The organism is Bradyrhizobium sp. (assembly GCF_030654605.1).
Taxonomy (GTDB): domain Bacteria; phylum Pseudomonadota; class Alphaproteobacteria; order Rhizobiales; family Xanthobacteraceae; genus Bradyrhizobium.
This window is the reverse complement of record NZ_JAURXB010000023.1, coordinates 1-56,764: the sequence shown is the minus strand read 5'-3', so window position 1 is coordinate 56,764 and position 56,764 is coordinate 1. Positions and strand designations below refer to the sequence as shown.

At 64.5% G+C, this 56,764-nt stretch carries 55 protein-coding genes (1 of these 55 cut by a window edge); 31 read left to right on the top strand and 24 right to left on the bottom strand.

The window, feature by feature from the left end; genetic code table 11:
• On the bottom strand, positions 1-717 hold the 5' end (the start) of the coding sequence (locus Q7U29_RS02080) for a DUF4173 domain-containing protein (protein ID WP_304737812.1). The gene continues 798 nt to the left of window position 1, outside the view; the window shows 717 of its 1,515 coding nt (coding positions 1-717); it begins with the start codon at positions 715-717; its stop codon lies off the left edge, out of view.
• 5 nt (positions 718-722) lie between these two features.
• Entirely contained in the window at positions 723-932 is a 210-nt protein-coding gene (locus Q7U29_RS02075; RefSeq protein WP_304737811.1) for a hypothetical protein, read from the bottom strand.
• Positions 933-1,181: 249 nt separating this feature from the next.
• Between Q7U29_RS02075 and Q7U29_RS02070 the strand changes: the two genes are divergently transcribed.
• The 8 genes from Q7U29_RS02070 (at position 1,182) to Q7U29_RS02035 (ending at position 13,311) form a co-directional block, all read left to right on the top strand.
• A complete protein-coding gene (locus tag Q7U29_RS02070) occupies positions 1,182-2,288 on the top strand; it encodes an efflux RND transporter periplasmic adaptor subunit (protein ID WP_304737809.1) in 1,107 nt (368 codons plus the stop codon).
• A gap of 125 nt (positions 2,289-2,413) precedes the next feature.
• Positions 2,414-5,554 carry an efflux RND transporter permease subunit gene (locus tag Q7U29_RS02065; protein WP_304737807.1) on the top strand — a complete coding sequence of 1,047 codons (3,141 nt, stop codon included), beginning with the start codon at positions 2,414-2,416 and terminating at the stop codon, positions 5,552-5,554.
• Positions 5,555-5,583: 29 nt separating this feature from the next.
• Positions 5,584-6,195 carry a TetR family transcriptional regulator gene (locus Q7U29_RS02060; protein ID WP_304737805.1) on the top strand — a complete coding sequence of 204 codons (612 nt, stop codon included), beginning with the start codon at positions 5,584-5,586 and terminating at the stop codon, positions 6,193-6,195.
• 148 nt (positions 6,196-6,343) lie between these two features.
• Complete coding sequence (locus Q7U29_RS02055) at positions 6,344-6,976, top strand: flavin reductase family protein (protein ID WP_304737804.1); 633 nt, start codon at positions 6,344-6,346, stop codon at positions 6,974-6,976.
• A gap of 254 nt (positions 6,977-7,230) precedes the next feature.
• Positions 7,231-9,498 carry an acyl-CoA dehydrogenase gene (locus Q7U29_RS02050; protein ID WP_304737802.1) on the top strand — a complete coding sequence of 756 codons (2,268 nt, stop codon included), beginning with the start codon at positions 7,231-7,233 and terminating at the stop codon, positions 9,496-9,498.
• Entirely contained in the window at positions 9,498-10,781 is a 1,284-nt protein-coding gene (locus Q7U29_RS02045; protein WP_304737800.1) for an acetyl-CoA C-acetyltransferase, read from the top strand. The genes Q7U29_RS02050 and Q7U29_RS02045 overlap by 1 nt, the downstream gene beginning before the upstream one ends.
• A gap of 2 nt (positions 10,782-10,783) precedes the next feature.
• Entirely contained in the window at positions 10,784-12,880 is a 2,097-nt protein-coding gene (locus Q7U29_RS02040) for a 3-hydroxyacyl-CoA dehydrogenase NAD-binding domain-containing protein (protein ID WP_304737798.1), read from the top strand.
• A 77-nt stretch (positions 12,881-12,957) separates the two neighbouring features.
• On the top strand, positions 12,958-13,311 hold the full coding sequence (locus Q7U29_RS02035) for an acyl-CoA thioesterase (protein WP_370691680.1): 354 nt from the start codon (positions 12,958-12,960) through the stop codon (positions 13,309-13,311).
• Between the two features lie 9 nt (positions 13,312-13,320).
• On the opposite strand, the gene Q7U29_RS02030 is transcribed toward Q7U29_RS02035, so the two are convergent.
• Together Q7U29_RS02030 and Q7U29_RS02025 are read right to left on the bottom strand one after the other, a co-directional pair.
• Positions 13,321-13,950 (bottom strand): bifunctional 2-polyprenyl-6-hydroxyphenol methylase/3-demethylubiquinol 3-O-methyltransferase UbiG, encoded by a 630-nt coding sequence (locus Q7U29_RS02030; protein WP_304737795.1) that lies wholly within the window; start codon positions 13,948-13,950, stop codon positions 13,321-13,323.
• A 102-nt stretch (positions 13,951-14,052) separates the two neighbouring features.
• Positions 14,053-15,675 (bottom strand): AMP-binding protein, encoded by a 1,623-nt coding sequence (locus Q7U29_RS02025; protein WP_304737793.1) that lies wholly within the window; start codon positions 15,673-15,675, stop codon positions 14,053-14,055.
• Between Q7U29_RS02025 and Q7U29_RS02020 the strand changes: the two genes are divergently transcribed.
• Positions 15,662-17,080, top strand: a complete 1,419-nt coding sequence (locus Q7U29_RS02020) for a serine hydrolase (protein ID WP_304737791.1) — start codon at positions 15,662-15,664, stop codon at positions 17,078-17,080. The genes Q7U29_RS02025 and Q7U29_RS02020 overlap by 14 nt on opposite strands.
• A gap of 56 nt (positions 17,081-17,136) precedes the next feature.
• Here the strand turns inward: Q7U29_RS02020 and Q7U29_RS02010 are convergent, their stop codons facing one another.
• The gene (locus tag Q7U29_RS02010) at positions 17,137-17,586 is read right to left on the bottom strand and encodes a BA14K family protein (protein WP_370691676.1); all 450 of its coding nucleotides are present in this window, start codon (positions 17,584-17,586) and stop codon (positions 17,137-17,139) included.
• Between the two features lie 145 nt (positions 17,587-17,731).
• On the opposite strand from Q7U29_RS02010, the gene Q7U29_RS02005 reads away from it, so the two are divergent.
• The 9 genes from Q7U29_RS02005 (at position 17,732) to Q7U29_RS01965 (ending at position 26,816) form a co-directional block, all read left to right on the top strand.
• Entirely contained in the window at positions 17,732-17,920 is a 189-nt protein-coding gene (locus Q7U29_RS02005; RefSeq protein ID WP_304737789.1) for a hypothetical protein, read from the top strand.
• A gap of 107 nt (positions 17,921-18,027) precedes the next feature.
• Positions 18,028-18,858 (top strand): DeoR/GlpR family DNA-binding transcription regulator, encoded by an 831-nt coding sequence (locus Q7U29_RS02000; RefSeq protein WP_304737787.1) that lies wholly within the window; start codon positions 18,028-18,030, stop codon positions 18,856-18,858.
• Positions 18,859-19,089: 231 nt separating this feature from the next.
• Positions 19,090-20,664, top strand: a complete 1,575-nt coding sequence (gene glpD, locus Q7U29_RS01995; RefSeq protein ID WP_304737786.1) for a glycerol-3-phosphate dehydrogenase — start codon at positions 19,090-19,092, stop codon at positions 20,662-20,664.
• Positions 20,661-21,800, top strand: coding sequence for an ABC transporter ATP-binding protein (locus Q7U29_RS01990; RefSeq protein WP_304737784.1), 1,140 nt, complete (start codon positions 20,661-20,663; stop codon positions 21,798-21,800). Before glpD ends, Q7U29_RS01990 begins: the two co-directional genes overlap by 4 nt.
• Positions 21,801-21,812: 12 nt before the next feature.
• Entirely contained in the window at positions 21,813-22,895 is a 1,083-nt protein-coding gene (locus Q7U29_RS01985; RefSeq protein WP_304737782.1) for an ABC transporter ATP-binding protein, read from the top strand.
• Positions 22,895-23,797 (top strand): carbohydrate ABC transporter permease, encoded by a 903-nt coding sequence (locus tag Q7U29_RS01980; protein ID WP_304737780.1) that lies wholly within the window; start codon positions 22,895-22,897, stop codon positions 23,795-23,797. The genes Q7U29_RS01985 and Q7U29_RS01980 overlap by 1 nt, the downstream gene beginning before the upstream one ends.
• On the top strand, positions 23,797-24,603 hold the full coding sequence (locus tag Q7U29_RS01975) for a carbohydrate ABC transporter permease (protein WP_304737779.1): 807 nt from the start codon (positions 23,797-23,799) through the stop codon (positions 24,601-24,603). Before Q7U29_RS01980 ends, Q7U29_RS01975 begins: the two co-directional genes overlap by 1 nt.
• A gap of 11 nt (positions 24,604-24,614) precedes the next feature.
• Entirely contained in the window at positions 24,615-24,941 is a 327-nt protein-coding gene (locus Q7U29_RS01970; RefSeq protein ID WP_304737777.1) for a DUF2160 domain-containing protein, read from the top strand.
• A 132-nt stretch (positions 24,942-25,073) separates the two neighbouring features.
• A complete protein-coding gene (locus Q7U29_RS01965) occupies positions 25,074-26,816 on the top strand; it encodes an ABC transporter substrate-binding protein (RefSeq protein ID WP_304737776.1) in 1,743 nt (580 codons plus the stop codon).
• 147 nt (positions 26,817-26,963) lie between these two features.
• Here the strand turns inward: Q7U29_RS01965 and Q7U29_RS01960 are convergent, their stop codons facing one another.
• The 5 genes from Q7U29_RS01960 to Q7U29_RS01940 form a co-directional block, all read right to left on the bottom strand.
• On the bottom strand, positions 26,964-28,067 hold the full coding sequence (locus Q7U29_RS01960) for an alkene reductase (protein WP_304737774.1): 1,104 nt from the start codon (positions 28,065-28,067) through the stop codon (positions 26,964-26,966).
• A 91-nt stretch (positions 28,068-28,158) separates the two neighbouring features.
• Positions 28,159-28,311, bottom strand: a complete 153-nt coding sequence (locus Q7U29_RS01955) for an SDR family oxidoreductase (protein ID WP_304737772.1) — start codon at positions 28,309-28,311, stop codon at positions 28,159-28,161.
• Between the two features lie 109 nt (positions 28,312-28,420).
• Entirely contained in the window at positions 28,421-28,924 is a 504-nt protein-coding gene (locus Q7U29_RS01950) for a DUF1993 family protein (RefSeq protein ID WP_304737770.1), read from the bottom strand.
• A 101-nt stretch (positions 28,925-29,025) separates the two neighbouring features.
• Positions 29,026-30,360, bottom strand: coding sequence for a lytic murein transglycosylase (locus tag Q7U29_RS01945; protein WP_304737895.1), 1,335 nt, complete (start codon positions 30,358-30,360; stop codon positions 29,026-29,028).
• A gap of 139 nt (positions 30,361-30,499) precedes the next feature.
• On the bottom strand, positions 30,500-31,489 hold the full coding sequence (locus tag Q7U29_RS01940) for a DUF2778 domain-containing protein (protein WP_304737768.1): 990 nt from the start codon (positions 31,487-31,489) through the stop codon (positions 30,500-30,502).
• A gap of 282 nt (positions 31,490-31,771) precedes the next feature.
• Between Q7U29_RS01940 and Q7U29_RS01935 the strand changes: the two genes are divergently transcribed.
• From Q7U29_RS01935 to Q7U29_RS01925, 3 genes are read left to right on the top strand one after another with little or no spacing between them, the layout of a single operon-like run.
• Entirely contained in the window at positions 31,772-32,641 is an 870-nt protein-coding gene (locus tag Q7U29_RS01935; protein ID WP_304737767.1) for a xanthine dehydrogenase family protein subunit M, read from the top strand.
• 4 nt (positions 32,642-32,645) lie between these two features.
• Entirely contained in the window at positions 32,646-33,143 is a 498-nt protein-coding gene (locus tag Q7U29_RS01930; RefSeq protein WP_304737765.1) for a (2Fe-2S)-binding protein, read from the top strand.
• A complete protein-coding gene (locus tag Q7U29_RS01925; protein WP_304737763.1) occupies positions 33,140-35,401 on the top strand; it encodes a xanthine dehydrogenase family protein molybdopterin-binding subunit in 2,262 nt (753 codons plus the stop codon). Before Q7U29_RS01930 ends, Q7U29_RS01925 begins: the two co-directional genes overlap by 4 nt.
• 292 nt (positions 35,402-35,693) lie before the next feature.
• Here Q7U29_RS01925 and Q7U29_RS01920 read toward each other — a convergent pair whose 3' ends face one another.
• From Q7U29_RS01920 to Q7U29_RS01905, 4 genes are all read right to left on the bottom strand, one after another.
• Positions 35,694-36,830 carry a GGDEF domain-containing protein gene (locus Q7U29_RS01920; RefSeq protein WP_304737762.1) on the bottom strand — a complete coding sequence of 379 codons (1,137 nt, stop codon included), beginning with the start codon at positions 36,828-36,830 and terminating at the stop codon, positions 35,694-35,696.
• A gap of 179 nt (positions 36,831-37,009) precedes the next feature.
• Positions 37,010-37,285, bottom strand: a complete 276-nt coding sequence (locus Q7U29_RS01915; RefSeq protein WP_304737760.1) for a transglycosylase — start codon at positions 37,283-37,285, stop codon at positions 37,010-37,012.
• A 124-nt stretch (positions 37,286-37,409) separates the two neighbouring features.
• Positions 37,410-37,595 carry a hypothetical protein gene (locus tag Q7U29_RS01910; RefSeq protein WP_304737759.1) on the bottom strand — a complete coding sequence of 62 codons (186 nt, stop codon included), beginning with the start codon at positions 37,593-37,595 and terminating at the stop codon, positions 37,410-37,412.
• Positions 37,596-37,730: 135 nt separating this feature from the next.
• Positions 37,731-37,970: a hypothetical protein gene (locus tag Q7U29_RS01905; protein WP_304737757.1), complete on the bottom strand. Its 240-nt coding sequence runs from the start codon at positions 37,968-37,970 to the stop codon at positions 37,731-37,733.
• Positions 37,971-38,325: 355 nt separating this feature from the next.
• On the opposite strand from Q7U29_RS01905, the gene Q7U29_RS01900 reads away from it, so the two are divergent.
• The gene (locus tag Q7U29_RS01900; RefSeq protein WP_304737755.1) at positions 38,326-38,490 is read left to right on the top strand and encodes a hypothetical protein; all 165 of its coding nucleotides are present in this window, start codon (positions 38,326-38,328) and stop codon (positions 38,488-38,490) included.
• Between the two features lie 23 nt (positions 38,491-38,513).
• On the opposite strand, the gene Q7U29_RS01895 is transcribed toward Q7U29_RS01900, so the two are convergent.
• The 4 genes from Q7U29_RS01895 to Q7U29_RS01880 form a co-directional block, all read right to left on the bottom strand.
• Positions 38,514-38,702 carry a hypothetical protein gene (locus Q7U29_RS01895; RefSeq protein WP_304737754.1) on the bottom strand — a complete coding sequence of 63 codons (189 nt, stop codon included), beginning with the start codon at positions 38,700-38,702 and terminating at the stop codon, positions 38,514-38,516.
• A gap of 56 nt (positions 38,703-38,758) precedes the next feature.
• Positions 38,759-40,519, bottom strand: coding sequence for a hypothetical protein (locus Q7U29_RS01890; protein ID WP_304737752.1), 1,761 nt, complete (start codon positions 40,517-40,519; stop codon positions 38,759-38,761).
• The gene (locus Q7U29_RS01885) at positions 40,516-40,962 is read right to left on the bottom strand and encodes a DUF3617 family protein (protein ID WP_304737750.1); all 447 of its coding nucleotides are present in this window, start codon (positions 40,960-40,962) and stop codon (positions 40,516-40,518) included. The genes Q7U29_RS01890 and Q7U29_RS01885 overlap by 4 nt, the downstream gene beginning before the upstream one ends.
• A gap of 155 nt (positions 40,963-41,117) precedes the next feature.
• Positions 41,118-42,041 (bottom strand): ketopantoate reductase family protein, encoded by a 924-nt coding sequence (locus Q7U29_RS01880; protein WP_304737749.1) that lies wholly within the window; start codon positions 42,039-42,041, stop codon positions 41,118-41,120.
• A 131-nt stretch (positions 42,042-42,172) separates the two neighbouring features.
• On the opposite strand from Q7U29_RS01880, the gene Q7U29_RS01875 reads away from it, so the two are divergent.
• Positions 42,173-42,385: a hypothetical protein gene (locus Q7U29_RS01875; RefSeq protein WP_304737747.1), complete on the top strand. Its 213-nt coding sequence runs from the start codon at positions 42,173-42,175 to the stop codon at positions 42,383-42,385.
• 132 nt (positions 42,386-42,517) lie between these two features.
• Positions 42,518-42,712, top strand: a complete 195-nt coding sequence (locus Q7U29_RS01870; protein ID WP_304737745.1) for a hypothetical protein — start codon at positions 42,518-42,520, stop codon at positions 42,710-42,712.
• A 166-nt stretch (positions 42,713-42,878) separates the two neighbouring features.
• Here the strand turns inward: Q7U29_RS01870 and Q7U29_RS01865 are convergent, their stop codons facing one another.
• Complete coding sequence (locus Q7U29_RS01865) at positions 42,879-44,324, bottom strand: short-chain fatty acyl-CoA regulator family protein (RefSeq protein WP_304737744.1); 1,446 nt, start codon at positions 44,322-44,324, stop codon at positions 42,879-42,881.
• A 183-nt stretch (positions 44,325-44,507) separates the two neighbouring features.
• Here Q7U29_RS01865 and Q7U29_RS01860 point away from each other — a divergent pair, with 183 nt between their 5' ends.
• From Q7U29_RS01860 to Q7U29_RS01845, 4 genes are all read left to right on the top strand, one after another.
• Positions 44,508-46,145, top strand: coding sequence for an isocitrate lyase (locus Q7U29_RS01860; RefSeq protein WP_304737742.1), 1,638 nt, complete (start codon positions 44,508-44,510; stop codon positions 46,143-46,145).
• Positions 46,146-46,166: 21 nt separating this feature from the next.
• Positions 46,167-46,376, top strand: a complete 210-nt coding sequence (locus Q7U29_RS01855) for a hypothetical protein (protein ID WP_304737740.1) — start codon at positions 46,167-46,169, stop codon at positions 46,374-46,376.
• Between the two features lie 318 nt (positions 46,377-46,694).
• Positions 46,695-47,252, top strand: coding sequence for a hypothetical protein (locus tag Q7U29_RS01850; protein ID WP_304737739.1), 558 nt, complete (start codon positions 46,695-46,697; stop codon positions 47,250-47,252).
• 64 nt (positions 47,253-47,316) lie between these two features.
• Entirely contained in the window at positions 47,317-47,997 is a 681-nt protein-coding gene (locus Q7U29_RS01845; protein WP_304737737.1) for a hypothetical protein, read from the top strand.
• 11 nt (positions 47,998-48,008) lie between these two features.
• On the opposite strand, the gene Q7U29_RS01840 is transcribed toward Q7U29_RS01845, so the two are convergent.
• Complete coding sequence (locus Q7U29_RS01840) at positions 48,009-48,896, bottom strand: metallophosphoesterase (RefSeq protein WP_304737735.1); 888 nt, start codon at positions 48,894-48,896, stop codon at positions 48,009-48,011.
• Between the two features lie 157 nt (positions 48,897-49,053).
• On the opposite strand from Q7U29_RS01840, the gene Q7U29_RS01835 reads away from it, so the two are divergent.
• The 3 genes from Q7U29_RS01835 (at position 49,054) to Q7U29_RS01825 (ending at position 51,122) form a co-directional block, all read left to right on the top strand.
• The gene (locus Q7U29_RS01835) at positions 49,054-49,539 is read left to right on the top strand and encodes an NUDIX domain-containing protein (protein WP_304737893.1); all 486 of its coding nucleotides are present in this window, start codon (positions 49,054-49,056) and stop codon (positions 49,537-49,539) included.
• A gap of 65 nt (positions 49,540-49,604) precedes the next feature.
• Positions 49,605-50,540, top strand: coding sequence for a glycosyltransferase family 2 protein (locus Q7U29_RS01830; protein WP_304737734.1), 936 nt, complete (start codon positions 49,605-49,607; stop codon positions 50,538-50,540).
• Between the two features lie 69 nt (positions 50,541-50,609).
• A complete protein-coding gene (locus tag Q7U29_RS01825) occupies positions 50,610-51,122 on the top strand; it encodes a GNAT family N-acetyltransferase (RefSeq protein ID WP_304737733.1) in 513 nt (170 codons plus the stop codon).
• A 194-nt stretch (positions 51,123-51,316) separates the two neighbouring features.
• Here the strand turns inward: Q7U29_RS01825 and Q7U29_RS01820 are convergent, their stop codons facing one another.
• From Q7U29_RS01820 to Q7U29_RS01805, 4 genes are all read right to left on the bottom strand, one after another.
• On the bottom strand, positions 51,317-53,635 hold the full coding sequence (locus Q7U29_RS01820) for a TonB-dependent receptor (RefSeq protein WP_304737731.1): 2,319 nt from the start codon (positions 53,633-53,635) through the stop codon (positions 51,317-51,319).
• A gap of 235 nt (positions 53,636-53,870) precedes the next feature.
• Positions 53,871-54,284, bottom strand: coding sequence for a DUF2946 domain-containing protein (locus tag Q7U29_RS01815; RefSeq protein WP_304737730.1), 414 nt, complete (start codon positions 54,282-54,284; stop codon positions 53,871-53,873).
• Positions 54,285-54,446: 162 nt separating this feature from the next.
• Complete coding sequence (locus Q7U29_RS01810; protein ID WP_304737728.1) at positions 54,447-56,510, bottom strand: hypothetical protein; 2,064 nt, start codon at positions 56,508-56,510, stop codon at positions 54,447-54,449.
• A 1-nt stretch (position 56,511) separates the two neighbouring features.
• Positions 56,512-56,764 (bottom strand): DUF4159 domain-containing protein (locus Q7U29_RS01805; RefSeq protein WP_304737726.1); only part of this gene is annotated, 253 nt, incomplete at its 5' end.

Below are 56,764 nucleotides of genomic sequence, written 5' to 3'. Positions count from 1 at the left end.
CAGATAGTCCGGAGCCGCGCGCACGGTGGCGGCGACGACGGGCTCGGCTTGTCGAACCGGCTGCGGTCTGATGCGACGATGGATCAGCGGCCAGATGGCGCAGGCGATCAGCAGCCAGAAGAGGGTCCGCGAAAACTCGAAATGCCGGAACAGAACGCGCGGATCGATCTGCATCACCCGATGTTCGATAAGTGGATTCGCCGACGACAGCAGACCGAGGAACAATGCAAAGATGCTCAGTGGAACGATCCAGCCCACCAGCCAGCCGAGCCATCCGGGCGTCCACGCCGTCATGTGCCGGAGTCCGGCGAACAGATCGCCTGCCAATCGAAATGGACCGCGTAGGGGTACCGTCACGGCTTCCAACAACTGCCTTTGCCAGGACGGCCCCGCGGGTGCGGTCATCGCGAGGACGAACAGCGCTGTTGCCAGCGAACTCAAGAGAACCGAGAGGAGGTTGACGTCCTCGATAGGGGCCAGCAGTCCGGCAATGAATACCGAGGTCATGATGATCCGGATCTTGCGGGTTGCTTTCACGCGATTGCCGGCGACGCCGGCGATGCCGAGCGCCGCCAGAAACAGCGCCAGCGAGATGCCGATCTGCCAGCCGTAGAACAGCCAGTCGGCCAGCGCGACGCAGCCGGCGGCGAGCAGCAGCGGCGTGACCAGCGGGCGCGCGGGAGCCGGAGCGAAGTCGGACGCGGTCGCAATCGACATGGTGTTCATTTCCCTGACGTGACGAGAGTGAGGTGGCGAACCCGGGGCTTGGACTTGAGCTTGGGCCTGGACCGGGTCTCGGGCGTGGCGGCGTTGCGCTTCGGAAAGGCGATCATCGAGCGAGGGGCGGCCGGCGTTTCCAGCCACCAGCCGTCATTGAGCAGCCGCCGAGGCAGTCGCGAGGGTCTGAAGCTGACGATGATGATATTCCCCATGATCCGAGCATGGGGTCCGCTTTGGCAGGGCTGATGTGCGGGATGATCAGGATTTGCGGATTGTCGTGCAGGTTTTGCGCAGACGCAGGTCGCACGACGCGGGGGCCATCCCCGCCATTCGCCGGCGGCGGGCGGTCTTGGCGCGCCCTTAACCAGCCGGACAGCTCACGAAATCATGATCAGTGACGAATATTGACAATCGTCACTAGACATTCGACACTGCCCATCATGTCATCGAGGGAAGCCAGCATGTTCGCCCGTCACATTTTGTCGAGCTATTCCAAATTCTTAGCGGGCCTCTCACTGGCCGCTGTGGCGATCGCCCTGACCGGTTGCAACGAGAAGGTGGCGGAAAAGGCCGCTCCCGGACGTCCCGTGCTGGTGGCGACGGTGCAGTACAAGCCGGAATCGCCGGAGCGCAGTTTTGTGGGCACCATCAAGCCCCGGATCGAGACCGACATGGGCTTTCGGGTCCCCGGCAAGGTGGCAAAACGCCTGGTCGAGGTCGGCCAGACCGTCGATGTCGGCCAGCCGCTGGCCACCCTCGATGAAGTCGATCTGAAGCTGCAGGCCGAGCAATCCGAGGCGGAATTCCGCGCTGCCACCGGCGTGCAGGCGCAAGCCACCGCTTCCGAGCAGCGTGCCAGGGATCTGCGTGCCAAAGGCTGGACCACCGAGGCGCAGATGGATCAGGCACGCGCCGCCGCCGACGAAGCCCGCGCGCGGTTCAATCGCGCCGAGCGCTCGGTCGAACTTACCAGGAACAGTCTTTCCTATGCCACGCTGGTCGCCGACACCCGCGGCGTCGTCACCGCGACCCTGATCGATGCCGGCCAGGTGGTCGCGGCGGGGCAGACCGCGGTCCGGGTGGCGCGCGTTACGGAAAAGGAAGCCGTGGTCGCGATTCCGGAAACGCTGGTCGGCCGCGCCAAACAGGGCACGGCCAGCGTCAGCCTGTGGTCCGAACCCAACAAGAAGTATGCCGCGAAGCTGCGCGAGATCGCGCCCGCGGCCGATCCCGCGACGCGCACTTATCTGGCGAAATTCTCGCTGCCGGACGCCGGCGACAGCGTCTCGCTCGGCATGACCGCGACGCTGACGCTGGCCGATCCCGCCACGTCGAGCGTGGCGCGGCTGCCGCTGTCGGCGCTGTACAGCCAGGGCGGCAATCCCTCGCTCTATATCGTCGACGACAAGGGCGGCGTGACCCTGAAGGCCGTCACCGTGAAATCCTACGAGAGCAACGACGTCGTGATTTCCGGCGGCGTCGATGAAGGCTCGAAAGCCGTCGTGCTCGGCGTGCAAAAACTCGACCCGGCCCAGAAGGTCAGGGTCGTGTCGTCGCTGTCGTTCTGAAATCGTTTCGTCATTGCGAGGAGCGCAGCGACGAAGCAATCCATCTTCCAGCCCCATGGATTGCTTCGCTTCGCTCGCAATGACGAATTCAATTGGGTACTGCGCGTCGATCAATGGAGAGTGAGATGAAACACTTCAATCTCTCGGGCTGGGCGGTCAGCCACCCCGCGCTGATCCTGTTCCTGGTGATCGCGCTCGGCGCCGCCGGCTTCTTCTCCTACCAGAAGCTCGGCCGCGCCGAGGACCCGTTCTTCACGGTCAAGGTGGTCAACGTCTCCGCGATCTGGCCGGGCGCCACCGCTGCGGAAATGCAGACCCAGGTCGCCGATCCCATCGAGAAGAAGCTGCAGGAACTGCCTTATTTCGAGAAGGTGCAGACCTATTCGAAACCGTCGTTTACGGCGATGCAGGTCACCTTCAAGGATTCGACCCCGCCGAAGGACGTGCCCTACCTGTTCTATATGCTGCGCAAGAAGCTCGTGGACGTGCAGGGCCAGCTGCCCACCGGCTTGCTCGGCCCCACCGTCAACGACGAATTCAGCGACGTCGATTCCATTCTCTATATGATGACCGGCGACGGCGCCGACTTCGCACAATTGAAAAAGGCCGCCGAGGGCATGCGCCAGCGGCTGCTCAAGGTGCCTGGCGTCACCAAGGTCAATCTCTACGGCGCCCAGGAAGAGCGGATCTTCGTCGAGTTCTCGCACGCCAAGCTGGCGACGCTCGGCATCACGCCGCAGGCGCTGTTCGATTCACTGGCCAAGCAGAACAATGTGGTGCCGGCCGGCACGGTGGAAACCTCCTCGCAGCGTGTGCCGCTGCGCGTCACCGGGGCGCTCGACGGCGTCAAGGCGGTTGCCGAGACGCCGGTCGAAAGCAACGGCCGGGTATTTCGCCTGGGCGATATCGCCACCGTGACCCGCGGCTTCGTCGATCCGCCGACTTTCGTGGCGCGGCAGGAAGGCAAGCCTGCGCTCGGCGTCGGCGTGGTCACCGCCAAGGGCGCCAACGTCCTGGAGCTCGGCAAGGAAGTCGAGAACGCCACCAATGAGTTCATGAAGGCGGTGCCGCAGGGCATCCAGGTCGAGCAGATCGCCGACCAGCCCAAGGTGGTCGAGCGCGCCGTCGGCGAGTTCGTGCGCTCTTTCATCGAGGCGCTGGCGATCGTGCTGTTTGTCAGCTTCGTGGCATTGGGATGGCGCACCGGCATCGTGGTGGCGCTGTCGGTGCCGCTGGTGCTGGCGATCGTCTTCATCGTGATGAATGCGATGTCGATCGACCTGCACCGCATTACACTCGGTGCCTTGATCATCGCGCTCGGGCTATTGGTCGACGATGCCATCATCGCGGTCGAAATGATGGTGGTGAAAATGGAGCAGGGCTGGGACCGCATGCGCGCGGCGTCCTTTGCCTGGGAATCAACTGCGTTTCCGATGCTCACGGGAACGCTGGTCACGGCCGTTGGCTTCCTCCCCATCGGCTTTGCCAATTCGGCGGTCGGTGAATATGCCGGCGGCATTTTCTGGATCGTGGCGATCGCGCTGGTGGCGTCATGGTTCGTCGCGGTGATCTTCACGCCCTATATCGGCGTCAAGCTGCTGCCCAACATCACCGTGCATCACAACCACGATCCGCACGCGGTCTACGAAACCCGCTTCTACCGGATCCTGCGCAGCATGATCCAGTGGTGCGTCGATCACCGGATCAAGGTGGTGCTGGCGACGGTGGCCGTGTTCGCGCTCTCCATCGTCGGCTTTGGTCACGTGCAGCAGCAGTTCTTCCCGCTGTCGGAGCGGCCGGAACTGTTCCTGCAGTTGCGGCTGCCCGAGGGCACCGCGTTCAACGTCACCGAGAAATCGGTGAAAGCCGCCGAAGGGCTGCTGAAGGACGACAAGGACATTGCGACCTACACGTCCTACGTCGGCCAGGGTTCGCCGCGCTTCTGGCTCGGGCTCAACCCGCAGTTGCCGAACGAAGCCTTCGCCGAGATCGTGATCATCTCCAGGGACGTCGACGCGCGCGAGCGGATCAAGGCCCGTCTGGAGAAGGCCGTGGGCGAGGGTGTGCTGTCGGAAGCGCGCGTACGCATCGATCGTTTCAACTTCGGCCCGCCGGTCGGCTTTCCGGTCCAGTTCCGGGTCATCGGCCCCGACCCCAACACCGTGCGCGACATCGCCTACAGAGTGCGCGACGTCGTCAGGCAGAATCCCAACGTCATAGATCCGCAGCTCGACTGGAATGAGCAGTCGCCCTATCTCAAGCTGGTGGTCGACCAGGACCGCGCCCGCGCGCTCGGCCTGACCCCGCAGGACGTGTCGCAGGCGCTGGCCATGCTGATTTCCGGCGCGCCGGTGACGACGATCCGCGACGGCATCGAGAAAGTCGGCGTGGTGGCCCGCGCGGTGCCGTCCGAACGGCTCGATCTCGGCCGCGTCGGCGATCTCACCGTGACCTCGCGCAACGGCGTCGCGGTGCCGCTGACGCAGATCGCAAAAATCGAGTACGCCCATGAGGAGCCGATCATCTGGCGTCGCAACCGCGACATGGCGATCACCGTGCGCGGCGACGTCGTCGACGGCGTGCAGGCGCCTGACGTCACCAGCGAGATCTCGCCGAAACTGCAGGAGATCCGCGACAGCCTGCCGGCGGCCTACCGGATCGAGGCTGGCGGCGCGTTCGAGGAGTCCGCCAAGGGCAATGCCTCGATCTTCGTGCTGTTTCCGCTGATGGTCATCGTCATGCTGACGCTGCTGATGATCCAGTTGCAAAGCTTCTCGCGGCTGATCCTGGTGTTCCTCACTGCGCCGCTCGGCATCATCGGCGCCTCGCTCGGCCTGAACGTCGCCAATCAGCCGTTCGGCTTCGTGGCGCTGCTCGGGCTGATCGCGCTGGCCGGCATGATCATGCGTAACGCCGTGATCCTGGTTGACCAGATCGAAACCGATGTCCTGGCCGGCCTGTCCCGCAAGGAAGCCATCGTCGAAGCCACCGTCCGGCGCGCTCGCCCGGTGGTGCTGACGGCGCTGGCCGCTATACTCGCCATGATCCCGCTGTCGCGCTCGGCGTTCTGGGGTCCGATGGCGATCACCATCATGGGCGGCCTGTTCGTGGCGACCTTCCTGACCCTGCTGTATCTGCCGGGCCTCTACGCGCTCTGGTTCCGCAAGAGCCTCGAGGAACGCGGCACGGCTGAGAAAGTTGACGTTGCGCCGCAGCATGAGAGCGACAAGCAACTCGCATTTCCGCTTGCCGAGGCTGCCGAATAATTGAACATTGGGTGGGATTGAGTCCTGACATGGCGCTGGTTTCCGACCATATCGAACCCGATACGCGGGAGCGGATTCTCGTGGTGGCGGAGCGTTTGTTTCGCCAAATAGGCTATCAGAAAACCACCGTGGCCGACATCGCCAAGGCGCTGCGGATGAGTCCGGCCAACGTCTATCGCTTCTTCGATTCGAAAAAGGCGATCCACCAGGCGGTGGCGCGGCTGCTGATGGGCGAGGTGGAGGAAGCGGCGCAGGCGATCGCGGCGCGGCCCGGTCCGGCGGTCGGCCGCCTGCGCGAACTGCTGACGACCATTCATCACATGAACAGCGAGCGCTATGTCGGCGATTCCAAGCTGCACGAGATGGTCGCGATCGCGATGGAGGAGAACTGGGAGGTCTGCAACGCGCATATCCAGCTGATCGGCGAAATCATCGGTTCCGTCATCGGCCATGGCGTCGCTTCGGGCGAATTCGAGGTCGCCGACGTGCCGGTGGCAGCGATCTGCACCTGCATGGCGATGATGCGGTTCTTCCATCCGCAGATGATCGCCCAATGCATCGACAAGCCGAGCCCGACGCTCGACCAGATGATCGATTTCATCATCGCCGGCTTCGCGCCGCGCGGTAAGGCGGCGCGCTAGTCGTCATTGCGAGCGCAGCGAAGCAATCCATCCTGCAGCGCAAAGAAAGAAGCTGGATTGCTTCGTCGCAAGCGCTCCTCGCAATGACGTTGATAGTTCTCTAGGGTGGGCCCGCTTCGCTTTGCCGAACCTACGAAGGAAAAATAACGTGGACGCCAAACCCCCGAAAGACCTGCATTATTACGAGCCGGCCCACGGCCACGGCCTCAAGCACGACCCGTTCAACGCCATCATCGCGCCGCGCCCGATCGGCTGGATCTCGTCGCGGGACGCCAAGGGCAACGTCAATCTCGCGCCCTACAGCTTCTTCAACGCCTTCAACTATCATCCGCCGATCATCGGCTTTTCCTCGACCTCGTGGAAGGACTCAGTCCAGAACATCCAAGAGACCGGCGAGTTCGTCTGGAACCTCGCCACCATGGACCTGTCGCAGCAGATGAACGCGACCGCGGCGCATGTCGCCCATGACGTCAGCGAGTTCAATGTCGCAGGCCTCACGGCGGTGCCGGGCAAACTCGTCAACGTGCCGCGGGTCGCGGAAAGCCCGGTTTCGTTCGAGTGCAAATTGTCTCAAATCATCCAGCTGCAGGGCGCCGACGGCAAGAAGGCGCAGGCCTGGCTCACGCTCGGCGAGGTCGTCGCCGTCCACATCGACAAGGCCTTCATCAAGGACGGCGTCTACCAGACAGCACTCGCCCACCCGATCGTTCGCGCCGGCCGCCAGGGGGACTATTTCGAGATCAAGCCGGAAAACATGTTCGAGATGAAGCGGCCGGATTGATCGCGTAGCGAGATTCTTCCTTATCCCTCCCCCCGCGCGGCTCTTCGCCGCGTGGCGGGAGGGATAAGAGGAACCGACGCGCCTCATGGCCGTTATCAGGCACCAGTGCGCCGGATCATCTGTTGGATCAATTTCGCCTCAATTTCAGTGCGAAGTGTTCACCGAAACCCCCCGCTTTCCGCTAGGGTGAACCGTCTTTTGGCATAGACGGTGCCGCGACCATCGCGCCGTTCCCCGACCATGAGGACACCGCCATGAGCTTCCGCCGCGATTACCTCACCAAGCCGATCTTCTCCTGGGCGCGCGGCGTGCTGCCGGCGATGTCCGACACCGAGCGCGAAGCGCTGGAGGCCGGCGACGTCTGGTGGGATGCCGACCTGTTCACCGGCAATCCGGACTGGGCCAAACTGCTGGCGATGGCGCCGGCGACGCTGACTCCGGAAGAGCAGGCGTTCCTGAACGGCCCGGTCGATACGCTCTGCGCCATGCTCGACGACTGGAAGATCAATTGGGAATGGCGGGATTTGCCGCCCGAGGTCTGGGCCTTCATCAAGCGCGAAAAATTCTTCGGCATGATCATTCCGAAGGAGCATGGCGGGCTCGGCTTCTCGCCCTATGCGCATTCCGAAGTGGTGCGAAAGCTTTCGTCGCGGTCGCTCACTGCCGCCGTCACCGTGATGGTGCCCAATTCACTGGGCCCCGGCGAACTGCTGATGCGCTTCGGCACCAGGGACCAGCAGCAGAAATGGCTGCCGCGCCTCGCGGACGGAAGCGAGATTCCCTGCTTCGGGCTGACCAGCCCGGAAGCCGGCTCCGACGCCGCGTCGATGATCGACAGCGGCATCATCTGCAAGGGCAATTTTGACGGCAAGGAAGTGCTTGGGCTCCGCCTCAACTGGCACAAGCGCTATATCACGCTCGGCCCGGTGGCGACGCTGCTCGGCCTTGCCTTCAAGGCCTACGATCCGGATCACCTCGTGGGTTCGCAGGAAGAACTCGGCATATCCGTGGCGCTGATCCCGACGGATCTGGCCGGCGTGGAGATCGGCCGGCGCCATCTGCCGTCGATGCAGGTGTTCCAGAACGGCCCCAACAAGGGACATGACGTCTTCATCCCGATGGACTACATCATCGGCGGGCAAGAACGCCTCGGCCAGGGCTGGAAAATGCTGATGACGGCGCTAGCCGCCGGGCGCGGCATCTCGCTGCCGTCATTGTCCGCCGCGGGCGCGGCCTATGCCGCGCGCACGTCAGGCGCCTATGCCCGCATTCGCGAGCAGTTCAACGTGCCCATCGGAAAATTCGAAGGCATCGAGGAGCCGCTGGCGCGCATCGCCGGCACCGCCTATCTGCTCGACGCCGCGCGGCGGCTGACCTGCGCGGCGCTCAACCAGGGCCACCATCCCGCGGTGATTTCCGGCATCATGAAGCTGCATGCTACCGAAAGGATGCGGATCGCGATCGACGACGCCATGGACATCCATGGCGGCAAGGCCGTGATCGACGGCCCGCAGAACTACATGGGCAGCCTCTATCGCTCGGTGCCGGTCGGCATCACCGTGGAGGGCGCCAATATCCTGACCCGCAATCTGATCGTGTTCGGGCAGGGTGCGATCCGCGCGCATCCCTATCTGCTGGAAGAGATGAACGCGCTTGGCGAGGCCGACCGCGCCAAAGGGCTCGATGCTTTCGACAAGGCGTTCTGGCAGCATATCGGCCACAGCGTGACCACGCTGTTCCGTGCCTGGGGCCCCAACTGGAGCGGCGGGATGTTTGCGCCGGCGCCGGATGCCGGCGAGGCCACCGGGTTCTATCGGCAGCTGTCGCGCTATTCCTCGGCCTTCGCCCTGTGCGCCGACATGGCGCTGCTCACGCTCGGCGGCGCGCTGAAGCGCAAGGAAATGCTGTCGGCGCGGTTCGGCGATATTCTTTCCGAACTCTACCTGCTGTCCGCCGCGCTGAAGCGCTGGCAGGACGAGGGCCGCCAGCAGGCCGATTTCGCCGCGCTGGAATGGTGCATGGCCAGCGGCTTCAAGACCATCGAGAACCGCTTTGCGGAAATTCTGGCCAATATGCCCAACCGCTTCGTCGCTGTTATTCTGAAGTTCGTGATCCAGCCGTTCGGCGTGCGCGTGCTCGGGCCGTCCGACCGCGTGGTCCACCAATGCGCCCAGCTGGTGCTGGAGCCGTCGGCGGCGCGCGACCGCCTGACGGCGGATTTGTCACATGTCGATGACGACGGCGGCGTGGCGCGTCTGGAGAAGGCGTTCCTGCTGGTGACCGGCGCAGAAGAGATTGCCAAGAGCATGCGCGCGGCCCGCCTCCATGACTGGAAGGAGGCGGTCAAGCGCGGCGTAATCACCCAAAGCGAGGGCGAGAAGCTCGCCGCCGCCCGGGAAGCTGTCGCAAAAGTGATCGAGGTCGACGACTTCGCGCCTGAGGCGTTGTCGCCGATTTACAAGAAGCCCGCCGATGTGCATCAGTTCTTCCAGGAATTGGGTGAACAACGGGCAGCAAGCTGATGGCGCGACCGGTCTACATTATCGACGGCAGCCGGACGCCGTTCCTGAAGGCGCGTTCCGGGCCGGGGCCGTTTACCCCGGTCGATCTCGCCGTGCAATGCGGCCGGCCGCTGCTGGCCCGGCAACCCTTCGCCCCCACGGCGTTCGACCAGGTGATCCTCGGCTGCGTCAATGTCATTGCCGACGAGATGAACCCGGCCCGCGTCGCCGCCCTGCGGCTCGGCATGGGCGAAGCCATGGTGGCGTTCACGGTGCAGATCAATTGCGGCTCCGGCATGCAGTCGATCGACACGGCCTACCGCTATATCCGCGAAGGCAATTCGGACCTGATCCTGGCCGGCGGCGCCGAAGCCCTCAGCCACGCGCCGCTGGTCTGGCCGCAGCAGGGTGTGCGCTGGTTCGCAGGCCTTGCCAGCGCCAAGGGCATTGTCGCCAAGCTCGCCGCACTTGCCAAAACCCGCCCCAGCTATTTCAAGCCGATCATCGGCCTCGAGCGCGGGCTGACCGATCCGATCACCGACCTCAACATGGGACAGACCGCCGAAAAGGTCGGTTATCTCTTCGGCATCACCCGGGCGCAGTCGGATTTTTATGCCGCCGAAAGCCACAAGCGGCTCGCCAACGCGCAGGCGCAAGGCTGGCTCAAGGGCGAGGTCGAAACCGCCTTCGCGCGCGACGGCAAGTTTTATGACCACGACGACGGCGTGCGGCCGGATTCCACACCCGAAAAGCTGGCGAGCCTGAAGCCTGTGTTCGAGCGGCCCTGGGGCCAGGTCACGCCGGGCAATTCCTCGCAGATCACCGATGGCGCTTCGTGGGTCATCCTGGCTTCCGAAGAGGCGGTCAAGCAGCACGGCCTGACGCCGAAGGCGATGATTGTCGACAGCCAATGGTCGGCGCTCGATCCCTCCATCATGGGTCTCGGCCCGGTGCTTTCGTCGAACGAACTCCTGAAGCGCAACAAATTGTCGCTCGGGGATATCGAGACCTGGGAGTTGAACGAGGCGTTCGCGACGCAGGTGCTGGGCTGTCTCGCCGCCTGGAACGACGAAAAATTCTGCCGCGAGATTCTGGGCCTCGACGGCGCTGCCGGGCCGATCGACCACGCCAGGCTGAATGTCGACGGCGGCGCCATCAGCCTTGGCCATCCCGTCGGCTGCAGCGGCAACCGCATCGTGCTGCATCTCGTCAATGCGATGAAGCGGCTGGGAACCAAACGCGGCATCGCCACCGAATGCATCGGTGGCGGGCTGGGTGGCGCCATGCTGATCGAGACGGTGTGATCATGGATAGCAGGATCATGGACCTTCTCGCCGACCGCGTGCTCGAGCTCGGGCCGAAGCCCGAGCCCGGCGGACCCTACCGCCACTTCAAGCTGACCCGCGATGCCGACGGCATCGCCTGGCTGTTGTTCGACCGCGAGGGCGCCAGCGCCAACACGCTGTCGGCCGATTTGATCGAAGAACTCGAGACGGTGCTGGCGGCACTGGAAGCCCAGCGTCCCACCGGGCTCGTCATCCGCTCCGCAAAGCCGTCCGGCTTCATCGCTGGCGCCGACGTCAACGAATTCCGCGGCGCCACCGATCCGTGGCCGGTCGAAGTCGCCATCGGCCGCGCCCATACCGTGATCGACCGCCTCGAAGGCCTCAAAATGCCGACCGTCGCGGTGATCCACGGTTTCTGCCTCGGCGGCGGCCTCGAGGTGGCACTGGCCTGCCAGTCGCGCATCGCCATCGAGGGCGCGCGCTTTGGCTTTCCGGAAGTAATGCTCGGCCTGCATCCCGGCCTCGGCGGCACCGCGCGCTTCACCAGGCTGGTCAATCCAATGCAGGCGATGACCCTGATGCTGACCGGCAAGACCATCGATGCCCGCAAGGCCAAATCGCTCGGGCTGGTCGACGCGGTGGCAGAGGAGCGGCACGTCCGCAATGCCGTGCGGGATGCAGTGTTCGGCCGCCTGAAGCGCGCCAAGCCGGGGCCGCTCAACTCGATCCTTAACCTCGGTCCGGTCAGGGGCTTGCTTGCCAAACGCATGCGCGCCGAGGCCGGCAAGGCAGCCCCCCGTGAACATTATCCCGCGCCCTATGCGTTGATCGATCTCTGGGAGCAGCATGGCGACGACAAGCTCGCGATGCTGCGGGCTGAAAAGACTTCGTTCGCCCAGCTGATGGTGACGCCGTCGGCGCAAAACCTGATCCGGGTGTTCTTCCTGCGCGAGCAGATGAAGAAGCTCGCCGGCGGCGGCAACAGGATCGAGCACGTCCACGTCATCGGCGCCGGCGCGATGGGCGGCGACATCGCGGCCTGGTGCGCCGGCCAGGGTTTTCACGTCACGCTGGCCGACATGAAGCCGGAGCCGATCGCCGGTGCAATCAAGCGCGCATCGGACCTGTTCGGCAAGATCCTGCGCAAGCGCATCGACATCCGCGACGCCTTGGACAGGCTGATCCCGGATATGGACGGCGAGGGCGTCCGCAACGCCGACCTGATCATCGAGGCGGTGCCGGAGAAACTCGAGCTGAAGCAGAAGATTTATGCTGCGTTGGAGCCCCGGATGAAGCCGGGCGCCATCCTCGCCTCCAACACATCGAGCATTCCGCTGCAGGATCTGCGGACCACATTGACAAAACCGGAGCGGCTGGTCGGCCTGCACTTCTTCAACCCGGTGTCGCGGCTGCAACTGGTCGAGGTCGTCAGCCATGACGGCAGCGATCCCGAGATGCTGAAGGCGGCGCTGGCCTTTGTCGGCGCCATCGACCGGCTGCCGCTGCCGGTCAGGAGTTCGCCGGGCTTCCTCGTCAACCGCGCGCTGACGCCTTACATGCTGGAGGCGATGGTGATGCTGGACCAGAAGATCGACAAGTCGGTGATCGATGCCGCGGCGGTGAAATTCGGCATGCCGATGGGGCCGATTGAGCTGGCCGATCAGGTGGGGCTCGATATCTGCCTTGCCGTCGGCGACATGTTGCGCTCGAAATTCGGCGATCAGCTGCCGCCGACGCCAGCGTGGCTGCGCGAGAAAGTGGCCAAGGGCGAATTGGGCCGCAAGACCGGCAAGGGATTTTATCTCTGGAAGGACGGCAAGGCCGACAAGAGCGCGGTGTCGCCCTCGATGCCGGAGCCGACGGAGGAAATGATCGACCGGCTGGTGCTGCCGATGTCGAATGTCTGCGTCGCGGCGTTGCGCGAAGGCATCGTCGACAATGCCGACGCCGTCGACGGCGCCATGATCTTCGGCACCGGCTATGCGCCGTTCCGCGGCGGCCCGCTGAATTACGCCCGCACCCGCGGACCCGAAAACGTGGTGTCGACCCTGCACGCGCTGGCGGATAAATTCGGCGACCGCTTCGCGCCGGACGCTGGCTGGGAAACGTTCAAGTGACCGACTCCAAAGCCGGTCATGCGCCGCTCAATGCGGACACCGAGCCGCGCGGCGATCTCTGCATCCGCACGCTGGCGATGCCGGCCGACACCAATGCCAATGGCGATATCTTCGGCGGCTGGCTGCTCAGCCAGATGGATGTCGGCGGCGGCGTGTTCGCGTCCAAGGTTGCGAAATCGCGCACCGTGACGGTCGCGATCGAGGCGATGAATTTCCGAAAAGCGGTGTACGTCGGCGATCTCGTATCGGTACATGCCAACCTGGTCCGGATCGGCCGCACCTCGATCACCGTCCACCTCGAAGCCTGGGTACTGCGGCGCAAGGAGATGCAGTCGATCCTGGTGACCGACGGCAATTTCACCTATGTCTCGATCGACGATCACGGCCAGCCGCAGGTCATCCAGCGCGACGAGCCGCCGATTTCGGCCTAAGGGCGGGACCTATCGTTTGCGTGCCACGATGTAGGGACGGGCGTCTTTGCCCTTGGTCGCGTGGCTCTCCGTGGCAAGGATTTCGAAGCCTGCGGCAGATATGGACTGGCTCAACTCCGCCGCCCGGAAGGCGCTGACATAGGGTGCCTTTCCGATCGCGCGCATCGCCGGCAACAAGGCAAGCCGGATCACTGGATTCATATCCCCGAGGCAGGGTGTCTTGGAGATGAACAAGCCATCCGCTGCAAGCAGGGCGTGGATGCGGTTCAACGTGCCCGGCAAATCGCGGACCAGATGGAGATAGTTGAACACCAGAACTGCATCAAACTGCCCGTCCAGCGCCTCTGCGGTCGCGGTGCGGAAGACAAGCGCCGGGACAGGAAGGGCGGCGTGTTTCTCTTCGGCAATCGCGATCATTTCAGCGGAGATATCCGTCGCAAGATAGCTTTGCACACCGCCTGCAAGCCGCAGCGCCGTTGTCCCTGTTCCGCAGCCCAATTCCAACACCCGGTCGGCCGGTCCCAGCAGGGCAAGGGTCCGCTCCAGCGAGCGCTCATACCCGGCTTGATCCGAAATCTTGGCAGCGGCGTACTTCCGTGAAGTCCGGTCCCAGAAACGGGCGTCGCTCGCGGTGCTCATGGTGAGGCGCTCCTATGCAACGGGAGCAAACATATGCGCAGAAGAGTAAACTGTCGAAGGTTGTTGTCATGAAATATGCAGATCGCGCCGGATCCCGGCGCATCATAACGCCTGCATCTCCCCCTTGGCCCAAATTTCGCGCAGCTTGAATTTCTGAATCTTCCCCGATCCGGTCAGCGGAAAAGCCTCGACCACGAACCAGTGCCGCGGCGTCTTGTGATGGGCCAGCGAGGCGCGCATATAGGCCGACAGTTCTTCGGCATCGATGACGGCGCCGGGCGCCGGACGGATGAAGGCGGCGACCTCCTCGCCCCATTTTTCGTGCGGTAGCCCGACCACTGCGACCTCGCCGACCTTGGGGTGACGAAACAGCAATTCCTCGAGCTCGCGCGGATAGATATTCTCGCCGCCGCGGATGATCATGTCCTTCAGCCGCCCCTCGACGGTGCAATAGCCGCGCGCGTCCATCGCGCAGAGATCGCCGGTGTGCAGCCAGCCCTCGGAATCGATCGCGGCGGCGGTCGCCTCGGGCATTTCGAAATAGCCCAGCATGATGTGATAGCCGCGGGTGCAGAACTCGCCGATCTCCCCGATCGGTACCGTCTTGCCGGTGTCGGGATTGACGATCTTGGTCTCCATGTTGGGCAGCGGCAGGCCGATGGTAGAGGCCTTGTCTTCGATCGTGTCGGTGGTCCTGGTCTGGGCGGCCACCGGCGAGCATTCGGTTTGCCCGAACACGATGGTGAACGGTGCGCCCAATTTCTGTTCGAACAATGCAACGAGTGCTGCCGGCACGGTCGAGCCACCGGAACAGATCGCCTTGACCGACGAGAGATCGGTCGATGCAAACGAAGGATGCTCCAGCATCGCCACCAGCATGGTCGGTACGCCGACCATCGCGTTGCCGCGATAGGTCTGGAACATTTCCAGCACGAGCCCCGGCTCGAACGCCTCCAGCAGCACCTGCGTGGCCGCCTTGGACACCGCGCCGAGCACGCAGCAGACGCAGCCGCCGGTGTGGAACAGCGGCATGGTGGTGATGAAGACGTCGCCCGGGTCGATTCCCATGCGGTCGGCCGTGTCGGCGCCGTTGTTGGCGAGGCCACGATGATGCAGCAGCGCGCCTTTCGGAAAGCCCGTGGTGCCCGACGTATACTGGATCATCACGGGATCGCCGGGCTTGACATCGGGAAGCGCGATGCTGGTGTCGTCACCGGCGGCGATGAAGGCCGCCCAGTCGTCGAAGCAGACGATCTCGCGTAGCTCCGGGCAACGCGGCGCGACCTCGCGCACGGTCTGAAGCATCGGATTGCCGCGGAAGGCATTGACCACGAACACACCGGCCGAGCGGGATTGCTTCAGCACATATTCGACTTCGTTGGATCTGAAACCTGGATTGACGGTGACCAACACCATGCCGGCCAGGCCAGCGCCGAATTCCAGCATGATCCATTCGGGCAGGTTCTGCGCCCAGACCGCGATCCGCTCGCCCGGCTTGAAGCGGCTGAGCAAGGCGCGCGCGGTGCGTTGCGCCTCGGCGTAGAGTTCGGAATAGGTCCACTGGCGCCGCAGCGCCGGATCGGGGACGCCTGCGATCAAGGCGATCCGGTCCGGTGCAGACCTCGCGGCCTGTTCGAGCAAGCGGCCGAGCGTGATGTCGCGCACGGCGGGAGTGGTCGGTCCCGCCACCCGGGATTCCGTCAAAGCCGATTTGATCAAGGTCATGGGTCGCCTCCGGTGCCGGTCTTCGCCGGCGATTGATTCCACTATGGCATTCGGCGTTGGCCGTTGCAGCCGTATCGCAAGAGATTCTTCAGGCTTTATCTTGCCGGCGGCGATTGACGCGCTGTTTGGTCCGCTGATAGTGCGGGCAGAGAACCGCGCGAACGCAACGCGCCCGACGGGAGTGAAAATGGAAGCGACCATGCAGGACATGCAAGTGACGGCGGCCGGCTACGACTTCGGGGCGACCCATGCCGCCATGCGCCGGCTGGTCGACGGCAACATCCTGCCCGGGGTGTCGTCCGCGGTGCTGGTCGGCCGGGATCTGGTCGATGTGAATTGTGTGGGATGGGCCGATAAGGAAGCGCGGGTCCCGTTGCGATCAGATCATCTGTTCCGGGTGTTCTCCAATACCAAGCTGATTACCTCCTGCGCAGCACTATTGCTGTTCGAGCAAGGCCGCTTCCAGCTCGACGACGCGATCGAGAAGTACATTCCGCAACTTGGCAACCGTAGGGTGCTGCGCCCGGGTGCGACATCGCTTGAAGATACCGAGCCGGCAAGGGGATCGATCACCATTCGCCAGTTGCTGAGCCACAGTTCGGGGCTGAGCTACGGCCTGTTCGATCCGGGGTCCGTGATGTTCAAGGCGTATCAGGAACGCAAGGTGCTCAATCCGACGACGCCGCTGGCCGATATGATCGACACGCTGGCGGACTTGCCGCTGGTCTATCATCCCGGCATGTCATGGGAGTATTCGGTGGCCACCGACGTGGTGGGGCGGCTGGTGGAAGTCGTCAGCGGAGTGCCGTTCGACAGGTTCATCCAGCAGCGGATTTTCGATCCGCTCGGCATGGTGGACACCGCCTTCGCGGTGCCGGAAAAGGACCACAGTCGGCTCGCTGCCTATTATGTCGGGGCCGACCTGATGGACCCAATGAAGCCGGGGCTGACCCGTACCGATAACTCGCCCTGGCCCGGAGCCTTCGTGCGCCCGTGGCCGAGGTTGAGTGGCGGCGGTGGTCTGGTGTCGACCTTGCCGGACATGGTGGCGCTCATTCGGAGCCTGCTCCCGGGCGGGCCGACCCTGCTGAAACCGGAAACGATTGCCCAGATGATGACCAATCAGCTGCCTGACGGGGTCTGGATGCGTTTCCCGATGACGGGAGCGCTGGTGGGCAAGGGCTACGGGCTGGCGGGAGCGATGACGGTGCAGCCTGCACCGTACGACCACGCGGATTCCCGCGGCGAATTCTGGTGGGGCGGCGTGGCCGGCACGCAATGGTGGATTTCGCCCAAAACCGGCGTCGCCGGCCTGTTGATGACGCAGCGCCAAATGGCGTTTTTCCATCCCTTCGCCATCGAGTTCAAGCGGCTGGCCTACGAGGCGGTCAAGCGCGGAGCCTGATGCGGCGCGAGCACCTCGCCCCGCGAAGCGGCGGGGAGAGGTGAGCGCGTCGTGCCCTACGGGCAGGGACGCTCATAGCCGTCGCGGCCAATAAAGGTGCCGGTGCGCGGATTATAGGAGCGGTAGCGCGTGCAAGCCGGCGCCTCGTCGTAATACCGCTGCCGCGGGGCGTATTGCTCCCGGGGGGCGTATTGCACCGTCTGGCAGTAGCGCGGGGAAACCCCGACCCAGGAACCGTCGCCCTGCTGCACGTAGCAGCCGTTCTGGTAATAGCGGTAGCCGCCGGGCCGCGGTTCGCCCTGGGCGCCGATCGCGGCCCCCGTGGCGGCGCCCAGCACCGCACCTGCCGCTGCGCCGCTATTGCCGCCGATCGCGCCGCCGACAATGGCGCCGGCCACGCCGCCGAACAGCGCGCCGCCGAGCGTGCTTTCCTGCGCCGCCGCCTGTTGGGCGGGAGCGCCAACCGCCAGTGCGAGCAGCGTCATAGCTGCGAATTTCGTGATCATGTACATTCTCCAGCCGGTTTGATCGAGTCACCCTCGCAGCCAGCATTGCGGCCAGCCGTGGCGCCGGTCAAGGGGCCGCCTCGCCCCAGGAACATTTCAGCGCCGTCGCGGTTATTTGCCCGGACTGGAATGAGGGCTGAAGCAAGTGTCGGACACCTACATCATCGAGGTCGGATCCCAGGCGGCCGGAATCGTCGTGCGCGATCCCAGGGGCTACCGCTTCTTCGCCGCCACCCACCGTTTCAATCCGCTGGAAGGCCGGCTCTTCCGCAACGCGCGCGAGGCCGAACGGGCGGCGCGGCTTCTGCTGGAGGGCGGGCGGATCGCCGCCTAGGCTGGTAACCGTAACCGTAACCGGCATCGCGGGAGCGCAACCGATCTGCTGCGTTGACCCGCTGCCGGAACCGCCGCACCATGGAGGCTGCTGCCCCGAGGTGCCCCGTGACCGGCCTGACCCACCGCCAATCCGAAATTCTCAATATCGCCCGTGCCTTCGGCCGGGTGATGGTGGACGACCTCGCCCGCCGTTTCGAGGTCTCGGCGCAGACCATCCGCAAGGATCTCAACGATCTCTGCGACCACCGCTCGCTGACCCGGATCCACGGTGGCGCCATTATCGCCTCCGGCGTCGAAAACCTCGCCTATGAAGCCCGCCGCTTCGTCGCCGCCGAGGAGAAGAAGGCGATCGGGGCGGCCGCCGCGGCGCAGATACCGAACGGCTGCTCGCTCTTCATCAACATCGGCACTACGACCGAAGAGGTCGCGAGCGCCCTGACTTCGCACCAGGACCTGCTGGTCATCACCAACAACCTCAATGTCGCGATGCTGCTGTATCCGCATCCGCGCATCGAGGTGATCGTCGCCGGTGGCGCGGTGCGCCGCGCCGATGGCGCGGTGATCGGCTCGACCGCGATCAGCCTGATCGGCCAGTTCAAGGTCGACTACGCCATCATCGGCGCCTCCGCGATCGACGAGGAGGGCGCGCTATTGGATTTCGACTATCGCGAAGTGCAGGCGGCGCAAGCCATCATCGCCAACGCTCGCAGCGTGATGCTGGTCGCCGACTCGACCAAACTCCGCCGCAGCGCGCCGGTTCGCATCGCCCATCTCAGCCAGATCCAGACTTTTGTGACCGACGCGGCCTTGCCGGCGGGGATCGCCAGCATCTGCCACAGCCGAGGCATCGAGGTAATCGAGGCGATGCCGAACCCGGCAGCCGATCTCGACGAGCCCGGGGTTGAGCCGCCGTCGACCGTGACGCGGCTGCGTTAAGCCATCCATGGTTTCGTCATGACCGGGACAAGCCCGGGCACGACGAGTTGTGAGGAGGTCGCAGCGATCCGACCTCCCAGAAAGTCCGGCCTCAACCCGAGGAGCGGCCTGTTGGCCGCGCGTCTCGAAGGGCAAGCCGATCGCGCTGCCACATCCCCTTTTCACTTGCCCTTTTCACTTGCTTTCACATTTGGTTGTGATTTATTCGAAAACGAAAGCGAAATCGCCGAAATGAATGGGCGAGCGTCGGGGAAGCGCCTTTTGGACAAGATTTTCGACCTCGCGATCATCGGCGGCGGCATCAATGGCTGCGGCATCGCGCGCGATGCGGCGGGCCGGGGAAATTCCGTTTTTCTCTGCGAAATGAATGACTTGGCCAGCGGGACGTCGTCCTGGTCGACCAAGCTGGTACATGGCGGCCTGCGCTACCTCGAATATTACGAGTTTCGTCTGGTGCGCGAGGCGCTGATCGAGCGCGAAATCCTCTGGCAGATCGCGCCCCACATCATCCGGCCCCTGCGTTTCGTTTTGCCGCACCATTCCGGGTTGCGCCCGGCCTGGCTGTTACGTTTAGGGTTGTTTCTCTACGATCACATCGGCGGCCGGCATTTGCTGCCGCCGACGCGCTCGGTCGATCTGACCCGGGATGAGGTGGGCAAACCCTTGGTTCCCAACCGCTACACCAAGGCCTTCGAATATTCCGACTGCTTCGTCGACGACGCGCGCCTCGTGGTGCTCACCGCGCGCGACGCGGCCGACCGCGGCGCCGAGATCCGCACCCGCACCCGCGCCGTCGAAATCCGGCAAGTGGACGGCATCTGGCAGGTCACGGTCGAGGACACATCCGATGGTACCCGCTCGACGATCAAGGCCCGCGCGCTCGTCAATGCCGGCGGCCCCTGGGTCGAGAATGTCCTGCGATCGGGCGCCGGCGTCAACGCGCGCGCCAAGGTGCGGCTGGTGCAGGGCTCCCACATCGTGGTGCGCAAACTCTACGCCCACGACCGCGCCTACATGTTCCAGAACAGCGACGGCCGCATCGTGTTCGTCATTCCCTATCAGGACGACTTTACGCTGATTGGCACCACCGATCGCGATTTCGACGGCGATCCTGCAAAAGTGAAGGCCTCGACCGAGGAGATCGAATATCTGTGCGACTCCGTCAGCGAATATCTGGCGCAGCCGGTCAATCCGGAAGACGTGGTCTGGACCTATGCCGGCGTGCGTCCGCTCTATGACGACGGCGCAAGCGAAGCCAAGGCCGCCACCCGCGATTATGTGTTCGAACTCGACACCCCCGGCGGGGCGCCGATGCTGTCGATCTATGGCGGCAAGATCACTACTTTCCGCCGCCTCGCCGAGGAGGCGCTGGAACGCCTTTCGCCATATTTGCGCAGCGCCAAAGCCAAAGAAGGCTGGACCGCGAAATCGCCGCTGCCCGGCGGCGACATGGACGTCTCGGCGGTCGCGGCCATGACGGCCGAACTGATCCGCAACTATCCCTTCCTCGCCTCCGCCCATGCCAGCCGGCTGGCGCATGCCTACGGCACCCGCGCCACCAAAATGCTCGGCAATGCGAAATCGCTTGCCGATCTCGGCCAGTCCTTCGGCGCCGGCTTGACCGAGAGCGAAGTCCGATACCTGATAGCTCACGAGTGGGCCCGCAGCGCCGACGACATCGTCTGGCGGCGGTCGAAACTCGGGCTGCGGCTGTCGGCGGACGAAATTGCTGATATTGAAGACTGGATCGCCGCCAACCACGTTGCGCCGGAGCGCCCCTTGCTGGAAGCGGGAAGGCGGAAATGACGGTTACACTCGACAACGTCATGCGCGCAGTCGATGGCATCCCGGCCATCCGCGATGTCTCGCTGACGCTCGAGCGCGGAACCCTCAGCGTGCTGCTCGGACCGACGCTATCAGGCAAGACCTCGATCATGCGGCTATTGGCCGGTCTCGACAAGCCGACATCGGGCCGCGTGCTGGTCGATGGCAAGGACGTCACCGGCTTCGACGTGCGCAAGCGCTCGGTGGCGATGGTCTACCAGCAGTTCATCAATTACCCCTCGCTGTCGGTCTATGAAAACATCGCCTCGCCATTGCGGGTGCAGGGCAAGCCGCGCGCCGAAATCGAGAGCCGCGTGCAGGAGGCGGCGCGGCTCCTGAAGCTGGAGCCCTCTCTCAGCCGCACCCCGCTGCAAATGTCCGGCGGCCAGCAGCAGCGCACCGCGATCGCCCGCGCGCTGGTCAAAGGCGCCGACCTGGTCCTGCTCGACGAGCCGCTCGCCAATCTCGATTACAAGCTGCGCGAGGAACTGCGCACCGAACTGCCACGTATCTTCGAAGCATCAGGCGCGATCTTCGTCTATGCCACCACTGAGCCCTCGGAAGCGCTGTTGCTGGGCGGCCGGACCATTTGCATGTGGGAAGGCGAGATCCTGCAGACCGGCGATACGTCGAAGGTTTATCGCCATCCCGACACCCTGCGCGTCGCCCAGGTGTTTTCCGATCCGCCGCTCAACATCGTCGGCATCGAGAAGCATAACGGCTCGGTGCAGTACGCCGGCGGCGTGCAGGCGCCGGCAACCGGTCTCTATGCCGGGCTCGACGACGGCGCCTATCGGGTCGGCTTCCGCGCCCACCAATTGGAAGTGGCCACCGGCATTGCCGGCCGTCATGCCTTCCACGCCACCGTGACGGTGACCGAAATCACCGGTTCGGAAAGTTTCGTGCATCTCAACCGCGACGCCTCGAACTGGGTTGCGGTGCTGCAGGGCGTGCATGAGTTCGAGCCCGGACATTTGCTCGATGCTGTGCTCGATCCCGACAATGTCTTTGTCTTCGACGGGGCTGGCCGGCTCGTCGCGTCTCCCCGCGTAGCGTTTTCAAGCGAAGTGTTTGGCGGTTCGCGTCAAGAAAACGCGTCAACAAATAAAAGCATATGAGGGGGATGCTGCATGGCCCGCATTGACCTCGTCGACCTCGCGCACTCCTACGGCGGCAATTTTGCCGCGCCTGAATCCTTTGCGCTGAAGCCCGTTACCATGACCTGGCGGCAGGGCGGCGCCTATGCGCTGCTCGGGCCGTCCGGCTGCGGCAAGACCACGCTGCTGAATCTCATCTCCGGGATCGTCACGCCATCGCGCGGGAAAATCCTGTTCGACGGCGTCGACATCACACCGCTGTCAACCCAGAAGCGCAACATCGCCCAGGTGTTCCAGTTTCCGGTGATCTACGATACCATGACGGTCGGGCAAAATCTGGCGTTTCCCCTGAAGAACCGCGGCGTGCCGAAAGCGGAGATCGACGCCCGGGTCGCAGAGATTGCACGTCTGCTCGATCTCACGCCTTATCTGGAGCGCAAGGCGACGCGGCTCACCGCTGACGCCAAGCAGAAGATTTCGCTCGGCCGCGGGCTGGTGCGTTCCGACGTCGCCGCCGTGCTGTTCGACGAGCCGCTGACGGTGATCGATCCCGAACTGAAATGGCAGTTGCGCTCCAAGCTCAAGGCGCTGCATCGCGACCTCGATCTCACCATGATCTATGTCACCCACGACCAGACCGAGGCGCTGACCTTCGCCGATACCGTGGTCGTGATGCATGACGGCCGCGTGGTGCAGAGCGGCACGCCGGCGGAACTGTTCGACAAGCCCGCCCACACCTTCGTCGGTTATTTCATCGGTTCGCCCGGCATGAACATCGTGCCGGCCGAAGTGCGCGGCCGCGAGGCCCGGATCGACGGTCACACCATCGGCCTCGACCGCAACTATGACGGCCTGCCGCCGGGCGCCAAAATCGAAATCGGCGTGCGCCCCGAATTCGTCGACATCGCCGCACCGGCTTCCGGCCTGCTGTCCGCCACGATCGAGCGGATCGACGATCTCGGCCGCGTCCGCTTCGCGCGGGTTCGGGTCGGTGATGCGAAATTTAACGCACGGGTGCCGCCCGGATTTTCCGTTGATGGCAACGAGGCCGGGCTGCGGTTCGACCCGTCCCACGTTCATGTCTACGCCGACAGCCTTCTGGTCGAGGGGAAGTAATGGACAAGACCGTCAATCAGAAGGCCTGGTTCCTGGTGCTGCCGGTGTTCCTGATCGTGGCGTTCTCCGCGATCCTGCCGCTGATGACGGTCGTCAACTATTCGATGCAGGACACCTTCGGCAACAACCAGTTCTTCTGGAACGGCGTCGGCTGGTTCAAGGAACTGCTCGATCCCACCACCGACCTCGGCGAGCGGTTCTTTGCCTCGCTCTGGCGCAACCTGTTCTTCTCCGCGGTGATCCTCGCCATCGAGGTGCCGCTCGGCATCGTGGTGGCGCTGTCGATGCCACGCGAGGGCTGGCGGGTCGCCGCCTGTCTCGTCATCATGGCGCTGCCGCTTTTGATTCCGTGGAACGTGGTCGGCACCATCTGGCAGATCTTCGGACGGCCCGACATCGGCCTGATGGGCTATACGCTGAACAGCCTCGGCATCAACTACAACTACGTGTCCAACGAGTTCGATGCCTGGGCCACCATCATCGTGATGGACGTCTGGCACTGGACCAGCCTGGTCGCGCTGTTGTGCTACGCCGGCCTGAAATCGATTCCGGACGCCTATTATCAGGCCGCCCAGATCGACGGCGCCTCGCGCTGGGCAGTTTTCACCGCGATCCAGCTGCCGAAGATGAACCGCGTGCTGCTGATCGCGGTGCTGCTGCGTTTCATGGACAGCTTCATGATCTACACCGAGCCGTTCGTGGTCACCGGCGGCGGGCCGGGCAATTCCACCACCTTCATCTCGATCGAGCTGGTCAAGATCGCGCTCGGGCAGTTCGATCTCGGCAAGGCCGCGGCGCTGTCGCTGGTCTACAACATCATCATCCTGATCGTGTGCTGGGTGTTCTACACCGTCATGACCAATGCCGGCGCCGATCGCGGGCCTGAAAAAGGAGTCGCGTGATGCATTCGATTCCCGGACGCCGCATCATTCTCTCGCTGTTCCTGATCTTCCTGCTGCTGCCGATCTACTGGCTGGTCAACATGAGCTTCAAGACCAACACCGAGATCGTGACCACCATGACGCTGTGGCCGCATCAGCCGACGCTGGCCAATTACATCAGGATCTTCACCGACGAGAGCTGGTATTCCGGCTACATCAACTCGCTGAAATATGTCGTCATCAACACCGTGCTCTCGATCTCGTTCGCGCTGCCTGCGGCCTACGCGTTCTCGCGCTACCGTTTCCTCGGCGACAAGCATCTGTTCTTCTGGCTGCTGTCGAACCGGATGGCGCCGCCGGCGGTGTTCGCGCTGCCGTTCTTCAACCTCTATTCGGCGCTCAATCTGTTCGATACGCCGTGGGCGGTGGCGCTGGCGCATTGCCTGTTCAACGTGCCGCTGGCGGTGTGGATCCTCGAAGGTTTCGTATCGAGCGTGCCGCGCGAGATCGACGAGACCGCGTTTCTCGACGGCTATTCGTTCCCGCGCTTCTTCGTCAAGATCCTGGTGCCCTTGATCGCCAGCGGGATCGGGGTGGCCGCGTTCTTCTGCTTCATGTTTTCCTGGGTGGAGCTGTTGCTGGCGCGGACGCTGACCTCGGTGAATGCAAAACCGATTTCGGCGGTCATGACCCGCACGGTTTCTGCGTCCGGCATGGATTGGGGTCTGCTGGCCGCCGCCGGCGTGCTGACCATCATCCCCGGCGCGCTGGTGATCTGGTTCGTCCGCAACTACATCGCGCGCGGTTTTGCGCTCGGCCGGGTGTAGGGGAGGCCGACATGGAACACATCGCATGGATGGCCTGGACGCTGCCGACTGCGATCTTCTTCGTGATGCTGGCGATGACGCTCGCGGTCATGACCTGGCTCGCCGTGGCCTATCCAGAGGCCGAGCGAGTCGGGATCCTGCACATTCCAACCACCCGGGGCGACCGGCTGTTCATTGCGCTGATCGCGACCGCCGTCATTCACCTCTTGTGGATCGGCTTTGTCGGGACCGACACGATTCTGACCATCCCGTTCGGGGAAGGACTTGAAATTTCGAGCCTGTGGCTCGCCACCGCGATCTCGCTTGCTTCGGCCGTTGCGATTTTCCGCACCGTCTGAACACGCGAATAAAGAGCAGATCCGGGATCAACCCGGACCTGAAGTTTGTTTGTCGCTGCAACCGGAGGACTCAACATGCGACCCTTGGAGACACGGAAGAACCTGGAGAGACGGAAGAATAGCTATCTGACCATGACCAGCAGGGCGGTGCTGATCGCTGCATCGCTCGCGATGGCGGCGCCGGCGCTCGCCGACGACGCCACCAACCAGCGCTGGATCGACAGCGAATTCCAGCCCTCGACCCTGTCGAAGGCCGATCAGCTGAAGGAACTGCAATGGTTCGAGAAGGCGGCCCAGCCCTTCAAGGGCATGGAAGTCAACATCGTATCGGAAACCATCACCACGCACGAGTACGAAGCGAGGACACTTGCAAAAGCTTTCACCGAAATCACCGGCATCAAGGTCAAGCACGACCTGATCCAGGAAGGTGACGTGGTCGAGAAGCTGCAGACCCAGATGCAGTCCGGCAAGAACGTCTATGACGGCTGGATCAACGACTCCGACCTGATCGGAACGCACTTCCGCTATGGCCAGACCATCGCGCTGTCGGATTACATGGCCGGCGAGGGCAAGGACGTCACCAATCCCGGCCTCGACATCAACGACTTCATCGGCCGCTCCTTCACGACAGGCCCCGACAAGAAGCTCTATCAGTTGCCGGACCAGCAGTTCGCCAACCTCTATTGGTTCCGCTACGACTGGTTCTCCAATCCGGACTACAAGGCCAAGTTCAAGGCCAAATACGGCTACGAGCTCGGCGTGCCCGTGAACTGGTCGGCCTATGAAGACATCGCCGATTTCTTCACCAACGACATCAAGGAGATCAACGGCGTCAAGGTCTATGGCCACATGGACTATGGCAAGAAGGATCCGTCGCTGGGATGGCGTTTCACCGACGCGTGGTTGTCGATGGCCGGCAATGGCGACAAGGGCATCCCGAACGGATTGCCGGTCGATGAATGGGGCGTCCGCATGGAAGGCTGCCGTCCGGTCGGATCATCGGTCGAGCGCGGCGGCGACACCAACGGTCCGGCGGCGGTCTATTCGATCACCAAATATCTCGACTGGATGAAGAAGTATGCCCCGCCGCAGGCGCAAGGCATGACCTTCTCGGAGTCGGGACCGGTGCCGGCGCAGGGCGCGATCGCCCAGCAGATGTTCTGGTACACCGCCTTCACCGCAGACATGGTGAAGCCGGGTCTCGCCGTGATGAACGCGGACGGTACGCCGAAATGGCGCATGGCGCCGTCGCCGCACGGCTCGTACTGGAAGGAAGGCATGAAACTCGGCTATCAGGACGTCGGCTCCGGCACCCTGCTGAAGTCGACGCCGCCGGATCGCCGCAAGGCGGCCTGGCTCTATCTGCAGTTCATCACCTCGAAGACGGTGAGCCTGAAGAAGAGCCATGTCGGTCTCACCTTCATCCGTGAATCCGACATCTGGGACAAATCCTTCACCGAACGCGCGCCAAAACTCGGCGGCCTGATCGAGTTCTACCGCTCGCCCGCGCGCGTGCAGTGGTCCCCGACCGGCAACAACATCCCCGACTATCCGAAGCTGGCGCAACTGTGGTGGCAGAACATCGGCGATGCGTCGTCGGGTGCAAAGTCCCCGCAGGCGGCGATGGACTCGCTGGCGGCGGCCCAGGACTCGGTGCTCGAGCGTCTCGAGAAATCGGGCGTGCAGGGCGCCTGCGGGCCGAAGCTGAACAAGAAAGAGAAGCCTGAATACTGGTTCGCCAAGTCGGAAAAAGACGGCAACATCGCGCCCCAGCGCAAGCTGGCCAACGAGAAGCCGAAGGGCGAAACGGTCGACTACGACACCCTGATCAAGTCGTGGCCGGCGACGCCGCCGAAGCGCGCTTCGCTGAACTGAGGCAAACACAAAAGGCCGGGAGCGATCCCGGCCTTTTTCCATTCGTCATTGCGAGCGATGCGAAGCAATCCAGCCTTCTTGCAACAAGCGAAGCTGGATTGCTTCGTCGCAAACGCTCCTCGCAATGACGGCTGAGAGTGCACCTGCCTACCCCGCCGCCACCGCTTCGCCCAGCACCGGGTAATCCGTATACCCCTTCGCCCCGCCGCCATAGAACGTCGCCTTGTCGAACGCGTTCAGCGGTGCGCCCTTTTTCAGTCGCTCCACCAGATCCGGATTGGAGATGAAGGGTTTTCCGAATGCGATCAGATCGGCAGCATCGGCCGCCAGCACTTTGGTCGCGAGTTCGAAGTCGTAACCGTTATTGCCGATATAGGCGCCCTTGAAGCGCTTGCGCAGGCTCGCGTAATCGAACGGCGCGATGTCGCGCGGGCCGCCGGTGGCTCCCTCGACGACGTGAATGTAGACGAGCTTCAGCGCGCTGAGATGATCGACGATGTAATCGTACAGCGGCTGCGGGTTGGAGTCGGAAATATCGTTGGCCGGGGTGACCGGCGAAATGCGGATGCCGGTTCGCTCGGGGCCTGCCTCGGCCGCGACCACTTTTGAAATCTCCAGCATCAGCCTCGCGCGGTTTTCGATCGATCCGCCATAGGCGTCGGTGCGCTTGTTGGTGCCGTCTTTGGCAAATTGCTCCAGCAGGTAACCGTTGGCGCCATGGATCTCGACGCCGTCGAAACCCGCTGCCATGGCATTCGCGGTGCCGCGCTTGAAGTCTTCGATGATGCCGGGGATTTCTTCCAGCGTCAGCGCGCGGGGCTCGGAAACATCGGCGAAGGTTCCGCCGACGAAGGTCTTGCCTTTGGCGCGGATCGCGGAGGGTGCCACCGGCGCCTGGTTGTTCTCCTGCAGGTCGACATGCGAAATGCGTCCGACGTGCCAGGCCTGCAGGAAAATTCGGCCGCCGAGCGCGTGCACGTGGTCGGTGACCTTGCGCCAGCCCGCGATCTGTTCCCTGGAGTAGATGCCGGGTGTGTCCTGATAGCCCTGGCCCTGCCGCGAAACCTGGGTTGCCTCGCTCACCAGCAGCCCGGCGGAGGCGCGTTGCCCGTAATATTCGATTGCCAGCGGATTGGGCACCATTCCCGGGGGTATCGCGCGGTTGCGCGTCAGCGGCGCCATGACAATGCGATTGGGGAGTGTGATCGGGCCGAGCTTGTAGGGCTCGAAGAGTTTCGTCGGCGTGCTCATCTTTTTCTGATCCGGTACATTGCAGGTGGGTTTCGGTATGGAATTGAGGTGGGCATTGCCGGCGCCCGCGGCAATGCCGCGAGTTTGGATGTTATCGCATTCTAGCCGCGCACGACGCCGCGAGATGGCCGCCGTCCAGGCACAGGGTGTGGGCGTTGACGCAGGATGATTCATTCGAAATCAGGAACAGCGCGGCATAAGCGACCTCCCAGCCGGTGCCCTGGCGGCCGAACGGCACCGTCATGGCCCGGCGCGGCGGCTGGCGTCGCGGCCTATCGGCGTATCCATGAAACCCGGGCCGATCACATTAAAGCGAGTGCCCTTTTCCTTGCCGGCCCGGGCGATGGTGTTGTTCAACTCACCCCGAGAAAATCCCGCTTGCCGATTTCGACGCCGTTGTGGCGCAGGATGTCGTGGGCGGTGACCGCGTGGAAGTAGAAATTCGGCAGCGAGAAATGGCTGAGGAACTGCTGGCCCTTCAGGGTCATGGATTTGTCGGGGCCGGCCGGAAACGTCACGTCGCGGGCGTCGGCGCCGTCGAATTGCGCCGGCTTGAACGCCTTGACGTAATCGATGGTGCTGGCGAGCCGCGCCTTCAACTCGTCAAAGCTTTTTTCGGTGTCGGGGATCGAAGGGATTTCACTGTGGGTGAGGCGCGCGCAGCCCTTGGTGGCGAAATCGCAGGTGAGCTGGATCTGGCGGCTGAGCGGCAGCATGTCCGGATAGAGCCGGGCGCCGAGCAGCACCTCGGGCTGGATTTTCTTCGCCGTGCAGTGCGCCTCGGCCTTGGTGAGGATACCGGTGAGGCTGCCCAGAATCTGCAGGTACGCGGCAACGGAAGCGTCATGGAAAGACATGTCAAGCTCTTTTCGTGTTGTGGAATTTGGTCGAATGCGGGGTACGTGCTGCTCGAAGTGGGGCCTCGGCAGGCGAAATACAACGCTTGGCGATTATCGCGCTAACGGATTGCCGCCGGTCCGGGTTGCGCCGGCGCACGCGGGACGACCGGCACCCCGCGCATTCGCGCCAGCAACTCCGCCGTCGGCCATGAATCCGCCGGCAGGCCGTATTTGATCTGCATGGTCTTGACCGCGGTGCGGCTCAATTGCCCCATGATGCCGTCGACCTTGCCGACATTGAATCCGGCGCGCACCAGCAATTGTTGCAGCTCGCGCAGCTCGTTGAACGGCAGCTGCGCCACCGGCGCCGAGGGACGCTGCATCGGGGGCGCACCGGCGATGCGGGTGGCGAGATAGCCGGCGGTGGTCGAGTAGATCAGCGAGTTGTTCCATTCGGTATAGGCGGCGAAATTCGCATAGGCCAGGAACGCCGGCCCCGTCCGGCCCATCGGCAACAGCAGCGAGGCCGGCAGATCGTCCGACGGCAGCGCCTTGCCGTCGGGATAGGTGACGCCGTACTGCGCCCATTTCGAACGCGGATGCTTGATGGTGAGATCCGCCTGGTCCCATGGTAAATTCTGCGGCACCCGCACTTCCTGCAGCCAGGGTTCGCCGCGCCGCCACTTCAATCCATTGGCGATGTAGTTCGCGGTCGAGCCGATCACGTCGGGCACGCTGCTCAGGAGATTGCGATGACCGTCGCCGTCGTAATCGACCGCGTAGTTGAAATAATGCGTCGGCAAGAATTGCGTCTGGCCGAGTTCGCCGGCCCACGAACCGATCATCTCGCTTGCCGCGAGATCGCCGCGATCGATGATCCTCAACGCGGCGATGGTTTCCTTCTGGAACATCTCGGAGCGGCGGCAGTCGTACGCCAGCGACACCAGCGACGGCAGCGTATGCAGCTTGCCCAGTTCGGCGCCGAAACTGCTCTCCAGCCCCCAGAACGCGGCGATCACCGCCGGCGGCACCCCGTATTCCTTCTCGGCGCGGTTGAACGCCGCCGCATGCATTCGGATCCGCGCCTGCGCATTTTTTGCCGCGCCATCGGACGCCCTGTTCCGGGCGAATTCGTTGAACACCTGGCCGAACACGCGCTGGCCGCGGTCTCGGTTGACGATGCTCTGATCGTAGACGAGGTAGGGTGCCGCTTCCGCCAGCGCCCGCTGCGACACGCCGGCGGCGACCGCCTGCTGCTTGAGGTCGGCGAGGAAGCGATCGAACGACATGCCGTTATGGCACGCCGCGCCGCCGCGCGGGGCGGGGGCCGCGGCAGGCTTGGCCGGAGCGGTTAGCGGTCGGGGCGAAGCAGGAGCCGGTTGAGCCGATGCCGCTTGTGGTCCGCACAACAGCGCCAACAGGACTGCGCCAGCAAGAAATTGTGTCGATGAAATCGTTCGCATGCGCTTTCCAATGGCTGCGTTCTTACCTTTTCCCCTGAGGGGGAGGGTGAAAGCACGCTTTGCTGAAAGCGAACGAGGCCACGTGGCAGGCGTTCTCGTCAAGGATCAATGTGCTTTCCGGGCGCCCGTTTCAGGATGGCGAATCCGGCTTGCGCGAAGCCGATGCGGTCTCGCTGAGGCTGGTCACGACAACGAGGCGCTTGACCTCGCCGCTCTGGAACGCGGTCAGGAATTTATCGTAGTTCCTGAACGATACGCAGCCGTTCGAATCGCCGTTGGGGCCGAGCAGATAGCTGTGTGTCAGCAATCCGTCGCGCCCCAGCGCCGCGCCCTCGTCCTGCGGGATCATGCGCAGCGCCTTGACCCCGTGAAACGGACGCTCGCGCGGTTTCAGATCATAGACATTGGGCGGCGTCGGGCCGAGATCGCGTTCGCCGACATATGTGGGATCATCCATCATGCTGCCCATGCCTGAATGCGCTTCGAGCCTGGCGCCATCAGGCATGTAAACGGTGCGCGCGGAAATGTCGTACACGGCCGTGAGGCTGTCGTAACCAAGTGCCGCGAGATCGGGGCCGTTGCCGAGCAGTCCGCCATTGGGGGCCAGCGACGCCAGCGTGAGCCGCGCCGGCAGCAGGTCCGAGAGCTTCTGCAGCAGTGTGCGATCGCTGGCTTGCGCGGCGGGAGCGGTGCTGGCCGCTGCGAGCGCCGTCTCGACCGGACGAGGTTTTGGAAGCGGAACGGCAATGGCCAATGGCGCGGGAGCGGCAGGCTCCATCGCGGGGCTGGCCTGCCAGTTCCCTGCCTTCAGATTTTCCGCCAGCAGGCGTTTGGCCTGTTCGCGTTCGACCTGATTGTCCGCAGACAGCGAGCGATCAGGAAAGCGCCGGGCAAAGTCGGTCGCGACGGAATCGGACGCCGGGCCAGGATCGAAACGATCGCTGAACGACGAAGCCTGGACATCGCTGGCAACCGGAACGGCGGCGACGGGAATGAAATCGCCGACCCAACTCGCCACCGCTGCCAGGGCCAACGCGGCAATACCCGGCACGAGCCTGCTGATGAACAGCATGCTGTATCGCGACCAGAGCTTGCCGGCGGTCGTTGGCGTATAGGTCATCCGTTCCCCGGGTTCGACGCCTTGAACTGCTTGCCCCGCCAAGGTCCGTCAAATCCGGTGTCATGATGGGGGGCTGACTGCGGCATTATCTTGGCGGGCAGGCGGCCCGCGCCTTGGCCGTCCCGCCGACGCAAGCCCGCCCGGCGCATGGGAGCCCGCCGCCGGAGCGGGTCCCGGAGGCTGTTCCAATCGGTTTTGCCCGTGTAGGCTCTTGGGCCTGCGGGCCTGGGCAAGGTGAGCCAACAATCACTGGCGGCCGGCGGATGAGGGAAACCAACCGACATGACTGAACTCCGATATCTGGCGCCCAACACGCTCGACGAAGCCATCAAGGCCCTTGCGTCAGCCGGAAGCGCCGGGCGCATCCTGGCCGGTGGCACCGATCTGCTGGTCCAGATGCGTTCTGGCGCGGTGAAGCCCGGCGTGATCGTCGACATCAAGAAAATTGCCGAAATGACCGAGATCGTGGAAACCGCCGATGGCGGTTTCCGCATCGGTGCCGCCGTTGCGGGCGCGGTGCTGGCCGAGCATCCGCGCTTCGGCAAAGTCTGGCCCGGCGTGCTGGAGGCGATCAATCTGATCGGCTCCACCCAGGTCCAGGGCCGTGCCTCGGCGGGCGGCAATCTCTGCAACGGCTCGCCGGCCGGCGACAGCGTGCCCGCGTTTGTCGCCGCCAGCGCCATCGCCACGCTGCAGGGCCCGAACGGCCGCCGCGAGATGCCGGTCGAGAAAGTGCCGGCCGGTCCGGGCCGCACCAACCTTTTGCCCGGCGAAATCCTGGTGAGCTTCACGCTGCCGTCGCGCCCCAAGGGTTCGAGCGACGCCTATCTGCGCATGATCCCGCGCACCGAAATGGACATCGCCGTGGTCGGCGTCGGCGTCGGCCTCACTATCGAGGATGGCGTCTGCACCGCCGCCCGCGTCGGCCTCGGCGCGGTCGCGCCGACCGTGCTGCTGGTCGAGGCGGCTGCCAGGGCGCTCATCGGCAGCAAGCTCGACGACGCGACGCTGAATGCCGCGGCCGCCGCCTGCTCCGCCGCCTGCCGTCCGATCGACGACAAGCGCGGTACCATCGTTTACCGCACCAAGGTTGCCGGCGTTTTGTTGAAGCGCACGGTTGCGATCGCCGCCAAGCGCGCTGGAGGAAATTGAGACCATGGCAAAGCTGCACGTATCCACCACCATCAACGGCGAGCCGATGGAATTTCTCTGCGAGCCCTCGGACACCATGCTCGATGCGCTGCGCGGGCCGCTTGGCCTGACCGGCTCGAAGGAAGGCTGTGCCTCCGGCGATTGCGGCGCCTGCAGCATCACGGTCGACGACCGGCTGGTCTGTTCCTGCCTGATGCTGGCGGTCGAGTCCGAAGGCCATGAGCTGCGGACCATCGAGGGCATGGCCCATGGCGAGCACCTGCATCCGCTGCAGCAGAAATTCCTGGAAATGGCGGCCCTGCAGTGCGGCATCTGCACCTCGGGCATGCTGGTCGCCTCCGATGCGCTGCTGCGGAAAAATCCGAAGCCGAGCGAGGAGGAGGTGCGGTTCTGGCTCGCCGGCAATCTCTGCCGTTGCACCGGTTACGACAAGATCGTGCGGGCGGTGATGGAAACCGCCGATGAAATGCGGGAGCAAGGAATCACGGAGTTTCGGCAATGAACGTCGTCACCAACAACAAGTGGATCGGCCAGCGCACCATCCGGCCCGACGGCGCCGACAAGGTGACGGGCCGCGCGGCGTTCGCCGCCGACACCAACATGCCCGGCATGATCTGGGGCAAGGTGCTGCGCAGCCCGCATCCGCACGCCCGCATCAAGTCGATCGACACCTCGAAGGCGGAGGCGCTGCCCGGCGTCAAGGCGGTGGTGTCGGCGCGCGACATCGTCGACTTCCCGATCGACAAGTCGGTCATGCTCGGCATCCAGGATATGCGCTGGATGTGCCGCAACGTGATGGCGCGCGAGAAGGCGCTGTTCCCCGGTCACCCGGTCGCGGCGGTTGCCGCCACCACAGAGGCGATCGCGGCAAAAGCCTGCGAGCTGATCGAGGTCGAATACGAGGTGCTGCCGTGGGTGATCGAGATCGACGACGCGATCGCGCCGGATGCGCCGATCCTGCACGACTTCATGAAGTTCGAGGGCAAGCCGTCCAACATCGGCGGGCGGCTCGAGGTCAAGAAGGGTGACGTCGCCGAGGGGTTTGCGCAGGCCGAAGTGGTCGTCGAGCGCACCTTCACCACCCGCCCGGTGCATCAGGGCTATATCGAACCGCACGCCTGCCTGGTCAGTGTCGGCGCCGACAACAAGACCACGATCTGGAGCTCGAGCCAGGGCCAGTTCATGGTGCGCGCGATGACGGCGTATCTGACCGGCATTCCGCAGAGCGACATCCGCGCCATCCCCGCCGAAATCGGCGGCGGTTTTGGCGGCAAGACCATCGTCTATCTCGAGCCGCTGGCGACGCTGCTGGCGAAAAAATCCGGCCGTCCCGTCAAGATGGTGATGACCCGCGAGGAAGTGATGCGGGCGACCGGCCCGACGTCGGGCTCAAAGAGCACGGTCAAGATCGGTGCAAAAAAGGACGGCACCATCGTCGCCGCTCAGGGCACGTTCTATCTGCAGGCCGGTGCGTTACCAGGCTCGCCGATTCGCGGTGCGGTCGGCTGCAGTTTCTCGCCCTATGATATCCCGCATGTGCTGTCGGTCGGCTTCGACGTACTGTCCAACCGCTCCAAGGTCGCGGCCTATCGCGCCCCGGGCGCGCCGATCGGCGCCTATGCGGTGGAATGCGTGCTCGACGAGCTCGCCGAAGCGCTGAAAATGGATCCGCTCGAACTGCGCCTGAAGAACGCCGCCAGGCAAGGGACAAAAGCCGCGTTCGGCCCGGTGTTTCCGCGCATCGGCTACGTCGAGACGCTGCAAGCCGCGAAGGCGCATCCGCACTACACCGCGCCGCTCGGCAAATGGCAAGGCAGGGGCGTCGCCTCCGGCTTCTGGTTCAACGCCGGCGGCGAATCCTCGGCCCAGGTCAACATCACCGAGGACGGCAACGTCGTCGTCACCACGGGCCATCCCGATATCGGTGGCTCACGCGCCGCGATCGCCAACATCTGCGCCGAGCTGCTGGGCATCGACTACAAGCGGGTATCGGTGCTGATCGGCGACACCGCCACCATCGGCTTTTCGAACCTGACCGGCGGCAGCCGCGTGCTGTTCGCCTCCGCGATCGTGGTGACGCAGTCGACCGACAAGATCATCACCACGCTGAAGGAGCGCGCCGCGAAAATCTGGGACATCGATCCGGAAGCGGTGAAATGGGAAAACGGTGCGGCGCATCCGGCCAGCCCCAATGCCGGCCAGTTCGAACCGCTGACGCTGGCCGAACTCGCCGCCAAGGCGCCCTCGATGGGCGGACCGATCGGCGCCGGCGTGCAGCTCAACACCGAAGGCGCCGAAGGCGGCTTCGGCACCCACATCTGCGACGTCGAGGTGGATCCCGAACTCGGCATCGTCCGGGTGATCCGCTACACTGCGGTGCAGGACGTCGGCCGCGCCATTCACCCCGGTTATGTCGAGGGCCAGATGCAGGGCGGCGTGGCGCAGGGCATCGGCTGGGCGCTCAACGAGGAATACATCTATAACAAGGCCGGCAAGGTCGATAATCCCGGCTTCCTCGATTACCGCATGCCGGTTTGTTCGGATCTGCCGATGCTCGACACCGTGATGGTCGAAGTGCCGAACCCGAAACATCCGCAAGGCGTCAAGGGCGTCGGCGAAGTACCGCTGGTCCCCGTGATGGCCGCCGTCGCCAACGCCATCCACAACGCGCTCGGCAAACGTTTCTACAGCCTGCCGATGTCGCCGCCGGTGGTGCTGGAGGTGCTGGACGGACCGGTGACTCGTCAAGCGGCGGAGTGATAACGGCGGAGTAGCAGCTTGCGCCGCTGCGCTCCCTCTCCCGCTTGCGGGGGAGGGCTGGGGTGGGGGTGCCTCAACAAGCACCGGCGCCAGCCGAGAGATTTCCCCCACCCGCCGCGCTCTTCGAGCGCGTCGACCTAAGAGCGAGCTTCGCTCGTCTCGCCCCCCGCAAGCGGGAGAGGCAAGATCACGCGCCAGTCCGGGGTCAAGGAAAGCGAAGACGCGGTTGAGGCGACCGCGGCGGTGAAGCCAAAGCGCAAGGCGGTCTACAAGGGACGCTAGTCGCAAGTCTTCACAGCCGGTCAACGGCGATCCGGTTGCGGCCGCCTGCCTTGGCGGCGTAGAGCGCGCGGTCGGCGCGCGCCAGGATCGCGTCGGAGGAATCCTCCGGCGCGAGTGTCGCAAGGCCGGCGGAAATCGTCACGTCCATGTCGATCGCGAAGGCTTTCCAGTCGAGCTCCGCGATCATCACGCGCAGCCGCTCCACGATCGGTCCCGCCTCGTCGCGCGCCGTGTCGGGCAGCACCAGCAGGAATTCCTCGCCGCCATAGCGGCCGAACCGGTCATTGGCCCGGATGTTGGCGAACACCGTGATCGCCAGGGTGCGCAGCACCTCGTCGCCGGCGGGATGGCCATATCCGTCGTTGATGCGCTTGAACCAGTCGATGTCGATCATGGCCACCGAGCACGGCTTGCCGCGGTGGCCGCGGGCAATTTCATCGTCCAGCATCTTCACGATGCTGCGGCGGTTCGGCAGTCCCGTCAGTTCATCGGTTTGCGCCAGTTCCTCGATGCGCAGATAGGCCAGTCTGAGCTCGACCGTGCGCTGATGCAGCGACTTCCGCATCGAGCTTCCGAACAGGCCGATATAGGCGCACTGGCCGATCGTCACGAAAAATGAAAAGGCCGCGGCCAGCCATTCCGCCGTGGTCGCCGTCGGCAGCGCGATCGGGGCTTTCTGCAACAGGAATATCGCGGAGACGGCGGCACCGGTCAGCGCCCACAGAATGATCGCTTCCCGGGACGTCATTCGCAGCGACGCAAATCCGAAAATCACGAACATCACGCTGACAAACAGATAGCCGATCTCGGGCGCCGCCAGCAGGAAGCCGAGCTGCAGCACGATGTTCGAGGCGGATTGCGGTGTGGTCAGGAAATGATCCTCGAACCGGTCGCTGGCGCCGGTTTCCGACAGCGCTGCGAACAATCCGTTGAGGCCGATCCCGCACAGCAGGAAGGTCACGGGGATGGCGATCGGGACCGTGCCGGCATAGGCATAGATCCACAGCACGATATCGCCGAGCAGATAGCTCATGGCCTGAAGCACGAGCATCTCGCGGCGCTGCCCGAGTCGCCGCTGCGCCACGTCGGGCGGCAACGCCCTCGCGCCCGATCGGTCCTCGTTGACTGCCAGAACTGCGCGGCTCATTCACCTCGTCCGGGGTTAGACGCGCGACGCTACGTGAGGAACGTTTAGGTTTGGTGTCGCTGTCAGGAACCGGACATTGCCCGTGGTGCGACGGATGCACCAAAAGCTCCGTAGTTCTACAGAGCGGGGCTATCGCTGCCCGCGGCAAAACCGCCTGCGGAACTGCTGCGGGGACAGGATCATTTGGCCATCCGCCAGGCGAACAGCACCGCGGCCGCGCCGAGTGCCGCTGCGATCGCCGCCATCACCAGCCCGCTGCCGAGCGCCAGCAGCACCGCGATGTGATAGCCGATGAACGCGCCGGCGATTCCCACCAGCGCGCTGGTGATGATGCCGCGGCTGGATCCGGAGAATTGACGGGCCAGCCATGATGGCCCCGCCAGCCGGTCGAACAGCAAGCCGGCGGCAATGCCGATGACGAGGATGACAAGGAAGGTAACGGCGGGATCGCGCATGCGGGTCGCCTCGATGGTTGCGGGTCCAGGCGGGCTGCCTTGGAGTTCGGCGTCGAACTTCGGGAAGGGTGCGCCTTTGCGCAAGGAAAGTCCAAGGGAAGTCGACGAAATTCGTTTCGCCGGTTCAGCCCTTCAGCGCCTGCCGCTGCTTATTCAGCGAGCCGCGCCGGCTGATCTTCGCCTTCGCGATACGAACTGCGTCCGCCCTGGTGGTTTGCTTCGAGGCTTTCTTCGGCTTCTTGGTCGTCTCGGACGTCGGCCGCGATTGCATCGGCGTGATCGAACCATGTTCGACGGGCTGAACGCTCATGGGACCAGTCAACGGTGGATTCGGCCGGGGCATGGCTGATAACGCCTTGCGGGCCAACTGGTTCAATCCAGCTTCTGAAGAAGACAGGCTTTTCCAATCAACGTGGCTGATTCGGAGCGACGCGTTCCGGCGGCGTCAGCGATCGAACGGCAGGGTGGCTTGATCCTCGGACCAGTCGATGACCTCGAAAAACATCCCGCGCTTGAGCATCTCGGCTTCCAAGTCGGCGGCGTGCTTCTTCCAGTCGGGAGTCTCGCGCACGCGAAACCGGCGTTCCTCGCCGAGCCCGGCAAGCGCATCGTCCGACGCCAGCGCGCCGCGCACGCTCTCATACATCATGGTCAGGCTGTCGTTGTTGAAGGCTCGATAATCCATGGGGACTCCGCCCGATGAAATCGCCGCCCTGCGCCCGAGCGACGGCTCCTGCCCAAGGGCAGCGGCAAATGTGCGCCCGATCGGTTAATCCTGCGTTGCAGCCGCGGCGCGGGCCGCGGCATGTATCGGCTAACGGGTCGCGCAACCCGCCGGCCGCGCGCGGAAATCCCGGCCGCACCGTGGGGTGAATTAGGGTTAAGAACAATTGGAACCCGGCCGCGCGACCGGGCTGGCCGCGGCCATGGTATCAACCTCCCGTTAAGCGAACGCGTCAAAACAAGAGACTCAGCCCGGTCCTGATTCAACCAGAACCGAAAGGCTCCACAGGGGACGGACGATCGTGGGTTCCAACGGAATGAGAATGATGCTTGGCCTCGCTGCACTGGCCGCCTTCGGAGCGGCCGAGATCGCCGTCGTCTACGGCGTCGTCGGCGCCATCATGGAATTGACGCTAGGCGTGGACGTGCCGCTGATCGGGCTGGTGGATGCAGGCGACGGTGCATCGGCGGGACGCACGTAAGGCGCGGTCCGTAAAAATCCTGCCTATGCTCCGGCGGCTTTTGCGCTACCCGCGGCGACGATCACCCGGAGAGCGACATCGATATGGTCGAACTCGCGCCCGAGGCGCGCATTGGCTTGTTTCAATAGGTAGGCATCGTCCATTTCCTCGAACACATCTTTGCCGGACGCTTTGGCGTGGCCAACGCGCCTGCGGCAGGCGAGCTGGTTCAATCCGGCGAGAACCAGCTTCGGAATACGAAGCCGCGTCAGGCAGCATGCCGCAACTCTCAACGCTGCCTGTCGAGTTGCCGCGAGTGCGGCCGCGCTGTCGGTTTCAATCGCTGTACCGGCGCGATGATCGGGCGTGGCCGTTGTGGCGGCGCCGACACCGGCGGCCGCCGCGGCGGCGGGCGCACTACCGGTGGGGCGGGCGGCTGCCGCGGGACGACACCGAAATCGGGCCTGCCGGGCTTCCGCGCAGGCCGGGTCGATTTCGGCGGCGGTGGCATGTAGACCGGCGGCGCGAGGCAAGCCGTCGATCCCGGCTTCGCGGTCGAGCCGGCCGGGCAGGGCTCGCACGAGCCGGTGCTGCCGATCATGTATTTCGCATAGGTGTTGGCAGGGCATGCCTGACAGCCGCTGCCTTGCAGGATTTCTCCGGGCTTGCAGAGATTGACGCACCTGTTGCTGCCGCGCTGCGGATCCGGCTTCTGGCCGATCGGGCAATGCACGCAGGCGAGCTGCTTGGCATCGTAGATTTCGGTCGAGGTGCAGGCCCGGCACAGCCCGCCCTCGAGCTGATAATTGTCCGGACAGCCGCACACCAGCTTGCCGTTGCTCATGCGCGGAACTTGTCCGAGCGAGGGACACTGGCACGACTTCTTGCTGCCGAAGAAGAAGCCTTCCTGCATCGGCGCCGGGCAGAGGCACGCCGTCAGCGTCTTCTTGCCTGAAGGACCGAGCTGGTAGACCGGCTGGTAGCCGGCCGCGCAACCGCAGACGCCGGCGGTAAGCGGCACGGCGTTGGCCACGCCCTCGCACGGCATGCATTTCAGCCAGGTCCGCCAGTTACTCGCGCTCCATGGGTCCTTCAGTCCCATCGGCGTGGCGTTGTGCCAGGCGAGCCAGGCGGGATCGGCGGCGCACTGCGATCCGACCGGGCAGGTGGATTGCGACGGATCGAAACTGGCGCAGAGCTGCGGCTTGCCGCCCGGTCCCGGCTGGCAGGTGCATTTCAGGTCCGCCGGGCATTTGTAATAGGAGACAGGGCTCGGATCCGAACCCGAACAGTACGAGCTGTCCGGCAGGCACCAAGCCGTGCTTGGCGCATAACATGCGACGTCCCCTTTCGGCGGCGGCGCGGTGGTAGGCAGATCGTCGCCGCCGGCGATCGCATCGATCACGCCTTCGAAGGCATCGACGAAGCCGTTGATGAAATCCTCGATCGCCGTCAGTGCGCCCTTGACGCCTTCGGCGATGACGTTGGCGATCTCCTGCAGCACCGCGCCGCAGGATTCCGCCATCGCCTTGAGATTGGCCAGTGATTTCTCCAGCCCCTCGATGCCGTAGACCGCGACCGCGCAGCCGCAGCCGATCTCCTGGGTCACGACCTGACCCAGCGCGTTGTCGGTGATCCATTGCGCGAGCTTCTGGCTGTCTTTCCTGACATCGTCGGGGATGCTGATGCCGAGCCTGTCGGCGGCTCCGAGCACCACCTCGGCGGTGATCTTGGGGATCATGTTCTTGCACTCATCCGCCGAATGGAAGACGCCGGCCTGCTTCATCACGATCAGGGTCGCGACGATGGCCTGGAATTGCAGGCTCGGGTCGGCGAGCAGTCCCATGCAGGGAATATTCTCGGGATGGCTGAGAAAGTCATAGGCGGCCTCGAGTTCCGCCGCGGAGACCGCCGCCTTGGCGAGGCTGGCGACGCAGTCGCCTGCGTCGCTGGCGCGCGCTGGCGCTGTATTGAACGCCAGCACGGCGGCGACGAGGATGGCCTGCAACGCCGCTGCGATCCGCCCCGGCCTGAGCGCGCGGCCGATCACTTCGGGCACTCCCCGATGCGCCGTCCCTCGATGGTCAGGGTGGAGGCCAGCGTCTTGCCGGCGAACGTCGTCTCCGATTTCACTGTCGCGACGTAATGTTGCGCGCCGTCGAAAGCGTAGGACGCCGTCGCCCGCAGCGGCATCTCGGGCGCGCACTGGATGCTCCAGCTCATGCCGGTATCGGTCTTGCGCGGCTCGATGCTTTTGCAGGTGCCGGTCGCGGTGATGAGGTCGCGCTGCAGCCTGGCGCCGAAATCGCGCGCCTTCTCCGGTGTCATGCAGATGGTGCGAAGCGGCCGCGTCTTCACGACGCCGCTGCGCTCGGTCTTGCTGGCGATCTCCCACTGGCCCGGTTGCGGCGCCTCGGCGGCGAGCGCGACACCCGCGGCGAGGACCAGCGCAGCCGCGAAGCTGCAAGCAATGAAAGTCAGCCTTCGCCGCATCGGTCAGCCCACCTTTGGGATGAAATCTCATCCCGGACCGGATCGGCCGCCTTGCGCCGGATCAAACCGCAGGCTTTTTTTAGCCGGGCGGCGGCTTGGCGATTTTCTTCTTCTGCAACGACGAACTCGCGTGAGTGATCCTCAGGGCGAGACGCTCACCCCATCTTCCCCATCGCATACGGCTTCAGCATCGCATACATCACGCTGTGCGTCGGCGTCGCCACGCCGAGCTGGCGGCCGAGCTCCGCGACCTTGCCGCCGAGCCAGGGCAATTCCAGCCGGTTGCCGCGTTCGAGATCGAGCGCCATCGAGGCCTTCATGGTGGGCGGGGCGTGGCGGTTGAATTCCAGAATTTTGGCGAGTGCATCGGCCGGCAGCGCCACGCCCCTGGCGCGGGCGACGTCGATCACTTCCTGGTGGGCGGCGATGAAGACCGGTCGGATGTCGGGATCGTCGCGCAGCTGGCCGATCGGCTGGCGCGCCAGCGCCGTGATGCTGGCGTTGGTGGCGAGCAGCACGAACTTCATCCAGAGCTCGGTCAGGATCTGATCGCTCAGGGTGGCGTCGAAACCGGCCTTCTGGCACAGCGCCAGAAAATCCCCGGCGCGCTGGCTGCGTTGGCCGTTGAGCTCGCCAAAGATCATGCGCATGAAGGTGCCGACCTGGGTGATCGTGCCGGGCGCGGTGATCGAGGCCGAGATCTGCGCCACGCCGCCCATCACGGCGCGCTCGCCCAGAATCGGGATCAGCCGCTCGGGCGCGTCGATGCCGTTCTGCAGCGGGATCACGGCGGTGCCGGGACCGACCAGCGGCTTGATGCGTTCGCCGGCGCTTTCGACGTCCCACAGCTTGACGCAGAACAGCACGATGTCGACGGGACCGATCTCGGCGGGATTGTCGGTCGCCCTGGTCGGCACCAGATGGGTGTCGCCGCGGGGGCCCAGCACCTTCAGGCCGGCGCTCTTCATGGCGGCCAGATGCGCGCCGCGCGCGAGGAAGCTGACATCGGCTCCCGCTTTCGCCAGCGCGGCGCCAAATCCGCCGCCGACTCCGCCAGCGCCGACTACCGCGATCCGCATCAATCTATCTCCCTGACCAAAGTCTTTGTTGGGCTGCCCGCAGATTGCCACGCCGGAGTGCCAATACGGACCGGAACAATGTGTGATATTTCCTGGCGCCCGATCATCGCACAGTGTTCCGGAGGTGGCGAATGAACAAGTTCCTGAAATGCACCGCAGCCCTGTTCGTCCTGCTCACCGCAACCGAGGCGTCCGCGCGCGGGGCGGCCGCCAGCATCATGAGCTCGCCCGGCTATGAACGACGCCTGCAGGAGTCCCGCGGCCAGGTCCCGAACCAATCGGGCTCGGTTCTCTCGACCCGACCGGCGCGCGTTCACCCCCCGAAAAAGCGTCATCGCCATTGATGCGGCGACCGCGATCCCCGCCGGTAAGGTTGACAGGTTAGCTTAACCGGCGACTTCGATTGCGGCGGGATCGTCGCGCGCTATCGTGTGAAGCGCCGGAGATTTTCCATCCGGCGCATGGCGGATTCCAACATGCTCGCTGAAGGCCGGGAGCGATTTCGAATACTGGGCCTGAGCCCGAAACCGGCATGGGCCGAGGTCTGGCACCTGTGGAACGTGATCGTTCCCCGCCGATCGATCACCGGCCGCCTGCTGACCGGCCAGGTCTGGCGCCGCCACGACGGCCGCCGCTGGATCTACAAGAAATTCATCGAGTATGGCAGCTGACCGCGGCGACAAGTTCCACGTCGTCCCTGCGAACGCAGGGACCCATAACCACAGCCATCAGCGATTGCGGTAAGAACGTCCAACAGCCTTATTTAAATGCAGGCGACACGGCGTATGGGTCCCTGCGTTCGCAGGGACGACGAGGGTATGGGTCGAACGCTCGCGCTCACAGCTCCCTCGCATTGCTGAACGCGAACGAACTCACCCGCCGCGTGTTCTCGTCGAGAATAAGTGTCCGCGTGATCGGCGGTTCGGCGCGCTGGCTGCAGTTTTCGCGTTCGCACAGCCGGCAGTTGACGCCGATCGGGGTGCCCTCGGCTTTTTCCAGATCCATCCCGGTGGCGTAGACCAGTTTTGCGGCGTGGCGGATTTCGCAGCCCAGCCCGATGGCAAAGCGTGGCTGCGGCTGTGGGTGCGGCGCCACCGGCCGGCGCACCATCTGCGCGATCGAGAAGTAGCGCGTGCCGTCGGGCAGTTCGATCACCTGCTTGAGCAGCCGGTCCGGCGTATCGAAGGTCGAATGCACGTTCCACAGCGGACAGGTGCCGCCGAATTTCGAAAACGGGAACGTACCGGAGGAGAACCGCTTTGACACGTTGCCGGCATTGTCGACGCGCAGCAGGAAGAACGGTACACCGCGCGCATTGGGCCGCTGCAGCGTGGTGAGGCGATGGCAGACCTGCTCGAAGCCGGCGTTGAAGCGCTGCGCCAGCACATGGACGTCGTAGTTCAGGGCTTCCGCCGCGCCATGGAACGCCTGATAGGGCATCATCACGGCAGCGGCGAAATAGTTCGCCAGCGTGATGCGGTACAGCCGTCGCGGCGTATCGTCGAGCGGGCCGGCGCGGTTGACGATGGCATCGAAAGTGCCGCTGCTTTCGGTGAGACCGATCTGGAACGCCAGCTGGAAGGCGCGGCCGGGGCTGTCCACCAGTTCGGAAATCAGCAGTTGCCGCCGATGCCGGTCGAACCGCCGCAAGGTCTCGCGCATGACGTCGACCGGCATGATGCGGGTGACCACGGAATGTTTTTCACGCAAGCGCGCCGCCAGCGCCGCGAACAGTTCTTCCGCGGGCACGTTCAGTTCGTCGCGCAGGGTTTCGGCTGATTGTTCCAGCTCGGGGAAATAATTGCGGTTGGCCTCGATCAGGTCGCGGATACGCTCGATCGGATTGGCCTCAAAGCGGGTGCCTTCGTCGCGGTCGGCCATTTGCGCGGCCACCATGGTCTCGCCGCGGCGGGCCTCGGTATAGGCGGCATAGAGGCGCTGCAGGGAATGCGTCACCCCGGGGCACAATTCGGCGAGATCGCGCAGTTCCTGCTTTGGCAGGTCGATCTGGCGGAACAGGGGATCGGAGAAGATCTCGTTCAGCTCGGCGAAGAAGCGGTCCTCGTCGGCGGTGGCGAGGTCGCGCAAATCGAGGTCATAGGTTTCCGCCAGCCGGAGCAGCAGCTGCGCCGTCACCGGCCGCTGGTTGCGCTCTATCAGGTTGATATAGCTCGGAGAAATCTCCAGCCCCTCGGCCATCTGGGTCTGCGACAGCCCCAATTGCTGGCGGATTCGCCGGAACCGGGGGCCGACGAACAGCTTTTTTGCGGAATCGTTGGCCATGGCGGTAGCCTTTTGTGACAAACATTACAACGTGACATCTATGACAAGTACGGATGTTACATGACATCACCATTAAATGACAAGCTATCTATACGAATTCAGCAGTTTAGCGTTTAGCTCTCGGCACGTTTCGCAATGCACTGTCACGAATGTCAGTGGTCGTCACCGAAAAGGATCATGCACATGAACTACCAGCCACGTGGGATCAGCGACCAGGCTGTCCAGGGACCGGCTTCCTATCTCAGCGAGCTTGGAGCCGCCGAGGCGCTGCTCAAGACCCAGCCGACCTGGAATGGCGTCACCGCCGAGGCCGTGGCGCGCATGCGCCTGCAGAACCGCTTCAAGACCGGCCTCGACATCGCCCGCTACACCGCGGCGCTGATGCGCAGCGATATGGCTGCCTATGACGGCGATCCGACCAAGTACACCCAGTCGCTCGGCTGCTGGCATGGCTTCATCGCTCAGCAGAAGCTGATTTCGGTCAAGAAGCATTTCGGTACGACCGATCGCCGCTATCTGTATCTGTCCGGCTGGATGATCGCGGCACTTCGCTCCGAATTCGGACCGCTGCCGGATCAGTCGATGCACGAGAAGACCTCGGTGCCGGCGCTGATCGAGGAGCTCTACACCTTCCTCCGTCAGGCCGACTCCCGCGAGCTCAACGATACCTTCCGCGCCATCGACGCCGCCCGCAAGGCTGGCGACCAGGCGAAGGAAAAGGCATTGATCGAAAAGGTCGACAACTTCCAGACCCATGTCGTGCCCGTCATCGCCGACATCGACGCCGGTTTTGGCAATGCGGAGGCGACCTATCTGCTCGCCAAGAAGATGATCGAAGCAGGTGCGTGCGCGCTGCAGATCGAAAATCAGGTCTCCGACGAAAAGCAGTGCGGCCATCAGGACGGCAAGGTGACCGTGCCGCATGAGGTGTTCCTGGCGAAGATCCGGGCCTGCCGCCATGCCTTCCTCGAACTGGGCGTCGAAGACGGCATCGTCGTGACCCGCACCGACTCGCTCGGCGCCGGTCTCACCCAGCAGATCGCCGTGAGCCACAAGCCCGGCGACCTCGGCGATCAGTACAACAGCTTCCTGGATTGCGAAGAGGTTGATGCCACGAAGGTCGGGAACGGCGACGTCATCATCAGCCGCGGCGGCAAGCTGCTGCGCCCGAAGCGGCTGCCCAGCAACCTGTATCAGTTCCGCGAAGGCACGGGTGCGGATCGCTGCGTGCTCGACTGCATCACATCGCTGCAGAACGGCGCTGACTTGTTGTGGATCGAAACCGAGAAGCCGAATATCGAGCAGATCGCCTCGATGGTCGACCGCATTCGCGAGGTCATTCCGAACGCCAAGCTGGCCTACAACAACTCGCCCTCGTTCAACTGGACGCTCAACTTCCGTTGGCAGGTGTACGACGCGATGAAGGAAGCCGGCAAGGATGTCAGCAAGTACAATCGGGCCGAGCTGATGAAGCCGGAATACGACGATACGCCGCTGGGCCGTGAGGCCGACGAGCGCATCCGCACCTTCCAGGCGGATTCGGCAAAGCGTGCCGGCATCTTCCATCATCTGATCACGTTGCCGACCTATCACACGGCAGCGCTGTCGACCGACAATCTCGCGAAGGAGTATTTCGGTGAGCAGGGCATGCTGGGCTATGTGAAGAATGTTCAGCGTCAGGAGATCCGTCAGGGTATCGCCTGCGCCAAGCATCAGAACATGGCCGGCTCCGATATCGGCGACGATCACAAGGAATATTTCGCCGGTGAAGCCGCTCTGAAGGCGGGCGGCGCCCACAACACGATGAACCAGTTCGGCTAACGGTAAGAACAGGAGACGATCATGACCAAAGGCAGCAATTTCTGGGTGATTGGCGGCGAGTTCGGTTCGATGAACTTCCACAAGCTCGTGGAAGGCTCGGCCCAGGTACAGGGGCCGTTCAAGACCCGCCAGGAAGCCGAGGATGCCTGGCGCGCCGTCTCGGAAGAGAACCGGCACAAGGCCGGCGTGCGCTTCTCCATCGTGGAAGAGCCCGCCCGCGTCTCGGCGTAAGGCCCGCTGCCAAGAACCAGAAGAAGGCGTCCAGGGACGAGAGCGGCCCCATTCGGTAACCCCGGATGGGGCCGTTCTTTTATCTCCCTCTCCCGCGATTGCGGGGGAGGGCCGGGGTGGGGGAGCTTCAACAGACTCAGTCGCTGAGAGAGCCCCCACCCGCCGCGCAAGCGCGCGGCGACCTCCCCCGCAAGCGGGAGAGGTAAGTAAGAAAGAATCCTGCGGCTTAACCCCTTGGGAACAAAGAACCTTTGCGCAAAACGTGGTTACTGATAGGTTAACGCTTCGGGGACCCTCAGGACAAAGGCGATCAAGCGGATGTCAGACGCGCAGAATATCGGGAGCCAGGCCGTCAGCAGCACGCGTCCAGTCCGTCTGCGCGATGCCCTGCGGCGGGCGCGGATCGAAGCCGCCGACCGCACCGGGGTGGTGGTCGATCTGCGCGACGCCGAAGTGGCGCGGCTGGAAATTCTCAACGACGCGCTGGAGCCCCTGTTCGCGCAAATCCCCGAAAAGGTCGACCTGTTCGACCGCGGCATCAGCCAGGGCGACACGCCGCGGCTGTGGATCGACGTCGTCGCCCATGTGCTGATGGGCCGCGACAAGCGCATCTACCGCTTCGTGCAGGACACCCGCTTCGGCCGCATCGTGATTTCAGAGTCGCATGACGTCGCCGCCATCGTCGACGCCGTCACCGACTACGTCGCCCGCCGCATGATCGAGCGTGAGCACGCGCTGGTCGCAACGCCGGCGCCGGAGCCGGTCGTCGTCGAACAGAAGCGCCGCAGCGGCTTCTGGACCTTCGTGCTCGGTTTCCTCGCCGGTGCCATCGCGCTGTTCGGCCTGGCGCTGTTCGCGACCTTGCGGAATCTCTAGCCGCACCGGAGCAGCGTCGATGTCTCCGGTGATAGCGATCGTCCTGATCGGGATCGGCGCGGTCGTGCTGTTCGTGATCGTCCCCCGCTGGCTGCAGCTTCGACGCGCCGAATTCATCCGCACCTATCGCTGGCCGGCCGGGCTGCTGGAGCGGCTCGAGAAACATCGTCCGGGCCTCGAGCGAAAAAACAGCGCGCTGGTGTCGCGCGGCCTGCGCCAGTTTTTCATCGCCTATCTGATGAGCGGCAAGCGCTACGTGTCGATGCCGTCGCAGGTCGCCGACGATCTGTGGCACGAGTTCATTCTCTATACCCGCGAATACGATGCATTTTGCCGGCGCGGCTTCGGCGGCTTCCTTCACCATACGCCGGCGGTGGTGCTGTCGGAACACCGCAAGAGCAATGAGGGTCTTCGTCGCGTGTGGTGGTACTGTTGCAAGTACGAGAACATCGACCCGGTCAACCCGACCCGCCTGCCGCTGCTGTTCGCGCTGGACTCCAAGCTGAATATTCCGGGCGGATTCGTCTATCACCCGCAATGCGAAGAGCTGCGGAAAAGCGGCAGCGGCGCAGCCTATTGCGGTGGCGATTTCGCGGATGGTTCCGTCGACGGCGGCACAGCGGGCTTCGGCGACGGCGGCAGCGATGGCAGCGGACATGGCAGTAGCGACGGCGGCAGCGGCGATGCAGGTGGTGGAGGCGGTGACGGCGGAGGAGGTGGCGGCTGCGGAGGAGGCGGCGACTGACGCGCTGGTCGCTATGACAGCCGTGCTCGCCTTACCTCGCGAACGCGCAGCGCATCGTCCACCCCCCGCACGGTCTGTTCGCACCGCCACGCATCGCCCTCGCGTTCGATCGAAAACAGATTATAGGCCGCCGCCGGATAGCGGCCATGGGCCATGGCGGAGGCCGACGGCACGCCGACGACAGGGATTTTCCCGCGCGGCCCGTCGATCCAGATCGTGGAGTGAACGTGATCGTGCCCGTGCAGGACCAGTTCGACGCCGTGCCGTTGCAACAGCGCGATCAGATCAGCCGAATCGGTCAGCCGCTTGATGCGGGAATCCGAACGCAGCGGATGATGGATCAGCAGCACGCGGAACGCCTGGGCAGCGGCGAGCCCCGCCAGCATGCGCTCCAGCCTGTCGAGCTGCCCGCGCCCGAGCCATCCGGTCGCCATCAAGGGCGGTGTCGGGACCGCCGACGACGCGCTGATCAGCGCCAGCGGACCGCGCCGGCGCAGCAGCGGAAAGGCGATATCGCCATCAGGCTCGTCGCCGCGGAGATAATCTCCCCAGGCCTCCGCAATGCGGTGCCGGGTGGCGCGAACATAGGCGTCGTGATTGCCGGGGATCACCGTAACGCGATCCGCCGCACCGACGCTTTCCAGCCAGGCCCGCGCCGGCGCGAACTCGGCGTCCAGCGCCAGATTGACGAGGTCGCCGGTGACCGCGATCTGGTCCGGCGCCTGCGCCTGCAGGTCCGACACCAGCGCATCCAGCACCTCGCGCCGGTGGATCTTGTGCCGGTTGCGCGTCCAGTTGAGATAGCCGAGTGCGCGCTTGCCCATGAGATCGCGCCACCCTGCCGCGGGCATCGGCGGCAAGTGCGGATCCGACAGATGCGCCAGCGTGAATGCCGCCATCAGCCCGGTTCGCTTCGGTTGCCTGCGGGACGGAGCCGCCGCGCGATCATCTCGTGATATCCCCTGGAAATCCCTCCAAAGTATTGGCAAGCCGGCTGGCGCGGCGCAAGGATCAATCAAGGATCAAACGCGATGTCAGGATATGAGTTCGATGGCGATGAACCTGCAGAAGCTGCGAACCACGCTTGAGCCGGTGCTGCGGCGGGTTTTTCATCTCTATTGGCGGTTCGCCCGCGGCATGACGCTGGGGGTCCGCGCCGTGGTGCTGGACGGCGATGACAGGGTATTTCTGGTCAAGCACAGCTACGTCTCGGGCTGGCATCTGCCGGGCGGCGGCGTCGAGGTCGGCGAAACCTTTCGCGAGGCGCTGCGCCGCGAACTGGCGGAGGAGGGGCGGATCGAGCTTGCCGGCGATCCGTTGCTGCATGGACTGTTTCTCAACAGCCATGTTTCCCGCCGCGACCACGTCGCGGTCTATGTGATCAGGCAATTCCGGCAGGACCGGCTGCCCGAGGCCAACCATGAGATCGTCGCCTGCGGCTTCTTCGACGCGACAGCCTTGCCGGAGGACACCACCCGGGGCACCCGCCTGCGGATCGCGGAGGTGCTCGGGGGCAGGGAGCCGACCGCGACATGGCGCTAGCGGGCGGCAACCGGTAAAAGCGTGCGCGACCTCATGACAAACCTGATTCGGCTGATAGCCTGGCGATGATCACACCGACGATGCGGATTGCGGTTCTGGTGCCGTGCTTCAACGAGGAAGCCGCGGTCGCAACCGTGATCGCGGACTTTCGCAAAGCCCTGCCCCAGGCCCAAATCTTCGTCTACGACAACAATTCGTCGGACCGGACCGAAGCGGTGGCGCGCGAGGCGGGCGCCGAGGTGCGCAGCGAACGCCGCCAGGGCAAGGGCCATGTGGTGCGGCGGATGTTCGCCGATGTCGATGCCGACATCTACCTGCTGGTCGACGGCGATGCGACCTACGACGCCGCCAGCGCGCCGCGCATGATCGAGATGCTGCTGTCGGATCATCTCGACATGGTAGTCGGTTTTCGCGTCGACCAGTCTGTGGCCGCCTACCGGCCCGGCCATCGCACCGGCAACTGGATGCTGACCAACTTTCTCTCCGCGGTGTTCGGCCAGGCCTTCAAGGATATTCTTTCCGGTTATCGGGTGTTCTCGCGGCGCTTCGTCAAATCCTTCCCGGTGTTGTCGGACGGTTTTGAAATCGAGACCGAGCTCAGCGTGCACGCCCTCGAGCTGGCGCTGCCGGTCGCCGAGATCGAGACGCCCTATTACGCCCGGCCGGAGGGATCGTTCAGCAAGCTCAACACCTGGCGCGACGGATTTCGCATCCTCGGCACCATCCTGAAACTCTACCGCTCGGAAAAGCCGCTGCGTTTTTTCACCGCCATCGGAATTTTCCTGACGCTGGTTTCGATCGGCCTCGCGATCCCCGTCGTCGTCACCTATCTCGAGGAAGGCCTCGTGCCACGGCTGCCGACGGCGGTGCTGTCGATGGGCCTGATGATCCTGGCGGTGCTGTCGGTGTCGTCGGGGCTGGTGCTCGATACGGTGACGCGCGGACGGCGTGAGATGAAGCTGCTGGCCTATTTGTCCCAGGGACCCGTCAACAGGAGCTGATACGGTCGGGAATTTACCTGGGATGGCCGATGGACCGCGCGTCCGCCAGATGCTATCCCGCGCCCCAGCATGAGCGACCTCTCACTGACCATATTGGCCGAGACCCCCAGCGACGCGCTGCCGATCGAACGCCTGCACCAGCGCACCTTTGGGCCCGGCCGCTTCGCGCTGAGCGCCTACCGGTTGCGCGAGCATGTCGATCATTTGCTCGACCTGTCCTTCACCGCCCGGATCGGCACGCTGCTGGTCGGCTCGGTGCGGCAACTGCCGATCTGCGTCGGCGATACCAGGGCATTGCTGCTGGGGCCGCTCACGGTCGAACCGCCGTTCCGCAGCCGCGGCGTCGGCCGCAAGCTGCTGGATCGCGCGCTGAACGACGCCAAAGCCAGGGGGCATCGTCTCGTACTGCTGGTCGGCGACGAAGCCTATTACAGCCGCGTCGGCTTCAAGCCGGTTCCGAAGGGACGGATGACCATGCCCGGCCCGGTCGACTACAGCCGCCTGCTCGTGGCCGAGCTCGTCGATGGCGCGTCCACCGATGTCTCCGGCGCAATCCGCCCGGACTGGAGCCTGGCCCGGTAGCTCGCTCGCGCTTACCGAGAGTGACCTGTAGCAGGCTACAAGACTGACCCATCAACATCATTGCGAGCCAACGGGTCGCGCGAATGCGCGCCCGATGACAGGCTCCGCGAAGCAATCCATTCTTACTTTCTCTGTAAGGCGACATGGATTGCTTCGTCGCAAGGGCTCCTCGCAATGACGTTGATGGAGTTTGGTCAGAACTTCAAATTCGCGAACGCTCTTACCCCGATCCCCGGCATCAACACCTCATCCTTGTTGTACGATACCGAATTGCGCATGTTCTCGTTCAGCAGGTTGTTGCCGACCAGACCCACCATCATTTCGCGGGCGCCGAACCAGCTCGCATCGAGTTTGGTCTTGTAGCTGATTTCCGCCTTCAGGAGATTATAGCCCGCGGTCGGGGTTTCACCGATCACGGCGATATGGTTCTGCGCGAAGGCGTGCAGATAGTTGATCCGCGCCAGCCAGTTCGCATCGCGCCAGAACACGCCGACGCCGGCGCGCACCGGCGGAATCCTGGGAACGTTGCTGCCGTCGGAGAAGGTGGCGCGGACGACGTCGAACTGGCTTTCGATGCCCCAGATGCCGCCGTGGAACTGGCCGACATCGAGCTGGCTCTGGAATTCGGCGCCGCGGAAGGTGGCGTCGCGCTGGGAATAGATCGCCTGATTGAGCTCCAGGGGAGAAGCCGGATCCGCTGGACCGACGCAGGCGACGTCCTCGCACGTGTTGCCGGTCAGGCGCCGGTAGATGAAGCCGCTGAACTGCGTGTAGAAGGCGGTGGCTTCGAACCGCAGCGGTCCGGTTGCCCGCCGCAACCCGATCTCGACGGATTTGGCGGTCTCGATGCCGAGATTGGGATTGCCGATGTCGAAGGTCACGGTCGCATCGTGTCCGCCACGCGAAAACAGTTCGGCCGGCTTCGGCGCGCGTTCGACATATTGGCCGGTGATGCTGGCAACGAGGCCGGCTGGAAGGTTCTGGATCAGGCCGATGCTTCCGCTTTTCGGCGTAAAGGACAGGTTGCGCGCCGTCGGCGGGCCGATATCGCCGGGGTTTGCGGCGAGGTCGAACAGTTCGGGAATGAATGCGGGCGTCGTTCCCGTGAGGTTGACGCGCTCGATGCGACCGGCGATCTGCGCCTTGGTGGTGTCGGTGAATTTCAGCTCGTTGAACACGTAGCCGGCGACCTTGGTGTTTTTGTTGGGATCGAACAGGCCGTTGAGCGGCGAGGTCGGATCGTCGGGGCTTGGCGCGGTCAGTTCCTGATGGCTTGCCTGCAGGCCGAGTGCGGTGGTTACCGTCGCAAAGCGCGCGTTGAACGGCATCAGCTGCATCTCGACGCGGCCTTCCTGCTCCTTGTTGGTGAAGCTCTGCCGCACGCCAAGGGTCGTCGGATCGGCGATGTCAGCGAGGCCGATCTCGTTGTGCTTGTAATCGGTGGCGCCGGCCCAGAAGCGGATCGCCTCGATCGCCGCGGCATCGGGCCGATACTCGCCCTTGGCCGTGATCTTGGTCTGGCGCGCGTCGATCCGGGTTTGGTGATCGGCGCCGTCGATTCCGGGGATGCGATAGATCGTATCGTTCTGCGTGATCGCAGCGCCGACAAAACCGCCGTCGAAGATGTAGGAGCCGCCGATCGACCCGCCGGCCGCCTGCGAAGCCGAGTTGGGCTGGCGGCCGTTGACGGGCCGGGTCTGGTCGAACAGATACGGGTAGCCCGGAATGCTGTAATCGCTGCCCTTGCGGCCATAGGCGTCGGCATGCACGGCGAAATTGCCGGCGCCGGCATCGAGCAGGATGCCGCCTTCGACGCCGCGATCGACCGAGCTGACCGCCGTTCGCGTTTCCACGGTCACGCACGACGGCGACTGTACATTGGCGAGCGGCGCCTTGAGTGGGTCCTTGGCGGGGAGGCCGTAGCTCTGGAACGGCGCCGCCGCGCAGGAGGGCAGGGCATCGGGAATCCGGTTGTTGGAAGCACTGACGACGCCGCCGATCGCGCTCGATCCATAGCGCATGGTCGCGGGTCCGCGGATCACTTCGATCTGGTTGGTCGCGAGCGGGTCGATCGGGACGAAATGATCCTCGCCGAGATCCGAAGCGCCGTTGCTGCCAATGCCGTTTTCGACGATGCCGACGCGATTGACGTCGAGCCCCCGGATGATCGGCCGGCTCGACGCGCCCGGCGCAAAGCTGGAGCCGGTAATGCCCGGCTTGGAAGACAGGAGATCGCCGAGCGTGGCGCCGCCGGAGCGGCGGATTTCCTCGTTCGGCACCACCGTAACCGTGGCGAACTGATCGGTGACGATGGGCAGGACGCCCTGTTGGGGCGCGGTGGCGGCGGGCACCGGTTGCGCTGGCGGCGCCGGCTCGCGATTGGGGGCAGCGCGCGCGACCCGCGAAGGCGTTCGCGACGGGGTGGTATTCCGCCGCTGAATCGGGCTCGGCGCGGTCACCGTGATTTCCGGCAGCTGCGTGGCGGGCCGCGCTGGCGTTGCGTCCTGCGCCATCGCGCCGCTGCCCATCGCGCACAGGAATAGCCAGCTTGCTCCACTGGCGTGGAATGCTCGTCTTGTTGGGAATATCATTGTCCAGATCCTGAGAGAGCCGCGACCGGATTCGTTCTCGTTGACGAATTCGGAAAGCGCCTGCCGTCGATGTGCGACGGACCGATTTCGAATTATCCCGGCAGAATCGGCCGCTGACGACGCGGCGATCCCTTCAGGGAGCATCAAGCCATCGATGTCAGGAGGCGGGGGGAGCGCGAGGCTGGAAAGCGATGCCGACCGGGTTCAGATCGACGAACGCGGCGTCGGTGACGCGATATCGAAATGCTTCGGCTTGCGGCAGCAGCAATACCGGCGGCGTTGAGAACAACACCGTGCGCGCCAGCGCGATGACGGCGCAGATGGCGCAGTCTTCGCCCGGGTGCCGGTCGGAATCGTCATGGGACGCCGGCAGCGAGGCAGACGGATCGACGGCGTCGGCCGTGGCGAGTGCGGCGGAAATATCGGACTGCGAGGCGACCGATTGAACGGCCAAGGCCGCCGCCTGCGCGGCGCCCGCGTGGAAATGCCCGAACGACAGCCCAAACTGCAGCGCCAGCGCCAACAGCGCCAGCAGAGCCCCGTGTTTGATGTTCGCGCGAAACCACTTCATGCCGACAGGCGCCCCACATCGAACGGCCGGGACATCCCGACCCGCCAAATGTTATGTTATAACATCCGGTCATCGGGCGGGTGTCAACCGTGGTCGAACCGCCCATGGGACGAATTCGCCAGGTGCGTGTGATTTGCGCAACGGCCGGCGAGCGAGCGCGGATCAGCGCCCCTCGCGCAGCCACGTCGCCGCAAACGCGCCGAGCAGCAGCAAGAGGCCGATCAGGCCGGCGAAGATCGGCAGCACGCCGACGCCGCGCACCACGCTGGCATCGCGCATCTTGACGCCCATCCAGCCATCGCCGCGGAAAATGCCGGAGGCGCGTACCGGTACGATGCGCGGTACCTCGAAGCTGGAGCCGTCCACCAGGCGCCGTGCGTTGCCGCCGGTGGCCTGCGCCAGCGGCTTGAGCATGTCAGTGGTGGAAGTGACCTCGGAAAATTCCTTGGGGTTGGTCGGGCCGACATTGATCAGCGCCTTCAGCGTGCCGTCGGTGGCCTGCCACAGGCCGAGTTCGCTGGCCGGGATCGACGAGCGCCAGCTGCCGGGTTCGCTGCTGCTCAGCGTCAGCTCGCGGGTGGTGCCGGAGGGTGACGTCACCGTCACCGGCGGGACGCTGTCGGCCATGGTCTGGCGCAGCACCACGAGGTCCTTGCCGCTGATCTGAAGCCGCAGCGCTTCCTCGTCCAGGTCAGGCTGTTTCATCAGCCAGTGCGAGGTTCGTCGCAGCAAATCGAGATGCGGCCCGCCGCCCTCATAGCCGCGCGCCCACAGCCAGATATGGTCCGACAGCAGAAGCGCGACGCGGCCCTCGCCGACCCGCGACAGCAGCAACAACGGCTTGCCGTCGGCGCCGGTCATGACCGGAGGGGTGGTGGCATTGCGGGTGTCGACGGTGCGGAAGAACCGGCTCCAGCGCGGCGGTTCGCTGGCGGAGCCTTCCAGCCCGCGCGTCACCGGATGGCGTTTACCGGCGTCGCTCAGATGCGCGTAATAGGGCTTCTCGGAGACGCCGACCGGCTCTGCCGGCAGCACCGAATCCAGCGGCGTGCGCCAGATGCTGGTGGTCGACGCATAATCCGGGCCTGCCGACACCAGCACCGCGCCACCGGCGCGCACGTAGCGCGCCATGTTGTCGAAATAGGGGATCGGCAGCACGCCCTGGCGGGCGTAGCGGTCGAAAATGATCAGCTGGAATTCGTTGATCTTCTGCTGGAACAGTTCACGGGTTGGAAACGCGATCAGGCTGAGTTCGTTGATCGGCGTGCCGTCCTGCTTCTCCGGCGGACGCAGAATCGTGAAATGCACGAGATCGACGCTGGCGTCGGATTTCAAGAGGTTGCGCCAGGTGCGCTCGCCGGAATGCGGCTCGCCGGAGACCAGCAGCACTCGCAATTTGTCGCGCACGCCGTCGATCGCCACCACCGCGCGGTTGTTGACCAGCGTCAGTTCGTTGGGCAGCGGCGAGGCCTCGATCTCGATGATGTTCGGCCCGGCATGCTTGATGTCGACATCGATATTGACGGTCTGGCCGCTCAGGACGGTGCGCTCGTTGATCACCTCGCCGTCGCGGCGCACCACGATCCTGGCGCGCTCGCCGCTGACGCCCTGGTCGTCGAGCCGGTAGGTGATGGTCTGCGCCTGGCCGACGATGCCGAAGCGCGGGGCGGCCGCGATCGCGATGCGCCGGTCGCGCTCGTCCTTGCGGCCGGTGATCAAGGCATGCACGGGGGCCTGGAATCCGACCGCGGCGGCATTGGCGGGAATGTCGTGCACCCGGCCGTCGGTGATCAGGAAGGCGCCGGCGACGCGATCGACCGGAACGTCCGACAGCGCCGACGACAGCGCGCCGAACAGCTTGGTGCCGTCGGTTTCGCCGTCGGCCTGCCCGGCCTCGACGACGCGGACCTCGACGCCCTTGATCTTCTTGAGGCTGTCGACCAGCGCCTCGCGCGCCCTTTCGGTTTCGCCGGTGCGTTCGCCGAAATTCTGGCTCGGGCTCCTGTCGATCACGACGGCGGCGACCGACGACAGCGGCTCGCGGTCCTCGCGGGTAAACGACGGATTGGCCAGCGCCAGCAGGATCAGCGCCAGCGCGGTAACGCGCACGGCGGCGCCGCGGGCGCGGGCGAGCAACAGCAGCGCCGCGATCACGGCGATGGCGGCCAGCGCGATCCAGAGCACCAGCGAGGGGACGAGCGGGGTGAAGGCGATACCGTATTGCATGCTATTGCCCGAGCCGTTCGATCAGCGCCGGCGCGTGCACCTGGTCGGCCTTGTAGTTACCGGTCAGCGTGTACATCACGATGTTGACGCCGGCGCGGAAGGCGAATTCGCGTTGCCGCGGTTCGCCCGGCGTCAGCGGCAGCATCGGCTGGCCGTCCGGACGCAAGGCCCAGGCGCCGGCCAAATCGTTCGAGGTAATGATGATCGGCGAGACGCCGTCGCCGCCGCGGGCCGGCCGCGAGGCGGCCTCGTCG

Bases quoted from the DNA above. Each gene is read 5' to 3' on its own strand.
- Q7U29_RS02075 (WP_304737811.1), bottom strand. From the start codon at position 932: ATGGGGAATATCATCATCGTCAGCTTCAGACCCTCGCGACTGCCTCGG.
- Q7U29_RS02070 (WP_304737809.1), top strand. From the start codon at position 1,182: ATGTTCGCCCGTCACATTTTGTCGAGCTATTCCAAATTCTTAGCGGGC.
- Q7U29_RS02065 (WP_304737807.1), top strand. From the start codon at position 2,414: ATGAAACACTTCAATCTCTCGGGCTGGGCGGTCAGCCACCCCGCGCTG.
- Q7U29_RS02060 (WP_304737805.1), top strand. From the start codon at position 5,584: ATGGCGCTGGTTTCCGACCATATCGAACCCGATACGCGGGAGCGGATT.
- Q7U29_RS02050 (WP_304737802.1), top strand. From the start codon at position 7,231: ATGAGCTTCCGCCGCGATTACCTCACCAAGCCGATCTTCTCCTGGGCG.
- Q7U29_RS02045 (WP_304737800.1), top strand. From the start codon at position 9,498: ATGGCGCGACCGGTCTACATTATCGACGGCAGCCGGACGCCGTTCCTG.
- Q7U29_RS02040 (WP_304737798.1), top strand. From the start codon at position 10,784: ATGGATAGCAGGATCATGGACCTTCTCGCCGACCGCGTGCTCGAGCTC.
- Q7U29_RS02035 (WP_370691680.1), top strand. From the start codon at position 12,958: ATGCCGGCCGACACCAATGCCAATGGCGATATCTTCGGCGGCTGGCTG.
- Q7U29_RS02030 (WP_304737795.1), bottom strand. From the start codon at position 13,950: ATGAGCACCGCGAGCGACGCCCGTTTCTGGGACCGGACTTCACGGAAG.
- Q7U29_RS02025 (WP_304737793.1), bottom strand. From the start codon at position 15,675: ATGACCTTGATCAAATCGGCTTTGACGGAATCCCGGGTGGCGGGACCG.
- Q7U29_RS02010 (WP_370691676.1), bottom strand. From the start codon at position 17,586: ATGATCACGAAATTCGCAGCTATGACGCTGCTCGCACTGGCGGTTGGC.
- glpD (WP_304737786.1), top strand. From the start codon at position 19,090: ATGAATGGGCGAGCGTCGGGGAAGCGCCTTTTGGACAAGATTTTCGAC.
- Q7U29_RS01990 (WP_304737784.1), top strand. From the start codon at position 20,661: ATGACGGTTACACTCGACAACGTCATGCGCGCAGTCGATGGCATCCCG.
- Q7U29_RS01985 (WP_304737782.1), top strand. From the start codon at position 21,813: ATGGCCCGCATTGACCTCGTCGACCTCGCGCACTCCTACGGCGGCAAT.
- Q7U29_RS01980 (WP_304737780.1), top strand. From the start codon at position 22,895: ATGGACAAGACCGTCAATCAGAAGGCCTGGTTCCTGGTGCTGCCGGTG.
- Q7U29_RS01975 (WP_304737779.1), top strand. From the start codon at position 23,797: ATGCATTCGATTCCCGGACGCCGCATCATTCTCTCGCTGTTCCTGATC.
- Q7U29_RS01970 (WP_304737777.1), top strand. From the start codon at position 24,615: ATGGAACACATCGCATGGATGGCCTGGACGCTGCCGACTGCGATCTTC.
- Q7U29_RS01965 (WP_304737776.1), top strand. From the start codon at position 25,074: ATGACCAGCAGGGCGGTGCTGATCGCTGCATCGCTCGCGATGGCGGCG.
- Q7U29_RS01960 (WP_304737774.1), bottom strand. From the start codon at position 28,067: ATGAGCACGCCGACGAAACTCTTCGAGCCCTACAAGCTCGGCCCGATC.
- Q7U29_RS01955 (WP_304737772.1), bottom strand. From the start codon at position 28,311: ATGACGGTGCCGTTCGGCCGCCAGGGCACCGGCTGGGAGGTCGCTTAT.
- Q7U29_RS01950 (WP_304737770.1), bottom strand. From the start codon at position 28,924: ATGTCTTTCCATGACGCTTCCGTTGCCGCGTACCTGCAGATTCTGGGC.
- Q7U29_RS01940 (WP_304737768.1), bottom strand. From the start codon at position 31,489: ATGACCTATACGCCAACGACCGCCGGCAAGCTCTGGTCGCGATACAGC.
- Q7U29_RS01935 (WP_304737767.1), top strand. From the start codon at position 31,772: ATGACTGAACTCCGATATCTGGCGCCCAACACGCTCGACGAAGCCATC.
- Q7U29_RS01930 (WP_304737765.1), top strand. From the start codon at position 32,646: ATGGCAAAGCTGCACGTATCCACCACCATCAACGGCGAGCCGATGGAA.
- Q7U29_RS01925 (WP_304737763.1), top strand. From the start codon at position 33,140: ATGAACGTCGTCACCAACAACAAGTGGATCGGCCAGCGCACCATCCGG.
- Q7U29_RS01920 (WP_304737762.1), bottom strand. From the start codon at position 36,830: ATGAGCCGCGCAGTTCTGGCAGTCAACGAGGACCGATCGGGCGCGAGG.
- Q7U29_RS01915 (WP_304737760.1), bottom strand. From the start codon at position 37,285: ATGCGCGATCCCGCCGTTACCTTCCTTGTCATCCTCGTCATCGGCATT.
- Q7U29_RS01910 (WP_304737759.1), bottom strand. From the start codon at position 37,595: ATGAGCGTTCAGCCCGTCGAACATGGTTCGATCACGCCGATGCAATCG.
- Q7U29_RS01905 (WP_304737757.1), bottom strand. From the start codon at position 37,970: ATGGATTATCGAGCCTTCAACAACGACAGCCTGACCATGATGTATGAG.
- Q7U29_RS01900 (WP_304737755.1), top strand. From the start codon at position 38,326: ATGAGAATGATGCTTGGCCTCGCTGCACTGGCCGCCTTCGGAGCGGCC.
- Q7U29_RS01885 (WP_304737750.1), bottom strand. From the start codon at position 40,962: ATGCGGCGAAGGCTGACTTTCATTGCTTGCAGCTTCGCGGCTGCGCTG.
- Q7U29_RS01880 (WP_304737749.1), bottom strand. From the start codon at position 42,041: ATGCGGATCGCGGTAGTCGGCGCTGGCGGAGTCGGCGGCGGATTTGGC.
- Q7U29_RS01875 (WP_304737747.1), top strand. From the start codon at position 42,173: ATGAACAAGTTCCTGAAATGCACCGCAGCCCTGTTCGTCCTGCTCACC.
- Q7U29_RS01870 (WP_304737745.1), top strand. From the start codon at position 42,518: ATGCTCGCTGAAGGCCGGGAGCGATTTCGAATACTGGGCCTGAGCCCG.
- Q7U29_RS01865 (WP_304737744.1), bottom strand. From the start codon at position 44,324: ATGGCCAACGATTCCGCAAAAAAGCTGTTCGTCGGCCCCCGGTTCCGG.
- Q7U29_RS01860 (WP_304737742.1), top strand. From the start codon at position 44,508: ATGAACTACCAGCCACGTGGGATCAGCGACCAGGCTGTCCAGGGACCG.
- Q7U29_RS01855 (WP_304737740.1), top strand. From the start codon at position 46,167: ATGACCAAAGGCAGCAATTTCTGGGTGATTGGCGGCGAGTTCGGTTCG.
- Q7U29_RS01850 (WP_304737739.1), top strand. From the start codon at position 46,695: ATGTCAGACGCGCAGAATATCGGGAGCCAGGCCGTCAGCAGCACGCGT.
- Q7U29_RS01840 (WP_304737735.1), bottom strand. From the start codon at position 48,896: ATGGCGGCATTCACGCTGGCGCATCTGTCGGATCCGCACTTGCCGCCG.
- Q7U29_RS01835 (WP_304737893.1), top strand. From the start codon at position 49,054: ATGAACCTGCAGAAGCTGCGAACCACGCTTGAGCCGGTGCTGCGGCGG.
- Q7U29_RS01830 (WP_304737734.1), top strand. From the start codon at position 49,605: ATGATCACACCGACGATGCGGATTGCGGTTCTGGTGCCGTGCTTCAAC.
- Q7U29_RS01825 (WP_304737733.1), top strand. From the start codon at position 50,610: ATGAGCGACCTCTCACTGACCATATTGGCCGAGACCCCCAGCGACGCG.
- Q7U29_RS01820 (WP_304737731.1), bottom strand. From the start codon at position 53,635: ATGGCGCAGGACGCAACGCCAGCGCGGCCCGCCACGCAGCTGCCGGAA.
- Q7U29_RS01815 (WP_304737730.1), bottom strand. From the start codon at position 54,284: ATGAAGTGGTTTCGCGCGAACATCAAACACGGGGCTCTGCTGGCGCTG.
- Q7U29_RS01810 (WP_304737728.1), bottom strand. From the start codon at position 56,510: ATGCAATACGGTATCGCCTTCACCCCGCTCGTCCCCTCGCTGGTGCTC.